This is a genomic window from Pelagicoccus enzymogenes (assembly GCF_014803405.1).
Taxonomy (GTDB): domain Bacteria; phylum Verrucomicrobiota; class Verrucomicrobiia; order Opitutales; family Opitutaceae; genus Pelagicoccus; species Pelagicoccus enzymogenes.
This window is the reverse complement of record NZ_JACYFG010000057.1, coordinates 1-49779: the sequence shown is the minus strand read 5'-3', so window position 1 is coordinate 49779 and position 49779 is coordinate 1. Positions and strand designations below refer to the sequence as shown.

The 49779-nt window shown below is 56.8% G+C and carries 43 protein-coding genes; 14 read left to right on the top strand and 29 right to left on the bottom strand.

Annotated features, from left to right (window positions below; translation table 11 throughout):
- Positions 1 to 55: 55 nt before the first annotated feature.
- Positions 56 to 1288, top strand: a complete 1233-nt coding sequence (locus IEN85_RS22525) for an IS481 family transposase (RefSeq protein ID WP_191617113.1) — start codon at positions 56 to 58, stop codon at positions 1286 to 1288.
- Between the two features lie 120 nt (positions 1289 to 1408).
- Here the strand turns inward: IEN85_RS22525 and eno are convergent, their stop codons facing one another.
- On the bottom strand, positions 1409 to 2698 hold the full coding sequence (gene eno, locus IEN85_RS22520) for a phosphopyruvate hydratase (RefSeq protein WP_191619371.1): 1290 nt from the start codon (positions 2696 to 2698) through the stop codon (positions 1409 to 1411).
- 172 nt (positions 2699 to 2870) lie between these two features.
- Between eno and IEN85_RS22515 the strand changes: the two genes are divergently transcribed.
- The 4 genes from IEN85_RS22515 to IEN85_RS22500 all read left to right on the top strand — a co-directional run bounded on the left by IEN85_RS22515 (position 2871) and on the right by IEN85_RS22500 (position 8034).
- A complete protein-coding gene (locus tag IEN85_RS22515; protein WP_191619370.1) occupies positions 2871 to 3569 on the top strand; it encodes an MTAP family purine nucleoside phosphorylase in 699 nt (232 codons plus the stop codon).
- 168 nt (positions 3570 to 3737) lie between these two features.
- Complete coding sequence (locus IEN85_RS22510; protein WP_191619369.1) at positions 3738 to 4712, top strand: AAA family ATPase; 975 nt, start codon at positions 3738 to 3740, stop codon at positions 4710 to 4712.
- A 12-nt stretch (positions 4713 to 4724) separates the two neighbouring features.
- On the top strand, positions 4725 to 5855 hold the full coding sequence (locus IEN85_RS22505; RefSeq protein ID WP_191619368.1) for a DUF58 domain-containing protein: 1131 nt from the start codon (positions 4725 to 4727) through the stop codon (positions 5853 to 5855).
- On the top strand, positions 5830 to 8034 hold the full coding sequence (locus IEN85_RS22500) for a transglutaminase TgpA family protein (RefSeq protein ID WP_191619367.1): 2205 nt from the start codon (positions 5830 to 5832) through the stop codon (positions 8032 to 8034). Before IEN85_RS22505 ends, IEN85_RS22500 begins: the two co-directional genes overlap by 26 nt.
- Here IEN85_RS22500 and IEN85_RS22495 read toward each other — a convergent pair.
- The 8 genes from IEN85_RS22495 to IEN85_RS22460 all read right to left on the bottom strand — a co-directional run bounded on the left by IEN85_RS22495 (position 8009) and on the right by IEN85_RS22460 (position 18169).
- On the bottom strand, positions 8009 to 9961 hold the full coding sequence (locus IEN85_RS22495; protein ID WP_191619366.1) for a penicillin-binding transpeptidase domain-containing protein: 1953 nt from the start codon (positions 9959 to 9961) through the stop codon (positions 8009 to 8011). The genes IEN85_RS22500 and IEN85_RS22495 overlap by 26 nt on opposite strands.
- Positions 9958 to 10494, bottom strand: a complete 537-nt coding sequence (locus tag IEN85_RS22490) for a hypothetical protein (protein WP_191619365.1) — start codon at positions 10492 to 10494, stop codon at positions 9958 to 9960. The genes IEN85_RS22495 and IEN85_RS22490 overlap by 4 nt, the downstream gene beginning before the upstream one ends.
- Entirely contained in the window at positions 10491 to 11327 is an 837-nt protein-coding gene (mreC, locus tag IEN85_RS22485; protein ID WP_191619364.1) for a rod shape-determining protein MreC, read from the bottom strand. Before mreC ends, IEN85_RS22490 begins: the two co-directional genes overlap by 4 nt.
- 53 nt (positions 11328 to 11380) lie before the next feature.
- On the bottom strand, positions 11381 to 12412 hold the full coding sequence (locus IEN85_RS22480) for a rod shape-determining protein (protein ID WP_191619363.1): 1032 nt from the start codon (positions 12410 to 12412) through the stop codon (positions 11381 to 11383).
- 238 nt (positions 12413 to 12650) lie between these two features.
- A complete protein-coding gene (locus IEN85_RS22475; protein ID WP_191619362.1) occupies positions 12651 to 12908 on the bottom strand; it encodes a Sec-independent protein translocase subunit TatA/TatB in 258 nt (85 codons plus the stop codon).
- A 72-nt stretch (positions 12909 to 12980) separates the two neighbouring features.
- The gene (gene rpoD / locus IEN85_RS24840; RefSeq protein ID WP_191619361.1) at positions 12981 to 14711 is read right to left on the bottom strand and encodes an RNA polymerase sigma factor RpoD; all 1731 of its coding nucleotides are present in this window, start codon (positions 14709 to 14711) and stop codon (positions 12981 to 12983) included.
- 20 nt (positions 14712 to 14731) lie between these two features.
- Positions 14732 to 16618: a DNA primase gene (gene dnaG, locus IEN85_RS22465; RefSeq protein ID WP_191619360.1), complete on the bottom strand. Its 1887-nt coding sequence runs from the start codon at positions 16616 to 16618 to the stop codon at positions 14732 to 14734.
- A gap of 33 nt (positions 16619 to 16651) precedes the next feature.
- Complete coding sequence (locus tag IEN85_RS22460) at positions 16652 to 18169, bottom strand: tetratricopeptide repeat protein (protein WP_191619359.1); 1518 nt, start codon at positions 18167 to 18169, stop codon at positions 16652 to 16654.
- A gap of 203 nt (positions 18170 to 18372) precedes the next feature.
- Here IEN85_RS22460 and IEN85_RS22455 point away from each other — a divergent pair, with 203 nt between their 5' ends.
- The 3 genes from IEN85_RS22455 to IEN85_RS22445 are packed head-to-tail and all read left to right on the top strand — an operon-like array spanning position 18373 to position 21222.
- Positions 18373 to 19476 carry a hypothetical protein gene (locus IEN85_RS22455; protein ID WP_224772862.1) on the top strand — a complete coding sequence of 368 codons (1104 nt, stop codon included), beginning with the start codon at positions 18373 to 18375 and terminating at the stop codon, positions 19474 to 19476.
- Between the two features lie 26 nt (positions 19477 to 19502).
- Entirely contained in the window at positions 19503 to 20594 is a 1092-nt protein-coding gene (gene aroB / locus IEN85_RS22450) for a 3-dehydroquinate synthase (protein WP_191619358.1), read from the top strand.
- Between the two features lie 25 nt (positions 20595 to 20619).
- Positions 20620 to 21222: a hypothetical protein gene (locus tag IEN85_RS22445; RefSeq protein WP_191619357.1), complete on the top strand. Its 603-nt coding sequence runs from the start codon at positions 20620 to 20622 to the stop codon at positions 21220 to 21222.
- A 90-nt stretch (positions 21223 to 21312) separates the two neighbouring features.
- Here IEN85_RS22445 and IEN85_RS22440 read toward each other — a convergent pair whose 3' ends face one another.
- Together IEN85_RS22440 and IEN85_RS22435 are read right to left on the bottom strand one after the other, a co-directional pair.
- Complete coding sequence (locus IEN85_RS22440) at positions 21313 to 21552, bottom strand: hypothetical protein (RefSeq protein ID WP_191619356.1); 240 nt, start codon at positions 21550 to 21552, stop codon at positions 21313 to 21315.
- 651 nt (positions 21553 to 22203) lie between these two features.
- On the bottom strand, positions 22204 to 22893 hold the full coding sequence (locus IEN85_RS22435) for a 3-keto-disaccharide hydrolase (RefSeq protein WP_191619355.1): 690 nt from the start codon (positions 22891 to 22893) through the stop codon (positions 22204 to 22206).
- Between the two features lie 167 nt (positions 22894 to 23060).
- Between IEN85_RS22435 and IEN85_RS22430 the strand changes: the two genes are divergently transcribed.
- A complete protein-coding gene (locus tag IEN85_RS22430; protein WP_191619354.1) occupies positions 23061 to 23957 on the top strand; it encodes a dienelactone hydrolase family protein in 897 nt (298 codons plus the stop codon).
- Positions 23958 to 24021: 64 nt separating this feature from the next.
- On the opposite strand, the gene IEN85_RS22425 is transcribed toward IEN85_RS22430, so the two are convergent.
- On the bottom strand, positions 24022 to 26637 hold the full coding sequence (locus IEN85_RS22425) for a PQQ-dependent sugar dehydrogenase (protein WP_191619353.1): 2616 nt from the start codon (positions 26635 to 26637) through the stop codon (positions 24022 to 24024).
- Positions 26638 to 26759: 122 nt separating this feature from the next.
- On the opposite strand from IEN85_RS22425, the gene IEN85_RS22420 reads away from it, so the two are divergent.
- From IEN85_RS22420 to IEN85_RS22405, 4 genes are all read left to right on the top strand, one after another.
- Positions 26760 to 27629: a formate dehydrogenase accessory sulfurtransferase FdhD gene (locus IEN85_RS22420; protein WP_191619352.1), complete on the top strand. Its 870-nt coding sequence runs from the start codon at positions 26760 to 26762 to the stop codon at positions 27627 to 27629.
- A 9-nt stretch (positions 27630 to 27638) separates the two neighbouring features.
- Entirely contained in the window at positions 27639 to 29927 is a 2289-nt protein-coding gene (locus IEN85_RS22415) for an FdhF/YdeP family oxidoreductase (protein ID WP_191619351.1), read from the top strand.
- A 174-nt stretch (positions 29928 to 30101) separates the two neighbouring features.
- On the top strand, positions 30102 to 30851 hold the full coding sequence (locus tag IEN85_RS22410) for a TMEM175 family protein (protein ID WP_191619350.1): 750 nt from the start codon (positions 30102 to 30104) through the stop codon (positions 30849 to 30851).
- Positions 30841 to 33240 (top strand): alpha-L-rhamnosidase-related protein, encoded by a 2400-nt coding sequence (locus tag IEN85_RS22405; protein WP_191619349.1) that lies wholly within the window; start codon positions 30841 to 30843, stop codon positions 33238 to 33240. The genes IEN85_RS22410 and IEN85_RS22405 overlap by 11 nt, the downstream gene beginning before the upstream one ends.
- On the opposite strand, the gene IEN85_RS22400 is transcribed toward IEN85_RS22405, so the two are convergent.
- The 13 genes from IEN85_RS22400 to IEN85_RS22340 form a co-directional block, all read right to left on the bottom strand.
- Positions 33221 to 33919, bottom strand: coding sequence for an N-formylglutamate amidohydrolase (locus tag IEN85_RS22400; RefSeq protein WP_191619348.1), 699 nt, complete (start codon positions 33917 to 33919; stop codon positions 33221 to 33223). The two genes, IEN85_RS22405 and IEN85_RS22400, sit on opposite strands and share 20 nt — an antisense overlap.
- A 9-nt stretch (positions 33920 to 33928) precedes the next feature.
- The gene (locus tag IEN85_RS22395; RefSeq protein ID WP_191619347.1) at positions 33929 to 35161 is read right to left on the bottom strand and encodes a carboxylate-amine ligase; all 1233 of its coding nucleotides are present in this window, start codon (positions 35159 to 35161) and stop codon (positions 33929 to 33931) included.
- Positions 35162 to 35194: 33 nt separating this feature from the next.
- On the bottom strand, positions 35195 to 36667 hold the full coding sequence (locus tag IEN85_RS22390; RefSeq protein WP_191619346.1) for a RimK family protein: 1473 nt from the start codon (positions 36665 to 36667) through the stop codon (positions 35195 to 35197).
- Between the two features lie 2 nt (positions 36668 to 36669).
- A complete protein-coding gene (locus IEN85_RS22385; protein WP_191619345.1) occupies positions 36670 to 37377 on the bottom strand; it encodes a cysteine peptidase family C39 domain-containing protein in 708 nt (235 codons plus the stop codon).
- A 45-nt stretch (positions 37378 to 37422) separates the two neighbouring features.
- The gene (gene ppk2 / locus IEN85_RS22380; protein ID WP_191619344.1) at positions 37423 to 38175 is read right to left on the bottom strand and encodes a polyphosphate kinase 2; all 753 of its coding nucleotides are present in this window, start codon (positions 38173 to 38175) and stop codon (positions 37423 to 37425) included.
- Positions 38176 to 38192: 17 nt separating this feature from the next.
- The gene (locus tag IEN85_RS22375) at positions 38193 to 39266 is read right to left on the bottom strand and encodes a succinylglutamate desuccinylase/aspartoacylase family protein (RefSeq protein ID WP_191619343.1); all 1074 of its coding nucleotides are present in this window, start codon (positions 39264 to 39266) and stop codon (positions 38193 to 38195) included.
- Positions 39267 to 40484, bottom strand: a complete 1218-nt coding sequence (rimK, locus tag IEN85_RS22370; RefSeq protein WP_191619342.1) for a 30S ribosomal protein S6--L-glutamate ligase — start codon at positions 40482 to 40484, stop codon at positions 39267 to 39269.
- A 35-nt stretch (positions 40485 to 40519) separates the two neighbouring features.
- A complete protein-coding gene (locus IEN85_RS22365; RefSeq protein ID WP_191619341.1) occupies positions 40520 to 40972 on the bottom strand; it encodes an ATP-dependent zinc protease family protein in 453 nt (150 codons plus the stop codon).
- 528 nt (positions 40973 to 41500) lie between these two features.
- Positions 41501 to 42226 (bottom strand): hypothetical protein, encoded by a 726-nt coding sequence (locus tag IEN85_RS22360; RefSeq protein WP_191619340.1) that lies wholly within the window; start codon positions 42224 to 42226, stop codon positions 41501 to 41503.
- 160 nt (positions 42227 to 42386) lie between these two features.
- Complete coding sequence (mgtE, locus tag IEN85_RS22355) at positions 42387 to 43718, bottom strand: magnesium transporter (RefSeq protein WP_191619339.1); 1332 nt, start codon at positions 43716 to 43718, stop codon at positions 42387 to 42389.
- Positions 43715 to 44557, bottom strand: coding sequence for a magnesium transporter MgtE N-terminal domain-containing protein (locus IEN85_RS22350; RefSeq protein ID WP_191619338.1), 843 nt, complete (start codon positions 44555 to 44557; stop codon positions 43715 to 43717). The genes mgtE and IEN85_RS22350 overlap by 4 nt, the downstream gene beginning before the upstream one ends.
- Positions 44550 to 45422, bottom strand: a complete 873-nt coding sequence (locus IEN85_RS22345; RefSeq protein ID WP_224772858.1) for a mechanosensitive ion channel family protein — start codon at positions 45420 to 45422, stop codon at positions 44550 to 44552. Before IEN85_RS22345 ends, IEN85_RS22350 begins: the two co-directional genes overlap by 8 nt.
- Positions 45423 to 45593: 171 nt before the next feature.
- Positions 45594 to 46007: a hypothetical protein gene (locus tag IEN85_RS22340; protein WP_191619336.1), complete on the bottom strand. Its 414-nt coding sequence runs from the start codon at positions 46005 to 46007 to the stop codon at positions 45594 to 45596.
- Positions 46008 to 46152: 145 nt separating this feature from the next.
- Here IEN85_RS22340 and IEN85_RS22335 point away from each other — a divergent pair, with 145 nt between their 5' ends.
- Positions 46153 to 47730, top strand: coding sequence for a bifunctional GNAT family N-acetyltransferase/carbon-nitrogen hydrolase family protein (locus IEN85_RS22335; RefSeq protein WP_191619335.1), 1578 nt, complete (start codon positions 46153 to 46155; stop codon positions 47728 to 47730).
- A 187-nt stretch (positions 47731 to 47917) separates the two neighbouring features.
- Here IEN85_RS22335 and IEN85_RS22330 read toward each other — a convergent pair whose 3' ends face one another.
- The 4 genes from IEN85_RS22330 to IEN85_RS22315 all read right to left on the bottom strand — a co-directional run.
- Entirely contained in the window at positions 47918 to 48172 is a 255-nt protein-coding gene (locus IEN85_RS22330; RefSeq protein WP_191619334.1) for a Txe/YoeB family addiction module toxin, read from the bottom strand.
- Positions 48169 to 48426: a type II toxin-antitoxin system Phd/YefM family antitoxin gene (locus tag IEN85_RS22325; RefSeq protein WP_191619333.1), complete on the bottom strand. Its 258-nt coding sequence runs from the start codon at positions 48424 to 48426 to the stop codon at positions 48169 to 48171. The genes IEN85_RS22330 and IEN85_RS22325 overlap by 4 nt, the downstream gene beginning before the upstream one ends.
- Positions 48427 to 48657: 231 nt before the next feature.
- Positions 48658 to 48852 (bottom strand): hypothetical protein, encoded by a 195-nt coding sequence (locus IEN85_RS22320; RefSeq protein ID WP_191619332.1) that lies wholly within the window; start codon positions 48850 to 48852, stop codon positions 48658 to 48660.
- A 173-nt stretch (positions 48853 to 49025) separates the two neighbouring features.
- Positions 49026 to 49779, bottom strand: a 754-nt coding sequence (locus IEN85_RS22315; protein WP_224772856.1) for a hypothetical protein, incomplete at its 5' end; no start/stop codon positions are given.

The following is a 49779-nucleotide window of genomic DNA, read 5'->3' as shown; positions in this document are numbered from 1 at the left end:
GTCTGGTCAAGATACATGGTTAACAGGTGTTAACAGACATGGTTAACACTTCTGTATGCCGTGGATGGAGACCGATAAGATAACCCAAAGAAGAGATTTCGTCTTCCTGGCATCGAAGCCTGGAGCGAACAAACGCGAGCTGATCCGCCGTTTCGGCATAAGCCCGCCGACTGCCTACAAGTGGCTGGAGCGCTACCGCAAGGAAGGCTTGCCTGGTCTGGAGGACCGCTCGCGTCGGCCGGCGGGGCAGCCCAACAAGAGCTGCCCCGAGGTGGAGAGGAAGGTCTTGGAGCTTCGCCGCAAGCACGACTGCTGGGGAGCGCGCAAGCTGCGCCGCCTGCTGCAAAACGCCGGGGAAAAGGAGCTTCCCTCGGCGACCACCGTGCACAACATCATCCGCCGCGCCGGCTTGCTCGGCCAAGGCTCTCGCCCGTGCGTGGCGCCCAGGAGCTTCGAGCGTTCGCAGCCCAACGAGCTTTGGCAGATGGACTTCAAGGGGCACTTCGAGATGGCCGGGTCGAAGCGCTGCCACCCGCTCACCGCCTGCGACGACCACTCCCGCTTCAACCTCATCCTCAAGGCCTGCGAGGACGAGAGGACCTCCACGGTGCAGGAATGCCTGCTGTCATGCTTCGGCAAGTACGGGCTGCCTTGGGCCATCCTCTGCGACAACGGTTCGCCCTGGGGGCGGGGGTTCGGGGCGGCCAGCGAGCTGGAGGCCTGGCTGCTGCGCCTGGGGGTGGAGACGATCCACGGCCGCCCCCTGCACCCCCAGACGCAAGGCAAGGAGGAACGCTTCCACCAGACCCTCAAGCACGAGCTGCTGGGCAGGACCACGCTGTGGCGCGACCTCGAGCATTGCGACCGGGAGTTCGCCCGGTTTCGCGAGACCTACAACCACGTCCGCCCGCACCGCTCGCTCGATCTCGACTGCCCCGCCGACCGCTACCGCGCCTCGGAGCGAGCCTTGCCCGCGACCATACCCCACTGCCTGAGCTTCTACGGCGAGGCCGAGCAGGTGCGCAAGGTGAAGAGCAAAGGCGACCTGATGTTCAAGGGACGCAGCTTCTTCATCGGAAGGGCCTTCATCGGGGAAAGCGTGGCGATAAACCAGTTCGACGATCTTCGCTGGGAAGTTTTCTACTGCTGGAAAAGCTTGGGGATGATCGACCTGAGCCGCGCGACCAAGCCTAGAAACAACTACAACGCGCTTCTTGCTCCCCCTGGACGCCTAGGCGTCCAGGGGGAGCAAGAAGCCCACCTGAAAAGCGTTAACCATGTACCTTAACATGTGTTAACTATGTCCTTGCGCTAAACAGCGAGCGGCAGCCCTACAAATACGAAAAAGGCCCGACGCGGGAGCGTCGGGCCTTGGAAAGGTTTCGCGTAGTGAAACGGCGACTACGGACTAGATGCCGTAGCGAGCGTTTTCGCCGAGCTGCTCTTCGATGCGGAGGAGCTGGTTGTACTTGGCGATACGGTCGGAGCGGCTGAGCGAACCTGTCTTGATCTGGCCGGAGTTTGTGGCAACGGCGAGGTCGGCGATGGTCGCGTCTTCCGTTTCACCGGAACGGTGGGAAGTAACGGAAGTGTAGCCGGCGCGGTGAGCCATCTCGATGGCGTCGAGGGTCTCGGTGAGGGTACCGATTTGGTTGACCTTGATGAGGATGGAGTTGCCGGCGCCGAGCTTGATGCCCTTGGAGAGATAGTCGACGTTGGTTACGAAAAGGTCGTCACCCACGAGCTGTACGGAGTCGCCGATGAGCTTGGTTACGGCTACCCAGCCATCCCAGTCGTTTTCGTCCATGCCGTCTTCGATGGAGTCGATCGGGTACTTGTCGCAGAGTTCCTTGAGGTATGCTGCTTGCTCGTCGGAGTTGCGTTTGGCAGCTCCTTCGCCTTCGAACTTGGTGTAGTCGTAGAGGCCGTCCTTGAAGAACTCGGAAGAAGCGCAGTCGAGGGCGATGGATACGTCGCCGCCGTCTTCCTTGCGACCTGGCTTGTAGCCGGCGTCCTTGATGGCTTGGAGGATGGAGTCGAGGGCGTCTTCGGTGCCGTCGAGGGTAGGGGCGAAACCGCCTTCGTCACCCACTGCCGTGGATAGCCCGCGCTTCTTGAAGATTGCCTTGAGGGCGTGGAAAACTTCAGCGCCCATGCGGAGGCCTTCCTTGAAGGAAGGAGCGCCCACGGGACGGATCATGAATTCCTGGAAGGCGATAGGAGCGTCGGAGTGGGAACCGCCGTTGATGATGTTCATCATCGGAACGGGCAGGGTCTTGGCGTTTGGTCCGCCGATGTACTGGTAAAGTTCGAGTCCGGAAGCTTGAGCAGCGGCCTTGGCGACTGCGAGGGACACGCCGAGGATGGCGTTGGCTCCGAGCTTGCTCTTAGTCTTGGTGCCGTCGAGCTCGAGCATGGCCTTGTCGATGGCGACCTGGTCGCAAGCGTCCATGCCTTCGATTTCTGGAAGGATGAGCTCGTGGATGTTGTCAACGGCCTTGCTGACGCCCTTGCCGAGGTAGCGACCCTTGTCTCCGTCGCGGAGCTCGAGTGCTTCGTGCTCGCCGGTGCTGGCTCCCGATGGTACGGCTGCGCGGCCGATGATTCCAGAAGCGAGTATTACGTCGACTTCGACTGTTGGGTTGCCGCGTGAGTCGAGGATCTCGCGTGCGTTGATGTCTATGATATCAGTCGTCATTTTCTTTTGTGATATTTAACGATTTTCCGCGGGTAGGTCCCGACGAAGGGCTGGAACTTATGACCGGGCTTCGGGGAAATGCAAGGCTGGGGAACGCAACAATCGCGTGTGTCGGAGATTTTGCATTTTCGGGGTTTGAAAGCGGGCTTTGGGGGAGCTAGTTCGATAAGCCATGAAGATTGCAATCATTAGTGGAACCAGCATTGAACGGGCGGATACCTTTGCGGGCTGGCGAGAGCATCGGCTGGAGACGTTGCATGGGGAGATACTCGTAAAGGAGCAGGGCAATCTGGTGGCTATGAACCGCCACGGCTTCGAGCATGCCCTGCCGCCGCACGCGATCAACTATCGGGCCAACGTCGAGGCTCTTTGCCAGTTGGGGGTGACGTCTGTGGTTACGCTGAGCTCGGTGGGCTCGGTGCGGGAGGAGATTCCGCCGGGAAGTCTCGTTTCGTGCGAGGACTACATGAGTTTCGCGCCGAAGACCTTTGTTGACGACCGGATGAGCGCTTTCGCTCCAGTCATCGGCAATCCTCATCTGGATGGGATTGCCGCCTGCACGGAATTGCCGATTGTTAGGGGCAAGGTCTACATGCAGACGCGGGGGCCTCGCTTCGAGACAAGAGCGGAGGTGCGGGCGATCCAAGTGCTGGGAGGCGATGTGGTAGGTATGACGTTCGCCAACGAGGCGGACCTGATTTTGGAGCGTGGACTGGAGCTGACGCCCTTTTGCATGGTCGACAACTTTGCCCACGGCGTCAGGTCCAGCGAACTCTCGATGGAGGCGTTCCAGGCCCTGGTTGCGAAAAACCAGGACACGATCAACCAATTCCTTGCGGACGTGGTGGACTATTTGAGCGATTGCTCTTAGGGTCTTCTTCCCTTGACTTCGAAGGATGGATGAGAGCGCTGGAGCCAAGGCTTGCGTGTTGGTCATGGTTGCGGAATTCCCCTCAGTCTTCGGTAAATTTGGGCTTTCGATTGTCGATAAAGAGGAGGTTCGAACCACTTTAGCTAAACTGTTACTTCCTAAGATCTTATGATGAGCGAATTTCTTCCTGCCAACGCCCTTAGCGAGTCTCGCACGACCCTTAGTCGCTTGCGCGACGCCATGCTCGTCCGGATCAAGGGAAAGGAAGACGTTATCGATCAAGCGCTTATTTGCTTAGCGGCCGGTGGGCACGTTTTGATCGAGGACTTGCCAGGGGTGGGTAAAACGACTTTGGCCTATTGCTTGGCGAAGGCCATGGATACCGAGTTCAAGCGCATCCAGTTCACCAGCGACATGTTGCCGACGGACGTGACGGGCGTCTCGATCTACGACGAGCGCGATCGCGAGTTCCACTTCAAGCCGGGACCCATCTTTTCCAATATCGTCTTGGCGGACGAAATCAACCGCGCCACGCCCAAGACACAGTCAAGCCTTTTGGAGGTGATGGACCACGGGAAGGTAACGGTTGACGGCAGCACCTACGAAGTGGGCAACCCCTTCATGGTGATCGCCACGCAAAATCCGGTCGACTACGAGGGCACATTTCCGCTGCCCGAGAGCCAGATGGACCGCTTTCTGATGCGTTTGCAGATGGGCTATCCCGACCCGGCGAGCGAGCTGCAGATCTTGGCCGACGGCAATCCCAGTTACGACGAGATGGTGGTGGAAGACGCGGTGGAACCGGCGGCGATCGAAGTCATGCAGGCCACCGTGAAGAAGGTATTTATCGAGCACTCCATCTTGGAGTACATGCTCAAGCTCATCACCGCGACCCGTACGGAAAGCGAATTCAAGGCCGGCATCAGCGTCCGCGGGGGGATCGCCCTCAAGGTGGCGTCGCAGGCCCGGGCGCTCTACCTCGGTCGCGATTTTGTGATTCCGGAGGACGTTTTGCAGGTGGCTCAATCCGTGATGGGGCATCGCCTCAACCTGCGCCGTCCTTCTTCGGACGCCTTGGAGGAGCGACGCATGGTGGAAGGAATCCTGGCACGTTTGCTCAACGCGATTCCGCAACCCAAGTAAGGAAGCGAGCCGATGGCAGCTCCGGTAGCAGAAGAGCGATTTGACTGGAAGGGCCCAGCGGTGGCGAACCGTCGGGGATCCCTGCTGCGAAAGTTGATCGAGCAAGTGGTCCCGCCCAAAGGGCACAAGGTGATTCCGACAGGTTCGGGCATGCTGCTCATCTTCATCGGCCTGACGATCGGCTTGGCGGCCTACAACACGGTTAACAACATCTTGTTTGCTGCCTTGGCCTTGTTGATCGCTGCCCTTATCATGAGCGGGGTGGTGTGCTGGGGAAATTTGCTTTGCGCGCGCTGGAGGCTGGAGACGAGTTCCACCTTTCGCGTTGGAGAAGAAGGGCAGGCCAAAGTCGTTTTAGAGAATGCGCGGCAGCGATTCCCCTTGTTTTGCGTTTCCTTCGGGCTGACCACGGAAGCGACCGACGAGAAGCGTCGCCTGTACATGAAGCAACGCTTGGATCCCGGAGAGGAGACGACGCTGGTCTGGCGTTTCAAGCCCGTTCGCCGCATGAAAACCAAGATCGTGATTGAGAACGCGGTTTCCAGTTTTCCCTTTGGCTTTCTCTCCAAGTTCCTTCCCGGTGAGTGCGAATCAGAAATCAGGGTATGGCCCAGGCGCATCTCTTACACGCGCTATCGAAACCCGGAGGTTTCGGGATTGCTGCAAGGAAAAAGCAGCAAGAAACAGGGCATTTCAGGAGAGTTGATTGGTTTGCGGCACTATGAAAAGGGCGATGCCCAGCGTTCCATCCATTGGAAGGTATCCGCGAAACAAGGACGGTTGATCGTGAAGCAGAACGCGACCGAAACGCAGTCGCTTCTGGATATTGTGGTGGATCCTGCTTCCTTTCTGTGGAAGGACGAGGAGTCCTTCGAAAAGATGTGTTCCTTTGCCTCGAGTTTAGCGGAAGACCTGTTCCTTGAGGGAAAGCTGGACTCATGCCTCATCGTAGGGGGACCCAGCCTTCGGATTCAACGAGTTGCGGACCTGGAAGGTTTTTTCGACGCCTTGTCGGAGCTGCAGCCAGGAGAGTTAGAGCATGGATACAAGGAGAGCGGAGGAATCAACCGAATCTGCTTCCAGCCAATAAAAGGCGGAAGCGTTGGTGCGTACGTGAATGAAATCCAAATCGGACAGGCATAGTCTAGAGGATCTTCTCGCTCTGAAATGGATGCTCGGCGCCTTGATGGGGCTGGTGTGTATCACGACGTTGTTCAACATAAGCGGCCACAACAAGATCCCTGCCATCATCGCCAGTTCGGTAGTGGCTCTGGCGCTGATCAAGCCCTCATGGATCGCCCGCGTGCCGCAAATCGTTTGGAAGGGATATGCTATAGCAATCGTGCCGCTCGTCTTGATCGACGTGCTTGCCAAAGATACGATCCCCGCTTTGCTTGACCTGAATACATGGCTGATTCTGTTTCGCTGCTTGAATCACAACAAGCGCCGCGAGGAAATGCAGCTAGCGCTCCTGTGCCTGTTCTTGATCATCATGACAGGTATCTTGACGGCGACGCTTGTATTTGGGTTGCAACTACTACTATTTTCTGCCTTAGCTATCTTCTACTTGTTGATCAATACCTCGATCGAGACGAAGGCGGAAGGCGACTACGAAATGCTGGAAGGCATGCGCAAAACGCATGAGATGAATTTTCTGCGAGCTTTGGGCTCCGTTCTCTCTACCCGGTTCTTGTTTCTTGGAACATCGATGTTTGCGTCGATGCTTTTTGTCGCAGCCATCGTTTTTATCGCAATTCCGCGAATCGACATCGAAGACAAGGTTAGCCTCTTCAAGATGAAGTCGAAGGAGTCCTTGTCTGGTTTCAGCGATAGCATCCAGTTGGGAGAGGTGACGGATATCAAGAACGACGACAGCGTAGCCTTGCGAGTGGATGTTCCAGCGGATGCCTCGGTGCCTTTGACTCCCTATTGGAGAATGTTGGCGTTGGATGAATACAAGAGCGGATCTTTCAAGCTTTCCGAAAGCTTAAGCGCCCTGCAGAAGAGTCCGCTCGCATCGCCTTACCATTCCGTCCGCTATTGGCCAGACCGGCGCATTGCCCAGACTCCTTCCACGCAAGACCGCGATCGTTGGACCTTCTTTCTAGAACCGGAGGTAAGTCGTTATCTTCCTATATTGGGAACGTTCAAACACATGACGGTAGCGAGCCTCACGGACATTGCGATCGATCCTCACATGCACTCGGTGGCCTTGAAGGAAACGAATTCCAAGATGGTTTCCTACCAGCTGGAAGCGGTCGATTTCTCTGGGTCTGTTCCGGATGTTCCAGCGAATTCGTATCCAAAGTTCCTGACAGATTCCTTTGTGGACGAACCTCAGCGGAGCCGGATCAAGTATCCGGAAACCTTGCTTTCTCTGCCTGAGGAACAGCCGGCGACTGCAATATTCAGGGCGGCGGCGAATGAAATTCTGGGAGGGGAGCGTCTACCTCCTCTGGATTTTGCTCGTAGGGCGGTCGGTTACCTTTGGAAGCAGCATAGCTATTCTATGTCGGTCACGCTCCCTCAGGTGCAGGAGATGGAGGACCCAGTTGCGCGTTGGTTTAGTTCGGACCTGCCGGGGCATTGCGAGTTCTTCGCGTCCTCTTTCGTTTTGACCGCCCGAGCGGCGGGCTATCCCGCTCGCGTGGTAGTGGGATTCAAAGGTGGTACATGGAATCCTTACGAAAAGTACTTTATGGTAAGAAACGCCGATGCTCACGCTTGGGCTGAGATTTACGATGGAGTTGGACGGTGGATACGGGTTGACCCAACTCCTGGTTCGGAGACTCCGGCCATCAACCCGATGACGGAACTCGTAAGCCAACGCTATGGCGAGGCGGATTCCTCGGCCTTCCTGGACAGCCTGCGCCTGCTCTGGTATCGCCGGATCGTCAATTTCGACGAAGCGGCTCAGAAGGAAGCGGCGATTCAGTTGAAGGACTTTTTCCTCGCTTATGTTTCTGTGGCGGAGCGTTGGGCCAAAAATACGGGTGACTACATGTACTTTTGGGTGACTTCGCCTTGGGGATTCTGGCGAATCCTATATATGGTCTTCCTAGGCATCATCCTGGCGGCTGCCTTCATGATTCAGCGCAACATGACGCTTAACGTCAGGGAGTTGGTGTTGGCTCCGTTTAGGCGAGGAGATCCGATTCGCCGCAAGGCAAGCAAGTTGCTCGTTCGTATTTCGGAGCGGGACTATCGGGACACTGAACGATTCTCTAGAGTGATTGCCGATTTGCAGCGCCTGCGCTTTGGGGCGAAGGAAAGTTGGCCAAACGCCCGCCTTGTATTCAGGGAAGCGCGACGCTTGCGGTAGGAGGAGGCGTGAGGGCGTCGGGGTGCTTCTCAACGTATGCCTTGAGCATCGCGTGAGCGATGGGAGCGGCGTGGACGCCACCGAAGAAGTCCACATTTAGCTCTTGTCCTTCGATGATGACGGCGAGCGAAACCTGTGGGTTTTCGACCGGGGCAAAGGCCACGATCCAGGCGAGTTCGATCTTGCCTCCGTCCTTGGCGACCTCTGCGGTGCCTGTTTTGGCGGCGATGGAGAGGCCGTCTACGCGGATTCGCTTGCTGCTTCCCATTTGGGCGGAGGCGATCATCCCGTCCACCAAGATCTGGTGTTGTTCCGCAGTGAGCCCAGTCGGCTTAGGCGGTGGGCGCTGAGCAACCTGTTGGGGGCTGAGCCGCAAAATGCTGGGTTTGGTTACGATCTCGTTGCGACCAACGCTGGCGGCGAAGACTGCCATTTGCAGAGGGGTGACGCGAGTGAAGCCTTGTCCGATGGCAAGGTTGGTGTCGTCGCCGGCGTACCAACCTTGGCCGGTGATTTTTCGTTTGTACTCTTTCGTGCCGACTCGCATCGAGCTCGTTTCGTGAGGCAAGTCGATGCCGGTGCGATTGGAAAGTCCCCAATAAGTGGCTTCGTTGCTGATGATATCGACGCCCGTGTCGAGTCCGGTGAGGTAGAAGTAGACGTTGCAACTGTCACGCACTGCCTCCCAAAGGATTTCCTCTTGGTGTCCAGAGCGTTTCCAGCAGCGTTGCACAGCTCCGCTTGAGAAGCGATAATAGCCAGGGCAATAGTGTTCGGTTTCTGCGGTTATGATGTTCGCCTTCAGTGCTGCTGCGGAAGTGAGTAGCTTGAATGGCGAGCCCGGAGGGTAGACGCCTTGGATGGCACGGTTCTGCAGGCCGCTGTTTTCCTTCATCTTCTCATAAGTTGCGGTGCTGATGAAGGGGGTGGTGTCGTTGAGGTCGTAGTCGGGTTTGCTGACCATGGCCAAGACTTCTAGCGTATTGGCGTCGAGCATCACCGCGGCTCCGATGTTTTCTTTCTCTTCGTTGTCGCTCGAATCGGTGTATTTGAAGGCCTCCTCGGCAGCGTTTTGGATGTCGATGTCCAAGGAAAGTTGGATGTCGTTGCCTTTGGTCGGGTAGCGACGCTCTTGGCTCTCCACCTGGAAGCCGTAGGGGTCGACCACCCAAATCTCCATGCCCATTTCGCCTTGCAAGACGTCGTCAAATTGCTTTTCCACGCCGGAACGTCCGAAAGTTCCTTTTTCCGCAAAGGTGGTCAGGTCCTCGCCGGGAAGGCCTTCGTCAGGCGTCAGGACGGTAGAGGAAACATATCCAAGCGTATGGGACGCAGTCGATTCGTACGGATAGTTTCGTTGGTTGGAAACGTAGACTTGGACAGGTGACTGGACGGGGAGAGATTCCAGAAGGACCGCGAACTCTTCGCGGGTTAGGTCGTCTATGATGGGAAAGGGAAGCAGCGGGTTGTAGTTGAGGTGGGTTGATACTTTTTCGACGTTTACCTTGTCGTCGCGTCCCAGCATGCGGTTTACGTCGTCCAGATAGGTCTGGATTACGTTGGCTCGAGCCTGCTTTTGCAGTCGGCCTGTTTTGTAGTCTTCGTGGCGTTCTCGATAGTCGCGCACGAGGATACGGTACTCGTTGCGGAAGGCTTTGCGCACGCCTGCGTCCGAGAGATAGACGACAGCGGAGAACTTCGGCTTGTTTCCGACCAACAGTCGACCCTCTCGATCGTAGATGTTGCCACGGGGAGCGGGGGTGACGATGCGGCGGTGGTTTTGCACTTTCACCCGCTCCGAGAATTCATCGGTCTCTATGAGCTGGCGATAGCCCACTCCGACAAGCAGCGTGGCGATCATAAGGCCGAGCAGGGCGTAGAAGAGCAGCAGGCGCCCCTGGTACTTCATCTTTTCCTCTGCTTTCATCGCGCTTCGCGTTGCTCCTCTGCTAGGTTGATTCCGAAAATGGATAGGACTCCGATTTGCGTATCGAAGAAAATCCGGTTGAGGGCTAGAATGACAAGCGTGCTGGCCAAAAGGTTCAGGGCGAGTGGTCCAAAATGAATCGCTTCGCCGCCAAGGTAGCGAATGGCTCCGAAAGTATAGGCTCCGAAGGACGCGAGATTGAGCAGAACGGACGTTGCCAAGGCCGATGCAGTGATCTCGCGGCGAACCCTCGAACGCAGTACGTGAGCGATCGTGAATAGGGTGATACTGGCAATAAAGGTGAAGCCGAAGGGCAGCGGCAGCTTGCTGTCGATCGTAAGGGTAACCGGAGCTATGGAAAGCAGGCCCTGCTTGTAGTTGAGTTCCAGCGCGCTGAAGGAGATTAGCATTCCCAAGGCAAAAACCTGGATACCGGATGATGAAAGGTAGTGATTCGCCTGGGACAGGAAAAACAGGGTGATGTAATGCCCTAGCGCAACCAGCAACCATCGGTTGTTCGAGAAGCTGATCATTGCTCTGGCGGGATTTGTATCATGACGGCGACTTCGGTGAGCGAGGCGAGCCGTTCGTCGAGCACGACCTCGCCGTCGTAGAACATTCCGCCGGCGCCTTGCTTGAGACGTCGAATTTCTCCGACCCGAATGCCGGCGGGATAGACGCCTCCCATTCCTGAAGTCACGAGGGTGGGAAGGTTTTCTGTATCCGCAATTTGGATGTCGACGGGAATGAACTCAGCAATACCGACGGGAGTGGCGAAGGTTTCGGCACCGCCACCTCGGTAGCTAAGAGGGCGATTGTCACCTTCGATGACGACGGCGAGCCGCAAGTGGTTGTTGCTGATGATGTCGACGGTCGAGGTGTAGGCGTGCACCTCGCTCACGCGGCCTACCACGCCACCGACGAAGACCACTGGAGCTCCGACGGGAATTCCGTAGTCTCGGCCTTTGCGAATGATGATGCGTTGCCACCAGGCATTGAAGTCACGCTCCACCACCCGAGCGATCTCGTACTGGTAATCAGGACGGGAAGGGAGTTGCAGCAGGTCTTCGAGGCGAGCGATCTCGTCCTTCAAGGTATTGTTTTCAAGCGCCGTCAGTTCGTAGGCGGCGTTGAGGCGCGCGAGACCTTGGCCGGCTTCGTAGAGCTCGTTCTTGGATTTCGTGCGAGCAGCCCAAAAGTCCTGCAGGTCGCGCACGTAGGAGCTGGTTAAGGAGACGGGGGCCTGAAACTCGTAGAAGCTCGTCTTTGCGAAAGACTTGAAGACGACGGGAAGCGTCAACCAAGCCATGGTTGCGACTCCAAGGACGATGAGGGGCTTGAATTGACCGAGTCGCTTTCTGTACAAGGCTCAATCCTTAGCTTTCGGGGAACCGAGTTATGGGATGGGTCGCTGCTGCCCTAGTCCTTGGCATTGCTGGTGACGTAAGGGAGCAAGTCGTTGAGTTCCGCGAGGACGGCGCCGGTTCCGTTGGCCACCGCGGAGAGCGGATCGTCGGCTATGGTGACGGGAAGGCCGGTACGATCGCAGAGCAAGCGGTCGATTCCGCGTAGCAAGGCGCCACCACCGGCGAGCACGAAACCGCGATCGACCAAGTCGGCGGAAAGCTCTGGAGGGCAGCGTTCCAGAGCGCTACGGACGGCCTCGACGATGGCGCTGACGGTGTCGGCCAAGGCTTCCCGGATTTCCTGGGAGGAAATCATGATGGTCTTAGGCAGACCTGCTACGGAGTCGCGGCCCTTGACCTCGATGGTCATTTCCTCGTCGAGAGTATTTGCGGAGCCGATACGTAGCTTGATCTCTTCACCGGTACGCTCACCGATGAGGAGGTTGTAGGCTCGCTTCATGTAGTTGATGATAGCGGCATCCAGCTCGTCGCCCCCGACGCGGATGCTCTTGGCGTAGACAACGCCGGCAAGGGAGATGATGGCGACTTCGGTGGTACCGCCGCCAATGTCCACGATCATGTTGGCGGCCGGCTCTTCGACGGGCAGGCCGACGCCGATGGCGGCAGCCATCGGTTCTTCGAGCAGCATCACTTCCCGAGCGCCAGCGTGGGTGGCGGATTCTTTCACGGCCCGCTTTTCCACTTCGGTGATACCCGATGGGATCGCGATGACGACGCGCGGGGGAATGATCTTAGCAGTCTGCACTTTCTTGATGAAGTAGCGCAGCATGGCTTCCGTGATATCGAAGTCGGCGATCACGCCGTCCTTCATGGGGCGGATGGCGGTTATGTTGCCCGGAGTACGGCCCAACATCTTTTTCGCTTCGTTACCAACGGCCAACACGCGACGGGTGGCGCTGTGGATCGCGACCACGCTCGGCTCCCGGAGAACGATACCTTTGTCTTTGGAGTAGACCAGGGTGTTCGCCGTTCCTAAGTCGATGCCGATGTCGTTGGAGAAGAGACCGAGAAGATTACGCCACATGGATAGCTAAGATGCTCAATAAAAGGACCTTTCGAAGCAAGTGTTTAAACGCGGCCCTAGGCAAATGCATTTTTGTCAGTTAAACCTTTTATTTGAGAGTGGATGGGGAGGACCTTGTAGAAGGTCAAGAGATCCAAGGGAGTAGGGAAAACTTGTTTTGCGGATCAAAAAAAAGCCAGTCGGCCCGAGGTCGACTGGCTTGAAAGCGTAGTTAAGATACGGAGACGATTTGGCGGCTCTACTTTTCGGCGGAAGATTTCTCCTTCTCGACGGTAGGCTTGGGAGCGCTCGACTTAGGCTCCTCTTCGATCGCGTTGCGAACCTCTTCCTCGATGTTGCTGGTGGCCTTCTTGAATTCCTTGATGGACTTGCCCACCCCGCGGGCGAGTTCGGGGAGCTTTTTTGCTCCGAAGAGCAGGATGAAGATCACGATGACGATCGTGATTTCGGGCCATCCCATGTTCATGAATCCGAGGACTGCGTTACTTGCTTGCATCTAGATGTGGTTGAATCGTTAGCGCTCGTCGGTGTAAAGCCAATTTCCGAGGCGAGCTGGTGGGGAAGCTGGCTACTTCTTTTCTTCCTTGCCGCCCTCTTCGGCTCCGGAAAGGAAGGTATTGGGGCCGTCGAACTGCTCGTTTTCGAAGAAGCCGTGCAGTTGGCGGATACGGGTTGGGTGGCGCATCTTGCGGAGGGCCTTGGCCTCGATCTGTCGAATACGCTCGCGAGTGACCTTGAACTGTTTTCCGACTTCTTCGAGGGTGCGGCTGTAGCCGTCGACCAGCCCGAAGCGCAGCGAAAGCACGCGGCGTTCGCGCTCGGTGAGCGAGTCAAGAACGTCGATGATCTTCTCGCGCAGCAGGCTGAAAGCGGTTTGATCGTAGGGGTTTTCCGCGGACTTATCCTCGATGAAGTCACCGAAGTTGGTGTCGTCGCCGTCGCCGACTGGGCTTTGCAAGCTGATGGGTTGCTGGGCCATCTTCATGATGGTCTGCACGCGTTCGACAGGCAGGGCCATTTCTTCCGCTACCTCTTCAGGAGTGGGCTCGTGGCCGTACTCTTGGAGGAGCTGCTTTTGCACCTGCATCACCTTGTTCAAGGTTTCGATCATGTGGACCGGGATGCGGATGGTGCGGGCTTGGTCCGCGATGGAGCGGGTGATCGCTTGGCGGATCCACCAAGTCGCGTAGGTGGAGAACTTGTAGCCGCGGCGGTACTCGAACTTTTCCACCGCCTTCATCAGGCCCATGTTTCCTTCTTGGATTAGGTCGAGGAAGGAGAGGCCGCGGTTGGTGTATTTCTTGGCGATCGAGATCACAAGGCGCAGGTTGGCTTCGACCATCTCGGTCTTGGCCTTGTGGGCTGCCTTGAGGTGCTTGCGCACGTTGGCGATGAGGTCGACCAGCTTGTCCGGCTCGAGGCGGTAGGTGTTGTGGTAGGCCTCTAGCTCCTCGAGCAAGGGCTCGGTCTTGATGAGGGTATCCGCGGTCGTCTTCGGCTTCTTGGCTCGTTCGAGCTTGCGGTAGATCGCGTTGATGCGGCTGAGGTCCTTGCTGATGGTTTCGTCGATGTACTCTTCGAAAACCTTTAGCTTAAAGAAAAACTTCGGGAAGAAGGCCCGCAAGGTGTTCTCCTGCTTGCGGAAGCGGGAGCGGATTTTCTTCTTTTGCTCGGGATCGCTTTCTTCCTGGAGCTCTTCCCAGCTCGCCATCATGCGGCTGTAGGTCTTCTGGCTCTTTTCGACGTGGACGGGGAGGTCGTTGAAGAAGGTTTCGCGGTTCTCGATCTTTTTGTCGATAACGATGCGGTCGAAGCGTTCCTCGCGATTGAGCAGCTTTTCCGCGAGGTCGATGGTGAACTCGGCCATCATGGCGACGGAAAAGAGTTCTTCCTGCGCCTTTTGCTCGGCGTTTTCGATACGCTTGGAAATTTCGACTTCCTGTTCGCGTGTCAGCAGCGGAACCTGGCCCATCTGCTTGAGGTACATGCGAACGGGGTCGTCCAGGATATCGTGCTGGCTGGTCTTGGTCTGTTCTTCTTCGGCCTCCTCTTGCTTGGCCTTGAAGTTGTCCACCTCCTCCGGATCGAGAATGTCGATCTCTAGGTTTTGCAGGATGGAGATTACGTTGTCGATGTCGTCCTGACTATCGACCCCCTCGGGGAGAGCTTCGTTGATGTCGCCGTGCGTGAGGTAGCCCTGTTCCTTGGACTGGCGGATCAGGTAGCGGATGCGCTCGTTGACCTGATGCTTGCTAAGGCTAGGCTTCTTCTCTTCTTCGCTTTTCTTCTTGCGTGGCATGTTCTGAGTCTGGTGCTGTCTTATGAAAATAAAGAACCAATCTGAGGCGGTTTATGCTTCAGTTGGTTTAATGCAAATAGTTCTCCGAGGAGGGCACTCGCGGCGGGGTGGTCATTGGTTGCCTCTTTTCTTCCGATTTCAAGTCTTATTTCCTTGCTCTTTCTTTCTACGAACTTGGTGGCCAGTTGCTTGAGGGCTGCGTTTGCGAATCGCTCTGGGTTTTCTTGCGGTTTGGCTTCGAAGTAGATGGAGGAGGCGAGGGTCTTCTGATCGGCGCTTTCCAAGTGTTCGTTAAGGGAATTAGGGCCATCCCACATGTCGTTGAGGAATTCGTTCAGCACGAAATCGAGTAGTTTCCCTTCCGGTAATGTGCGATCAATCCACTCGGGGTCAACTACGTGGGCGACTTGGCTGCCGATCTCAGGCTCAAGCATGCAAAGGGCTAGCAAGTCTTGCTCCACGGAAGAGACAGCTCTGCGACGCTTTGGTTCGCCTTGGACCGGGATTTGTTGGACGGGAGCGGGGATGGGCGTGGGAGCGGGAGCAGGAGGAGGGCTGGCCTGAGGCGTTTGTTGGCCGGCAAATCTTTGGAAATCGTTTATGGTGGCGTCCTCGTCGAGCTCGAAGGCTGCTGCGGCTTGTTTCACGAACTCGATCTGGGTCGCTTGGGAATCCGCCCTCTGTATTATAGAGAAGACTTCGCGAATGGCTTTGGCCTTGCCTTGCGGGGTGAGGCGTTCGCCGGGGGGCATGTGGGCCTTGCAAGCGAATTGGATGGGTTCCAACTCGCGCTGGAGCAGGGTGTCGAGCGCTTCGTGCCCGCCCTCCAGAAATATGTCGTCCGGATCTTCCTTGTCGGTGAGGGGGATGAAGGCGGCTTCGACTCCTTGGGCGAGGGCGAGGGGAAGCATACGCAGGGCGGCCTTTTGGCCTGCGGAATCGCCGTCGAGCAAAACGATGAGGCGAGATTCGTAGCGCTTGAGCAGGCGAAGCTGCGATTCGGTGATCCCGGTTCCCTGCGGAGCCACGGCGGTAGTGATGCCGACGGACCAGCAGCGGATGGCGTCGAGCTGCCCCTCCACCATGACGAAGGGAGTTTCCGGCTTCACCTCCATGCGGGCGCGATCGAGGTTGAAGAGCAGGTTTCCCTTGTGGAAAATAGGGGTTTCCGGGGAGTTGATGTACTTAGCCTCGTGGCTGGGGTCGTCCTTGGGCGTGATTTCCAGCTGGCGAGCGGTGAAGGCGGTGACGCGGCCTTGGTGGTCGCGAATAGGGATCATCAGGCGACCGCGAAAACGGTAGCCCATGCGGTGCGGGTCTATGCCACGCTTAGCGTAGAAGAGGCCGCAGGCTTCCATGGCTTCCTTGGAGAATCCCTTTTTCACCGCGAGTTCGCCAAGCTTGACGCCATTGATGGGGGCAAAGCCGATTTTGAATTCCTCCGCTGTTTCCAGGGAGAACTTGCGGCCATCTGTCCAGTACTTGCGAATCCATTCGCCAGCTTTGTCGGTTGCTAGAAACTGTTCGCGGAAAAAGTCGGCGGCGAGTTCGTGCAGTTCGAAGAGCTCTTGGCGCAGGCTGCGTTCTTCGCGGGCGCGGCTGTTTCCCTGCTCGTATTCCAGCTCGAAGTTGAAGCGCTTGGCTAAGGTTTCGACAGCTTCGGTAAAGGTCAGCCGCTCGGTTTCCATGACGAACGAGATGGCGTCGCCAGAATTGCCGGAGCTGAAGCATTTGTAGAAGCCCTTATCCGGGGAAACGTAGAAAGAAGGGGTCTTCTCGTTGTTGAAGGGGCTCAGGCCTTTGTAGTCGGCGCCGGCCTTTTTCAAGGTCACCTCGCGCGAAACGACGTCGTATATGTTGATACGGTCTTTGAGATCGCGAATGCTGCTGGGTTTGATTGCTGGCATGAGGGCCCGACGAAGTAGCGCGCAGAATCCGTATCAATTGCCGTTTTGCAAGTACTGTTTCGCTTCTTCGTAACCGGGCGTCCCTCGCTGGGCGATCGCCATGAAATCGCGGTAGGCCGCCGCAATGATCGAGCGGGGCGCGTTCGCTTTGCGCAGGGTATTCGCTAGGGTCAGGGCGATGGCGGGGCTCTGGGGAAACAGCAGGCGCAGGGCTTTGATCTCCTCCAGGACGCGAGTGGTGTTCTGCGTGTTGGCGATGGTTAGCAGGTATTGATGGGCGATGACCTCGGAGCGGGGGGCGCGGCTGCGAGCCTGCAGTATGGTGTTCTCTGCATCATACCAATTTCCCTGTGCGTAGTAGGCCTGCGACAATCGATACCATACTTGCGGATCGTTGTCGTTGTTGCCCAACAGTTCCCAGAAAAGGGCGATGGCCTCGTCGTAGTTGCCTGCTTCGTAGGCGGCGATTCCCTCTTCGTAGGGAGAGAGCTCGAGGCTGCCTTCGGCTTCGGATGCTTCGTCGCGAGGCGCGTCCGTCGTCGCGCCAAGAGCGGGCTCTTCTTCGTCGAAGAGAGCGAGGGGAGCGCGTTCGACAGTGGCGCTTGCAGCGGCAGAGTCCTCCTGCGGGGCCGTTTGCTCGACCTGCGCGGCGGGTTTCTTGCTTGCGACATTGCTGGCGAGGGCCTCGGCTTGGCGCTTCGCCTCGGCTTCTTCTTCGGCGAGGCGTTGGGCTTCCAGTTCCTCGCGTTCTTTTTCCAGCTCGGCAGCTGCCGCTGCAATCTCGCGGCGAGCCCGGTCCCAACTATCGAGAACTGTCTTTGATTCTTGGATACGCGGGTCGCTGAAGTCGGAACCGTAGCGCTGCCCGTACTTCGTGAGCCACACGGTGGCTTGTTGGAATTGCTTGAGGGACGTTTCCAGTTTGATGAGCTCCGCGAGGGCGTCTTTGGAGGCGCCGTCGTCCGCGTAGGCGGCAGCTTGGCTGAACCAGGAGCGCGCTTGGGCCGTATTGCGGCTGGCGAGGTACAGTTGGCCGAGCTTGAGAGCGGGTTGGGACGAGGGGGTGATCTCGTTCCACTTGCTGGCCGCTTTGATCGCGTCGGTCAGTTTGCCGAGCTTTTCGTTTTCCAGAGCGACGGTTTTCCAGGCGAGGAAGTCGCCGGCGTGGTTTTTCAGGTAGGCTTCGAAGGCGGTGATGGCGGCTTGGCTTTGGCCGAGCGTGGCTCGGATTTCGCCGATCTTGACCCAGAGTTGGTCCGCGTCGGGGTCGAGCTTGACGGCTTCTTCCAACAAGGCGGCGGCTTCTTCCAGGTTGCCAGAGTTTTGCAAGGCCCGGGCAAGGGCGATGCGCAGTTCGTTGGAGTCGGGAAAGGTGTCGAGTCCGTCGGCGAGGATTTCGATGGCGAGGTCAGACCGGTCTGCAAAGAGGGCTTCGTTGGCTTTCGCCTGGACCGATTGGATCTTTTCCTCGCGACTGGCGCAGCCGCTGATGACCGCAGCGAATACTGCGATTGATAGAAGTGTCAGCGCTCGCTGGAGCGACTTTTGCATGGTGGACATTGAAGATGAAAAGCGGTCAGGTCTACGGCAGCATTAAGTGATTACCGTAAGGATCAACGAAGGTTGTAGTGAGGCGGGCCGATTTTTGACAACTTTTATTTGCCCGTGGTGTCAGGGTTCTGCGAGTTCCGAATTGATCCTGTTCGGAATCAATCGCAGTCTCCCTCCGTTTCACCTAAAGTGATTTGCCTCAAGTGACTAAGACCTTCCCCATTTTCTTTTCAATCAAGCTCCGCCGGTACCTTCGATTCGAGTCGCTTTTTGGCCTCGTCGTCTTGTTGGTCGGCACTGTGGAATCCCTGCGCGGACAAGATCAACTCGACTTGTTTGCGGACGTGCCGCCCCCGCCCTCGAATCGAATTTTCGAGTACGAATTGAAGGAATTCGACCTGGCTCACTACACCGTAGCGGTGGAGGACATGATCAACCTTTTCGAGCAAGCGAATGACAAGAAGCTGGAAAAGGGGGCGAAGGGACGAGTGGGGCTTAAGGTCTACAGCGATTCGGGGCCAGGCTTGAGCACGCCGGAACCTCTGGTCGAAGCGGTGGTGCGGGCGCTCGAAAAACGCGGTTTCGCCCGCAACGAGATCTTCATTATCGGCATGAGCGCCATCAAGCTGCGCGACTCCGGTTTCTTGCCGCCGCTGAGCAAGCGGGCCTACGATTTCCATCAGGTCTTCGTGCGCTCGCTCGACTCGGGCCAATACTACCATGAAAAGTGGTTCTACGACAGTCCTCTGCCAGCGAAGTCGGCCAAGTACTGGATCAACGTGGCCCAAGAAAACCCGTTTCCGGCTAAGGACGAGGACGAGCTGGCTCGCAAGAGCTACTTGCCGGTGCCATTGCTTCACGAGGTCGACTTTTGGATTAACTTGCCTTGCTACTCGGACCATCCGGTTCTGGGCGTCAATGGCGCTCTCATGAACGCGACCTTGTGGAACGCCAGCAACACGACGCGCTTCCTCAACAGTCCGGCGAACGCTCCGGTCGCGGTGGCTGAGATGGGCGCCATCCCAGAGCTGCGCGAGACTTGGCAGCTCAATATCGTGAGCCTCGAGCGCTACCAGTACATCGGAGGACCGATCTTCAATTCTCTCTACACCGTATCCGAGCCGTACGTATTGCTGAGCGACAATCCAGTGATGCTTGATTCGCTGATGGCGCAACGCATCAACAACCATCGTTCGAAAAATGGGTTTGCCCCCTTGCCGGAAGAGATGAAGATCCTCGAATTTTCCGAGCAGCTCGGATTGGGCGATAGAGACATAGCGTTGATGGACCTGATTCGGGCGAACTAGCCACCGATCAGATTTTTGAATACGCCGTGTCCACAAAACAGGTAATCGTAGAAACTTCCCTATCCAGCTATCCGATTCACGTCGGTCGTTCCCTTGGCTCGAAGTTGCTCGGGGAAATTGAGGAACTGATGGCCAAGGGCGCTCGCATCGCCGCGGTCACCGACAGCAATGTGCGCATGGCGCAAGCTGCGTGGTTTGATTCTTTGGGCGATCGTGTTCCGGTGCTGACCGTGCCTGCGGGCGAGACGAGCAAGAGCGTATCGCAATTCGGGGAGGTGCTCGATTTTTTAGCTGCCAGCAAGCTGGATCGAGGCGGCGTGGTTTTAGCGGTTGGCGGTGGAGTCGTGGGAGATCTCGCTGGATACGCGGCCGCGTCCTACTTGAGAGGGGTGCGTTTTATCCAAGTGCCGACCACGCTGTTGGCCATGGTTGACAGTTCGGTGGGAGGAAAAACCGGGATCAACATTTCCGCCGGCAAGAATCTCGTAGGGGCGTTCCATCAGCCTATCGCGGTGTATTCAGATATCGAGATGCTCAAGACCATGCCGCCGCGCGAGTTTGCCTCTGGAATGGCGGAGGTGATCAAGCACGGGATGCTGCAGGACGCAGCCCTCCTCGATCTGTTGGAAGCGAATCCGATTGTAGGGCCGGAAGACGAACGCCTGGAGTCGGTGGTCGAGTGGAATTGCAAGATCAAGGCATCAGTCGTTAACGCTGACGAGAAGGAGACGGCGGCCAGCGGAGGACGAGCCCTTTTGAATCTCGGTCACACCTTTGGTCATGCTATCGAAAACGTGGCGGGATATGGCGAGTACCTGCACGGCGAAGCGATCGGGGTCGGCCTCGTTGCGGCAGCCCTCTTGAGCGAGAGCCTAGGGTTTATCGCCGCGGATGACGTTGCGCGTATCCGAAAAGTGGTTTCAGAGCACAACTTGCCCACCGAGTTGAGGGAGGCTTTGCCTATCGCAAGGCTCATGGCCGCGATGCGCTTGGACAAGAAGGTGAAGGCGGGAGTAATTCGCTTTGTAATTATGAAGCGTATTGGCCAAGCTGCGACAATCGAGTCTGCCGACATGGCCCTGATTGAAGAGATTTGGCGTCAGTGCGGAGCCTCTTGAGTTCGTTAAGCAAAGCTTGAAAGCCATGTCCTGCGTCGAAGAAGCCATCGTCAGTGAATACTTCGAACAGAATGGTTTTCTGGTGCGGCCGCTGCGCAAATCCAGGTCGCATACCAAGAAAGGCTATGAGGAGGGGCTGGACCTGTACGTTCGCAACATGGTTTTTCGCGAAGGCAGCCGTGATCCGAACTTCCTGCTGTTCTCCAGCGAGCTGCGCTACCTAGAAAGTGCGATTGTCTGTGTGCGAGGTTGGTTTGGCGACAAGGCTTCCCTCGCGAGCATGAGCAGCGGGGCGGAAATCGTGAAGTACCTGGAAACCTACGTTTTCAAGAAGGTCGACAAGTGGTTCGCTTACGATCCGGCAGTTACCTTTGGAACGCGAGTACCGCCCATGCACGTTTTGGTGGCCCCGGTTTTTCCCACTCAGGAACCGCACCGCTCCCAGTGCATCGAGTTGCTGCAGGAGAAGGGCGTGCACGGGATCGTTTCCTTCAAGTCAATGGCCTTGGACCTGATCGATCGAGTCGACACCAAGCAAGTCTACGAAAAGTCGGACCTGCTGCAGACGCTTCGTATTCTGAAAAACTTCGACTTGGTGAAAGACTCGCAGATGGACTTGTTGGGTTAAAGCAGCCTTGTCCAAGCGGAGCGGGGCACGAAAAAACCGGCTCCGCGAAGGGCGCCGGTCTTAAGAAAATCTTATAGGATCGGATAGAAGTTAGTTCTTCTCGGCCTTGAGCTTGCGCTGGTGCGCGAGGGTGACTTTGAACATCTGCAGGCAGAAGTAGAACGTGCCGGCCCCGGGAAGCGCGGTGAAAGCGGCCACCAGAGTGACGATGGTTTCGTCTTCGCTCGGAACATGCGGTTTGAACCAGAGGGTGAAGAGCACCCAGACAATGGCGACGAGAAGGATGTCGAAGGCGATAGTTTTAGGCGTTATTTTAAGCACTTTGGACATAACGGGGAGAATTGGTAGCTGGAGAAAGCGGTGTGTCCATTCATTTTCTGCCTCAAAGCGGGAAAATCGGCAGAATCCGCGGATCGAGGACGCTCTCGGGCCGATTTGCGGGCAGCGCTCAGCGGTTTTGCGGAAAGACACGCGCAAAACGGTATCCTTCACGGATTGTGCAAATTCACGGTTTTTGGTAATCTTTGGGCACGCTCAAGAAAACGAGCGGACAGGAAACGAAAGCAGCATAAAGAAATTTTAGACTGATTTTAGTTCCAAAACTGAGTCGTTGCTTGGCCGGGGCGGATGTGGGACCGCCCCGGTCTTCTTGTTTCTAGAGTTCGCGACCTGAGGGATGAAAACGCCCAGGAAATTAGCGACTCGCATGCATGGAGAGCTTTTTCTAATACCTCTTTTTCGCACGCCGGTGTGCGTTGACTCCATCGCCGCGATGGCGTTAACTGATCTCACTGAAAAGTTAAGAAGGCGCGGTGCCTGGCTCTGCCAAATACGAGCATCCAGGGGATGAAAGCGTCAAACGGGCGGTGCAGCCGCCCGTTTTCTTTTTTAAGGCGGTTCTCCTCCCACAGCCTCTCGATTCAATCAATTGGGTAGACCTTGACGCCCGCGGAGCGGCCGTCCCACCCAAGGTGATCAAGTCTAGAGCTCCCGGATGCGGAAGTTGCGAATATCGAGGTCGGACTCCTCGGCTTGGATGGTGATGAATCCGGAGCTCACGGATGCGTTCTTGGCCACGTTTACCAACTTTTCGTTGAGGTAGACTTTGATCGTGTCTCCTTCCGCAACGATGTGCATGGCGTTCCATTGGTCGGGCTCTTTCTCGAGCTTTTTCTTAGGCTTTCCGTAGTCTCGCGGTTCGGGCTTGGGGGTGAGGCGAATGCGTCGGTTGCGTTCGGCGGACTTGCTTGGCATTTGCTCTTCTTCGACGTCGATTGTCGTATTCAGTACCCAGAAGTCGCCGGATCGCTCCGGCTCCAGCTGTATTTCAATGCTCTCGGGCCACACGCCGTGAGCGGTGTCGGACGTACTGTGAATTTGGATACCGCTTTTCCCTGGCTTAGCAGGCCAACGGTATTCGAACTTGATTTCGTAGTTTTCGTACTCGTCCAAGGTTTGAATGTAACCTTCCGGCTTACCTTCCCCCTTGATAGAGAGCGTTCCGTCGGATTTTATTTCGAAGACGTCCTCGGGTTCGGTTTCCTCTACGAAATCGAAATAGAACTCATTGAGATCGGTATCTTGGAAAAGGTAAGTCCAGCCGTCGTCGGCGTTGGCGATGCTGGAGAGGGCGATAGCGGCTGCGGCGAGAGGTAGGCTTCGTATTTTCATAGCAATAGTGGGGGCTGTCTAGAAGCGTAGCGGCTTGCCCATCGCTGGCAAGGGCTCTTAGCGCTTTGCAATGATCGACCGTCCAAATTGAAATTCGTTGCGCATTGTCTTTCGGCCTCGGTTCGTCTAGCTTGTGCCGTACCCGCAACCCTTGACTCCTTTGCTCCATGAAACGTAAAAAAGCGTCCGACTTCGACCAAGGCCTCCTCGATCTTTTCGACCAATACGTACACGGGCTGGTCGATCGCCGCTTTTTCGTCAAGGAAGCCAGCAAGTACGCGATCGGAGGTCTGACGGTAGCTGGAATACTGGACAGCTTGAGCCCGAATTACGCTTGGGCCCAACAGGTCGATCCGGCGGACGAGTCCTTGGAGGCTGGATACGAGACCTATTCCTCGCCCGAGGGGAACGGTGAAATGCGTGGCTATTTGGTGCGGCCCAAAGCGGCGAAAGGCAAGCTGCCCGGCGTTTTAGTGGTGCATGAGAACCGCGGCTTAAATCCGTACGTGGAGGATGTGGTACGGCGTTTGGCGAAGGCGGGGTACGTGGCGTTCGGGCCAGACGCGCTCTGGCCGCTGGGCGGATATCCAGGAACGGATGACGAAGGCCGCGTCATGCAGCGTAAGCTCGATCGCGGCCTTATCGTCAAGGATTTCATAGCGGGAGCGCGCCATCTAGCGGGGCATCACAGCTGCAACGGAAACATTGGGGTAGTTGGCTTTTGTTTTGGCGGCTGGATGTCGAATCGGCTCGCTGTGCATTTGCCGGATTTGATCAAAGCGGCCGTACCTTATTATGGCGGCCAGCCTACGGCGGAGGAGACGGCTCGCATCAAGGCAGCCATCCAGCTGCATTACGGGGGATTGGACGAGCGAGTCAATGCGGGCTGGCCGGCTTATGAAGCGGCGCTCCAGGCCAACGGGGTGGACTACGAAGCCTACTTTTATGAAGGGGCAAATCATGGTTTCCACAACGATACGACTCCGCGTTTCGATGAGGAAGCCGCCGCCTTGGCATGGGAACGCACGCTCGCATTTTTTGCCAAGCATTTGGAGCGCGCTTGATTGGTAGGCGGACGCAGGGACGGCGGTGGCTACCCGTTGACCGGGACATCGGCGAGTGAGACCTCTAGTCGTCCACGGTGACGCGGAAAAATGACTTGCCGTCCTGAAGGTCGAGATCGCCTTGGATGAGGGCTTCGCCACCTTGCTCGGAATCGGGCTGAGGTGGATTTCCGGTAACGTCCCATTCGGTCCAGTTGCTTAGGTCGGCGCTGCGTTGGATAACGAAACTGCGTTCCGGAACCATGGGAAAGCGAATGGTCAGCGAGTCCTGCTCGCGGGTGAACTGAGGAATCCATCTGCTGTTGGGGTCCAATGGCAGGGTGTTGGTCAGGAATTCCAAGCGGTTGCTGTTGCCGTCCAAATCGGGATCGGCTTGCGGAGCGGCCCTCGGGTCGGTGGGACTTGCGAAATGGAGCGTCTGCCACTCGCGGAAGAGACTATCGGCTCCCAGTTCGACAATCCATTGGCTCAGTAGGCTCACGCCTGCTTCGTCGGTGAGGGAGCTGCCGAATGGCGGCATGCGTTTAAAGCCGCTGCCCGCGGCCATGCGATCGATCAAGAGGGACCTTTCGGGAGAACCGGGGGCGATGATTCGCTTGCTGGAATCGCCCCCGTTGTCGTTGGGGATGCCGTCGAGCAGGCCAGTTGCTTCAAGTGAGAGGTGAGGGCGAGCGTCCCAGGACGCAGGCGTACCTCCGCCAGGTTGGTGGCAGGATACGCAATTGACGGCTAAATAGGAGCGAGCTTTTTGCTCGAGGGAAGCGTTTGCGTCCGCGGGGTGAAAGTGTCGCGGCAGCTCTGCTGGTGCCGTGATTTCGGTATCCAAAACGCCAAGACGCGAAAAGTAGGATAAGGTGTTCTCTGCTTGCTCGTCGTGCTGACCGAGGGTATTGAGCTGGCGGGTGTTAAAGCTTAGAGCGTAGCCAGCGGCGGGAGTGTGGCAGCCAAGGCATTGTTGGCGGGATGGAATATTCCATGTTTGAGCGCTCGTTTGATCGCCCGTTGTAATGGAAATGTCGATACTCGATCCCTCTGCGGGGACAAGGTAGGCTTCCGTTTCAGCTTGGTTCCACTGGTAGCTGAGGCCGTAGGCTCCGGAATCGGTTTTCACCAGAAAGCGCGTTTCGATGCGTTTGCGGCTGGCAGGGTTGCCGCGCTCGGTTTCCAGGTCGAAGTGTTTGATCCAAACCGAGCCTGTGGGGAACTCCCAGTTCGCGTCGGTGGCGAATCCGACCTGGGTTTCTCCGGGGATGGAGACCCAGCGGGTCTTTCGGGCGTGGTCTGACCAAAAAGGGAGCTTGGGGGAATAGGGATAGATGCCGTCTTCGGGCTGCAGCGCGCTCAGGTCGCTGAATGCCCCTGTTTCGCTGAGAGTAGGGGGGAAGGCCGGTGGATTGGATCCCTCGCTCCGTATCATCTTGCCGAGCCCTCCCCAGATGTTGCCGGCGAGTAATTCACCGTTTCGCGGGTCGCGGCCGTAGGCGGAGACGCTGGCGAAGGACGCGATTCGCGACGTTTGGTAGCTGTTTGCTTCCGCATCCCAGCGAGTTGCCCAAACGTGGTTTTGATAGAAGTCGGAAAAAAGGTAGGAGCCGTAAAGTTCAGGGAAGTCGGAACCGCGGTAAACGATGCCGCCCGACACGGAAGCTCCAAAATCTCGGCCGTATTCAAATACCGGATCGATCAAGGGACCGAACTCGGGCGGTACGGTGCGGTTTTGGCTGTAGTTGTGGGCGCCCTCTCGATTTGGCCAGCCGTAGTTGCCTCCCTTTTCGATGAGATTGATTTCTTCGTAGGAGTTTTGGCCAACGTCCGAAAGCCAGATCTCGCCGGTGAGCGGGTCGATGTCGAAATGCCAAGGGTTGCGTAGGCCGATGGCAAAGAACTCAAGTCGAAGCTCGGATGCCGGGTCTGCCCCAGCTTCCTGCCAGTGGCTCACGAGTGGATTGTCGTGCGGGATGCTGAAGGCGGCTTGTCCTTCCTCGTTCCGTGGGATGGCAGGATGCTCGGTCGGCTCCACGCTGCCGGGCTTCTTGTCGACGTCGAGTCGCAGCAATCCCGCGAAAAGGTCGCGGTCGATGCGTTGACCGTTTTGGTAGTTGTCGCCACCGCCTCCCTCGTCGCCCACGGCGACATAGAGGTATCCGTCCAAGCCAAAGTTCAGGGCGCCGCCGTTGTGGTTAGCAGCTTGGTCGTGTTGGTCGAAGAGGATGACTTCGGATTCGCTGTCCGCCCTCAGCGGGTTTTCGGCTGAACGCGTGAAGCGAGATAGGCGGTTGGTGGCTTGTCCGCTCGCGTTGGTGGTGTAGAAAACGTAGCAGTAGCCGTTGTTTTGGTACTGAGGATGGAATGCGAGCCCGAGCAGCCCGTTTTCCGAATGGGTGGTGACGCGTGAAGTGATGTCGAGGAACGGAGTGGCTGCCGTAACGCCGTTGTCGAGATCGGTGACCACGGTTACCCGTCCTTCCCGCTCGGCGAGGTAAAGGTATCCGCTGTCGTCTTGGGGGCTGGCGATGGCGAGGATCGCGGTGACGGCGAGCAACTCCTCCAGTTCGTAGCTGCCGGTAGAGAATTCGGCCGGTAGGTTAAGGGTTTCGTTGGCGACGCGTTGGGCATTGGCCGTGGCGACGCAAACGGCGCCGGCGAAGATAGCGATAGATCGGAAGGCTGGCGGGAGCATGGCGCGGAGTTGGGCGGTTTAGGTGGCAGCTTTTACGGTAGAAGGGGAATTTGTTTGCGAGATGCGGTGGCTTAATCTGGATAAGTCAATTTGCCCCCTGCAGCTGGGAAACGCGAATCATTGTGCCTATCAACGACATTTCAGACAAGGGAACGACTACGGTACGTTCGCGAATAGTGCGATTCGAGGAAGGCAGAGCTTTTCCCGACGAAGATCGGCTTACGGTCGAGGAACCGTTAGAGATAGCGGTTCGTAACAGCAAGACGACACTGCCTTTAGGCGTAGCGTTCCGTACTCCGGGCGAAGACGAGGCTCTTGTCTTGGGCATGCTCTTCAACGAAGGAATCATCAGCTCCCCAAAGGACGTCCTGTCGATGCGTTTCACGCAAGAGAAGGGGGCGACCATGCCGGCTTGGAGGGTGATGGTGAGGGTTGCGGAAAATGTGACGCTTGAGCAGGAACGCCATGGGCGAGCCTTTCCGATCAGTTCCGCCTGTGGCGCATGCGGAAAAAGCGCGTTGGAGTCGTTGCGGATCCCTCGCGAAGAACGATTTCGCGAAAGCGAGGGGCTGAGCTTTTCCGAAGCGGAAGTGATGGGATTTCCCCGAAAGCTGTTGCAGCGGCAGTCGGACTTTTTGCGGACTGGCGGCTTGCACGCGGCGGCGCGCTTTGGCGCGAACGGCGAAATCATCGCATCAGCGGAGGATATCGGTCGCCATAATGCCATGGACAAACTGGTCGGCGAATGGCTCAAGGAGGCGGACGTTCCCTGGAGCGAGCAGGCAATCCTCTTCAGTGGACGCTTGGGCTACGACCTGATGCAAAAGGCGCTCGCTGTGGGCTGCCCGTTTCTGGTCAGCATTGGAGCCCCTTCCAGCTTTGCGGTGGAGTTGGCTAACTTGTTCAAGGTGACTTTGGTGGGCTTTTTACGTGGCGAACGCTTCAACGTGTACAGCTGTCCGCAGCGTATCCAATTTACGGAACAATCTTAATCGCAAGCTATGTCCGCGACCCCGAACGAAAATACCCCTGAACAATTCGAGAAATTGAACGTATCCGCGCCGGCTGACAAAGCGGGAGGCGCGGGAGCCGTTTACCATGCCATGCGCCACGCAGTGGGAAAGGCTGGGGTGGCTCGGGCCAAGGCTGCCTTGACCAAGCTGAACCAGAAAAGCGGATTCGATTGTCCCAGTTGCGCCTGGCCAGATCCGGACGGGCATCGCAGCGCTTTCGAGTTTTGCGAGAACGGAGCAAAGGCGGTGGCGAGCGAGACGACAGCAAGTCGCATCGACGCGGCGTTCTTCGCCCGCCATTCGGTATCGGAACTCGCGGATCGGAGTGATCATTGGCACGATCAGCAAGGTCGCTTGACGGAGCCTATGGTTTTGCGGGAGGGGCGCTCTCACTACGAGCCCATCTCGTGGGAGGGGGCATTCGAGTTAGTTGCCGACGAGCTGAAGAAGCTGTCGAGCCCGAATGACGCCGTATTCTACACCTCTGGACGGGCCAGCAACGAAGCGGCTTTCTTGTATCAGCTGTTCGTGCGGGCCTTTGGTACCAACAACTTGCCGGACTGCTCCAATATGTGCCACGAATCCAGCGGTCTCGCCTTGAAGCAGTCAATTGGCGTGGGCAAGGGAACGGTGACGCTTGAAGACTTGCGCGAGGCGGAACTTATTTTGGTCATCGGCCAAAACCCGGGCACCAATCATCCGCGCATGTTGTCGACCTTGCAGCAGGCCAAAGAGAAGGGGGCTCGAATTGTATCTATTAATCCGTTACGAGAGGCTGGTCTCGTTGCTTTCAGTCATCCGCAGCGCGTCACTCAGGTGCTAGGGGGAAAGACGCCATTGGCGGACACTTTCGTGAAGATTCGTACCAATGGAGACCAGGCTTTGTTTCAGGCGATAGGGAAGCGTTTGTTCGAAATGGAGGCCTCGGGACGGAGCGTGCTGGATTGCGATTTCGTTAATGAATACACGGCTGGTTTGGGCGCTTATCGCGATTCGCTTAAAGCGAAGTCGTGGGAAAGCTTGCTGGACGCTTGTGGGCTGGAGCGGTCGGTGATCAACGAGCTCGCTGCAGCGTTTGCTTCGAAAAAGCGTATCATCTCTTGCTGGGCGATGGGGCTAACGCAACATCGGAACGCGGTCGCCACCATCCGCGACCTGACCAACCTCCATTTGTTGCGAGGAGCGATCGGAATCAAAGGAGCCGGTATGTGCCCGGTACGTGGGCACAGCAACGTGCAGGGAGATCGTACCATGGGAATCTACGAGCACATGCCGGAGTGGTTCTACAAGGCGCTCGATAAGGAGTTTGGCATAGAGTGTCCGAGAGCAGTTGGCTTAAACGCTGTGCAAGCGATTCGCTACATGAAGCAGACGTCAGGGTGCGTCTTTTTCGCTTTAGGTGGCAATTTTTTGTCTGCGACTCCAGATACTGAATACACCGCCCAGAGCTTGCGAAACTGTAGCTTGACGGTTCACGTGTCTACGAAACTCAATCGTTCTCACCTCATAACGGGAAAGAAAGCTCTCATCTTGCCGTGCTTGGGGCGTTCCGAAAAGGACGAGCAAAAAAGCGGGGCCCAGTGGGTGAGCGTTGAAAATTCCATGGGAATCGTGCACTCCTCTTCAGGGCAAATCCCGCCCGCGTCGCCGCAGCTCAAGAGCGAAGTGGCGATCGTCTGCGGCTTGGCTCGCAAGGTTTTGGCTGATCGGAACATTTCCATAGGCTGGAGCGAATTCGAGTCGGACTACGCATCGATTCGTTCGGCAATCGAGCGGGTGGTGCCGGGCTTTGAAAACTACAACCTGCGGGCAAGGCAGCCAGGTGGCTACTATTTACCGAATCCGGTTAAGGAGCGTCGTTTCGAGACGGATACGGGAAAGGCGAACTTCTCCGTCGCCCCGCTCGACATCGAGCGAGCTGAGAAAGGCCGCTTGCTTTTGATGACGATTCGAAGCCATGACCAGTTCAACACTACGGTCTATGGCTTGAACGATCGTTATCGCGGAGTAAAAGGGGAGCGCCGCATCGTGTTTGCGAATCCGGAGGACATGAAGCGCTTAGAATTGTCGGGCGACGATATTGTAGATGTGGTCTCTTTCTTCAACGGGAAGCAGCGGGTCTCTCGCATGTATCGATTGGTTCCCTACGACATACCTGAAGGCTGTGTGGCGATGTATTTTCCGGAAGCGAACACCTTGGTGCCGATCGACCACATTGCGACCGGAAGCGAGACGCCAGCTTCGAAGTCGGTACAGGTTGAAATCAGGAAACGTTGAGCCGAGGTAAGGCTTCGGAAGGAGGCGTCAGGTTCTTTCCCGAGATCGGCCCGCGAGGGAAGCTCGCGAGCCCCCCTGATGTTTGCAGGTGGCTGAGTCTTTGGTTCGGAGAGGAATAAACCGTTGCCCCTTTTTGTTTTGATGGTTTGCTTCTTAAGGCGTTCCTCCTGACTTATGCCTTGGACCCCAGAAACCCTCTCCCCTTTGCCCCGTCGAAACGGATTTCGGATGCGTGGCGAAGCGATGACACGACTCGAGGTGTTTTCCGACGCCGCTTTCGCTTTCGCCTTGACGACACTTGTGGTGTCGGTGGGCAGCATTCCGGGGGACTTGCCCGAGCTGATAGAAGCCTTGAAGCGAGTGCCGGCCTTTGCCTTGAGTTTCGCTCAGATAGGCCTGTTTTGGTTGGCCCACCGCGGCTGGAGTCGACGTTATGGCTTAGAAGATGGGTGGACGACGGGACTCACTTTGGGCATGATTTTTACCATACTGGTTTACGTTTTTCCGCTTCGTCTGATGTTCTCTACCTTTCTCTCCTGGGCGAGCGGAGGTTGGCTGCCAACCGATTTTATAGCCGAAAGCGCCTGGGAGGTGCAGGCCCTGTTGGGAATCTATGGAATTGGCTTTTTCGTTTTGGCGGGTGTGTTGGCGTCCCTGTTTTACCGGGCGTTGAGGTGTTCAGAACAGTTGTTGCTCGATGAAGAAGAGGTGCTCATTACAAAGAGCGGCATTGGCGCCTGGCTTTCGCAAAGCGTGATCGGATTGGTATCCGCTCTGTGGGCACTGCTGCTTCCTGCGAAGCTTGGGGTAATGGCAGGGTTCATCTACTTTCTAATTCCTTTTGCTATGATCCTGAACGGCAAGTATTTCAGCCGCAGGCTAAGGAACTTGAAAAACGAACTGGAAAAGGCGCATGAGGAATAGGCTAGCTATCGTCCTATTGGCAGCAACCGTTCTAATTTGCGGCGGTGAAACGAGGTCGTTGAGCGCTGGCATTCTCGATGGCTTGTGGAATGCGAAATGGATTGGCGCGGAGGATCGTTCGAATCACGAGTATGGAGTCTATCACTACAGGAAAGGGTTCGAACTTTCGAGCGTTCCGGAAAGCTTTATCGTTCATGTCTCAGGGGATTGCCGCTATAAGTTGTATGTGAATGGATCTCTGGTTTCTGAAGGGCCGGCTGCAGGAGACTTTTTTCATTGGAACTTTGAAACCGTGGACTTGGCTCCTCATTTGAAAAAGGGCGCGAACCAGATAGCATCCCTTGTTTGGAACGAGGGTGAAAGGCGCCCCGAATTTCAAATTTCGTTTCGCACGGGATTCATCCTGCAAGGGGATGGCGAAGCGGAAAGTGTCATCAACACCAATAGCAGCTGGAAAGCGATACGCTCGCAGGCGCATCGCCCGGTTTGGGGCATTGGGCACAGCGGGTATTATGTGGCAGGACCGGGCGAGGAGTTGGACTTCAGGCTATACCCTAGCGGTTGGAAAAGCCCGAGTTTCGACGACTCGCAGTGGGGTTCGGCCGTCGAGTTGAAAGTCGGCTGGCCAACGGGCGGAAAGCCCAAGGGGGTGCGTCTCGGTTCTGAGTGGAATTTGGTCCCGAGGCAGATTCCCCAGCTGGAGCTGCGACCGCAACGCTTTCATTCGGTACGAAAATCCGAGGGAGCTACGGTAGAGGGTGAATGGATCCAGGGAGCAGGAAGCGTAAGCGTGGCTCCGCATAGCAGAGCCACTATCCTGGTAGACAACGCGACGCTTACCAATGCGTATCCAGTTCTTGAATTCAGCAAAGGATCCCATGCCAAGATAGAGCTCGTTTACGCGGAATCGCTTTTTGAGGAGATTCCGCAATGGGATTCACCGCTGAAAGGGAATCGGAACGAGGTAGAGGACAAGGTGATCGCGGGGCGGAGGGATCGCTTGCTTTCTAGCGGCGAGGTGGGGCAACGCTTCGAGCCCCTGAGCTGGCGCACGTTTCGCTATGTCAGCATTGAGGTTGAAACAGGAGCCGAAGCATTGGTGATAGATGATTTCCATAGCGTTTTTGTGGGCTATCCCTTCGAGTTAAAGTCCAGCTTCGTGACAGAAGATGCTTCGCTCGCCGAGATGCTGGAAATTGGCTGGCGGACGGCCCGCTTGTGTGCGGTGGAGACGTATATGGATTGTCCCTACTATGAGCAGCTACAGTATATTGGGGATACGCGTATCCAGGCTTTGGTGTCGCTCTATAATTCCGGCGACGATCGGTTGTTGAAGAACGCCCTCGATTTGATGGACCAGTCGCGTATTGCGGAAGGCGTAACCATGAGTCGCCACCCCAGTCACACTCCGCAAATCATCTCGACGTTTTCGCTGTGGTATATCGGTATGTTGCACGACTACTGGATGTATGGAGCCGACGAGCCGTTCGTGCGCGAAAAACTTGATGGCGTTCGCTCAGTTCTGGCTTTCTTCGAGAACTTTCAAGGCGAGGATGGTCGCTTGGCGAAGGTTCCGTATTGGAAATTTACGGATTGGGTGAATGACGGCAACGGTTGGGATTCCGGGGAGCCGCCTTTGGGCGGCGATGGAGAGTCAGCTATTTTGGACCTGACGCTCTTATGGGCCTTGCAACTAGCTACTGAATTGGAGGAAACCTTGGGATTGCCGGTCTTCGCTCAGCGCTACGATGACGCTGCGAAGCTACTGCAGGATTCGATACGCCGTCACTACTACGACCCCGAGCGTAACATCGTTTTCGATACAGCTGATCATTCGCAGCTTTCTCAGCATGCCAATGCCCTTGCGATTCTCACGGAGGTGCTTGACGGCCAAGAGTCACGGGCTCTGGCTCCGGTCTTGCAGAAAGGCGAGGGGATGGCTCATGCGACTATCTACTTTAAATACTACCTTCACTTGGCTTTGGCGAAGGCAGGTTTCGGAAACGATTACCTCACTTGGTTGGACAAGTGGCGGGAAAATATGGAACTTGGGCTCACGACTTGGGCGGAGAAATCGGAGGTAGAGAGCAGTCGCTCGGACTGTCACGCATGGGGATCCAGTCCGAATATCGAGTTTTTTCGCATTGTTCTAGGAATTGACAGTGCCGCTCCTGGCTGGCAGCGCGTGCGCATCGAGCCACACCTTGGCGAGCTTCAAGAGGCGAGCGGATCGATTCCTCATCCGGCGGGAACGCTCTCGGTGAGCTACCGGCTCGAGGAAGGCGCTTTGGATGTGGAGATCGATTTGCCTTCGGGCGTGACAGGAGAATTCGTCTGGGAGGGAGCGGCCTATCCCTTGGCAGCTGGCGTTAACGAATTGCGGCTTTAAGCGCTTTGGCGAGGATGGTTGCGTAGGACTCGGCGTCGAGGTCGAGGTCCAAGTCTTGGCTAAATTCGAATTCGATTCCGATGTAGTTATTATTTGGATAACGCCTGCGGAGAGCGGTTGTATGTCCGTCGTCCTTGCCCAAATAAGGTTCGTTGGATCGAATGTTCAGTTCTGGCAGGACCATTCTGAGGAAGGTCGCCAGTTTCTTGCCGAAGGCCTTCTCAGCGGGGCGATCGTCATCGTAGAGGATTCCCAGGTCGACCTCACGTCTCTGGCCTTTAAAGGTCTTGGTAAAGGAGTGAATGGAGAGGTGAACCACTGTGTAGCCATCGTGGTGAGCTGATTCGATGCTCTGAAGCGCAGCGGCTCGGAAGGGCTCAAAGATCTCGGCAATGAGTTTCGCTTTTTCTGTTTCGCAAAGCCCGAAAACGGGTGGTGAGAACTGGCTGGAGTTTCCGATGGATCGGTTGAGGTCGATGAGGAGTCGCGTGTAGTTTCCGAGCTGGAGCGGGCAGTCGAGTCTGCGAGCAAGTTCTTCGGCGATCGCTTTAGTACCGGGATCGTAGACCTGGTGCAGCTCGCATGCGGACGCGTATTCTTGGAGAACGCTTTGGTGCTTAGCGGGAATTTCTGGGGAAGCGTGTTCCGCAGTGACGATGAAACGGTAGGATGCGCTCATCCATTTGCCTTAGTTTGTAAATGCTTCGGTGTTAGCGAGACAATTGCTCAGATGTTCGACCGTATCTTTTAGCTGTTCTTGCGTCGGGGTCTTGCCCACGCGGGCTAGGATTCGTTCCGCAAGGCTGCCTTCTTGCAAAATGTAGCCGAGCGCTTCGGTACGCTTTGCGACTCGTGGATGGTTCTTGAGCGCGTCCACGATTTTTGCCCAAAGCTCTCCTACGGAGGTTTCATTGGATTTGAGGCCGAAGAGTTCCGCGAGGTCCCTCAGGAGCAAGTCCGCTTCATAGCCGTCTCGGGCGATAGCCATGAGCTGTTCCTTCCGCTCTTTGGGCGTGTAGCGAGTGGCAAAATCTTTCAGCGTCTCGATATCGAGGGCGCAAAGGCTTTCGAGGAGTGCGATTATCAAACTGCAAATCCCGATGTCTTGGGTCGGGTTTTCTTGCGTATCCAAAAGTCGGATTTCTATCGCGTTACGGTCGAAGCGAGCGATCGCTCCGCGGGAATTCAGCCACTCGTGCTGCAGAATTCCATCCGGATCGTAAGGGGCGATAGCTTTGTAGGTTTTCTGCAAGATTTCGGTCTGGTAGTCCTTGAAGCTGAAAATGGGCTCGGGGATGATGTTGCCGGCGATTTCTGGAACCTTGATTTGATTGTTTTTGTAGACGTCGATGCGTGTATCCAAGAAACCACGATATTCGCCCTCGATGATGGGGCTGCTCGCAGAGAGCGCTGGCAAGTAAGGGAGAATGAGAATGATAGCTGCGTGAAGGCGCGCGAATTCCTCTTCGTTTGCGAAAGGCAAGTTGATGTGGCAGCTCTGCAGGTTGAACCACCCGTGGCTGCTGCAGCCGAAGATGCGGTCGTAGGCATCGTAGATCGTGCGGTCACCTTCGCTCCAGGTCTTTCCTTCGACGCTTGGGTCCATAAACGGGTGGATGCCTCCCGGCGCCAGCTTCGCGTTGAACGGAGCGAGTCGCTCGTTCATTTCCGTGATGGCGTCATGGAAGTCCCTTTCCAGCTTTTCCAAGTCTGAAGTGGGAACGGCAGTCTTGAACTCCAGCACATGGGTGGCGAGTTCGTTGGATACGTCGATGGTTCCCAGCGAAATCTCCTGAGTGGTATTGCCGTCTTCGTCCAGAAGTATCGACTCCGCGATGGGGCGAGGTCGTAGCGTGTCGCAATCGACGATCATGTATTCCAGCTCGATGCCGAAGGCCTCAAAGAGTGAGAGCGTTTTCATTGATGTTGTTTTGGGATGGGTTTGCTTCGGGCCTTAGCGGGCGTGTTTGGATTCGAGGCGTTTAAGGAAAGTGTTCATGACCGCGAGATACAGTTCCTCGCCTATAAGTTCGTCTTCCACGCCGGCGTCGATACTCGGGTTGTCGTTCACTTCGATTACCAGAGCGGTGTCTCCGTGCTGCTTGAGATCGACTCCGTAGAAGCCGTTGCCGATGAGAGCGGCGGCCTTGAGGGCAGTGTCGAGTACGCAGGCAGGAACGTTGGCGATGGGAACGCCATTGCTGTCGCCGCACCAGTCGTCGCCTTTGACGGCGTGGTTGTAGATTTGCCAGTGTCCTTTGCTCATGTAGTAGCGGCAGGCGTAAAGCGGAGTGCCGTCGATGATGCCGATGCGCCAGTCGAATTCGGTGGGCACGAACTCTTGGGCGATGAGAATGCTGGAAGTTTGCAGCAGCTTTTTGCAGAGGGTGTGGAATTCCACATCGGATCGCACCTTGTGTACGCCGATGGAAAAGGATCCGTCGGGAATCTTTACCACGATGGGGTAGTGGAACTGCTCGGCAAGTTCGCCCACGTTACGCCGGGTGACAAGCGTCGAGTTAGGTGTAGGTATATTGTGGGTACGAAGGAGTTCCGCCAGAAATACCTTGTTGCAGCAGCGGCGAATGGATTCGGGATCGTCGATGACTACCATGCCGGAGCGGTCCGCCTTGAGGGCGAAGCGCATGGTATGGTTGTCTAGCCGAGTGGTCTCGCGGATGAAGAGCGCGTCGAACTCCATGAGCCGCGGCAGGTCGCGGGGGGTGATGATTTCCGCGCGCATGTCCAGTTGGTTTGCCGCCTTGCAAAACGCCTCGAGGGCCCCTTTGTCGGAAGGGGCGTTGGCTTCTTGTTCGTTGGCGAGGATCGCAATCTCGTAGCGGTAGGTCTTGTTGGATTGGTCGCGTCTCCATCGCTTGTGGAACAGGTTGTTGAGTTCTGTCTCGATGAATTCGTGGTGTTCGTCGGGAACTTGGTGCAGGCCTAGTTGCGTAATCTCGTGCAGCTTCCATTTCCCTTCGCGCTTGTGGAACTCGTAGCGGGCCAGCGGGCAGGGAAAGATCGAGTAGAGGCGCTTGGCGAGCTTGTCGTAGCTCTTCGCCAGGTTCTTGCCGAAATAGACGCTGAGAGTGAATTCGTGGGTGGCGAGGCGTTTGAATGAGCTTTGGATCAGCTCGTCGTGTTCGCGTATGGCGTCTCGGATGAGGACCTTGCTTTCGATTTGGTGGAGCGTTTTCGCTTCAGGAAGGCAGCGGTGGCTGCGGGCGTCGGCAAGCAGGGAAACGTAGTAGCTGGTGGAAAGCGACTTCTTGTGGGAGCACAGGTTAATGACCTTGATACGCTTCTTATCCGCGTATTCGGAGGACAAGTACTCGCTGGAGGTTATGAGTGGCAGCTCTTCAAATCGCTTGGGGATTTTTGAGAGCGAGTCGACGACGATGCGAAAGCTAGAGTCTTGGGAGTTCATTTTCACTTTTTGTCGATGAGAAGGAGGTTTGCGTCGTAGGTGACGATGCCGAGCATGACGGAGTTGATGAGTCGCTGAGGATCGATCGCGTAGATCAGCGACTCTGAGAGTGGGTTTTTTTGGTATGGGTCGGCAACCAAGATTTGTTTGTTGGCGTGGTCGTATTCGAAAAGCGTAACGAAGTGTCCTTCGACGTCACCGTTAACGTCGTCTTCTTTCCCGTTCTTCTTAAGGCGAGAACTGCGGTAGAGGTGCGTCGAGTTGAGTCCAGCGATGACGGGGTTGCCTTTGGCCAGCAGCATGGCAAGCAAGGCGGAGTCGAGCTCGTCGAAGCGAATTTCGCCTCCTTGCTCCAAGAATTCGATATAGGCGGAGAGATTGGTCCGGGCTCGTTTGCTGCTGCTGTGTTCGCGGCGCTTAGCCAGCTTCGGGGCAATTTCTTCGGCTTCCAGCTCCGCCCAAGTCGGGTCGAACACGCGTAGGTTGTAGCTGTAGATGGTGGCTTGGTACCCGCGTTTGAGGGCGTGGTTGGCGAGCATGACGGAGTAGGTGCCGCCATCTGGGTTTTCCGGAATGTCGGAGATGATGCTCTCGAGGGGATACACGTCCTCGAAATGTTGATACACGGCTTGCAGGCAAGTCGGGCCGCAGCTGGTTTCGGTAGGTTGCGCCTGCATTTTAAGTTCTCGGCGCATGGGATTCGGTTTCATTGCTTAGGCCTCCTCGAAGGGGATGCCTTGATTTGCGGTTTAGTTTTACTTCTCGCGACTCTGGTAGCGAGTCACAATTTTAGAGTCGGGAGTGAGCGACACCTTGAGTTCGCCTTTGCGGTGGTAGTCGCATTGGGAGAGGACGTAGCGGATGGCTTCCATGCGGGCGGTCGCCTTGTCGTTTCCGTCGATGATGATCCAAGGCGACTTTTCGCTATGGGTGCTCTCAAACATCTTTTCCTTGTAGTGGGTGAAGTCGTTCCACTTTTCCTGGGCGAGGGCGTCGATGGTGCTGAGTTTCCATTGGTAGAGTATGTCGGAGCTGCGGCGTTCGATGCGTTGGGATTGGGCCTCGCGGTTGATGGAGAACCAGAGCTTTATCAATTGGATGCCGTCGTCGATCAGCATGTTCTCGACGGTGAGCACCTGGCTTTTGAAACGTTCGTACTGCTGGGCAGTGCAGAAGTTCATGACGGGTTCCACCACGGCGCGGTTGTACCAGCTGCGGTCGAAAAATACGATCTCTCCTGCGTTGGGAAGGTGCCTCAGGTAGCGCTGGAAGAACCACTGCTTCGTTTCGATCTCGCTCGGTTTTGCGAGGGCGATGATTTTCAGGAAACGTGGGTTGAGGTGTTCGGAAAAACGACGAATAGCGCCGCCTTTCCCAGCGGTGTCGCGGCCTTCGAAGATGACGAGCAAACGACGGCCTTCGCTTTGGACCGACTGCTGCAGGAGCACGAGTTCCCGTTGGAGGTTTCTTAACTCCAGGAGGTAAGCTTCGTTCGTTTCGGTGCTCATGGCACGATCGGGAAGGCTCACGACTCGTTCACTTCGACCACGTCGAGGTTGGTGGCGAGATCGGACTGGGCCTGCTTGTAGGGATCGGACTTGTCTTTGTTGAGGCTTCTCTCGTAGCGCTTGATTTGGCTTTCCGAGAGTTTGGCGATGTGGCAGACGGGCTCGCCCGGCTTGACTGCTGGCATGGTGGCCATGCCGATCGCGATGCCGTGGGTCGGGCTGGTAATGATATTTTGCTCCTCGCCGAGAATGCTGTAGTTCGTGGCGATCGCCTCGCCCTCGCGTACGAAGGCGCCCGGGCTGATGTGGAACTTTAGGATTCCGCCCACGGTGGCCCGCAGCCACAGGGTTTTGCGGATGGTGGCTTGGAAGGGGGGAGGCGAGGGCTGGCCGTCCTGCATGCCCAGGTGGACGAGCACGTTGCGAATTCCTTGTACCCCGATTTGCAATACGCTGGGCTCGATCTTCCACGGTTCGCCCGCTTCCAGGATGATGGTGGGCGTGCCGGCGCGGGCGCTTTCGCGACGAAAAGAGCCGAGCGGACCTTTTCCGTCGATGACGAGGGCGCAGCCGAAAGCGGAAGCCAGCTTGCGAATGTTTGGGCTGCTTAAGTCGGCCCGCACGTTCGGGTAGTTGGTACGTTGGAAGGCGGCGGAGTGCAGGTCTATCCCGTAGTCGCACTTCTTAGCGATTTCGTTCATCAGCTTGTAGGCGATGCGGCCCGCCATGCTGCCGTTTTGCGAGCCGGGGAAGGAGCGGTTTAGGTCGCGCCGGTCGGGAAGGTAGCGCTGGTTGTTCTCGAAGCCGAGCACGTTCACCACCGGGACGAGAATCAAGGTGCCGCACTTCAGTTCGCAGGACTGGCCGAAGAGGAAGTCGTGAATAATGCCGGTGCCGTTGATTTCGTCGCCATGGATGGCGGCCGTGACGAAGACGCGAGGTCCCGCCTTTTTCGAGCGGATAACCCGCACTGGCATGCGAATGGTGTCGCCGGTATAGGTTTCGGACAGATTGAGCCCGATGTCTTTAGTCTCGCCGGCTCGGATGGTGACGCCGCCGATTTTCAGTGCGCTGTTTCTGGCTTTTGGCATTTAGGAATTCGGGTCTGCCGGCTTGGTGGCCTTCTTGGTGAGGGAGCTCTTTTTCTTGCGCCGCTTGCTCTTGGCGAAGGCGGGCAAGAGCCCTTGCAACGCGGCGCGGAAGCCGTAGCAAAGGAGATGGTCGCCCGCCTCGATGATGCGGGTTCCCTTGGGGTTGGCGATGTGGTCTTGTCCGCGGACGAGACGCATCACCACGATGTCGCGCTCGCGCAGCCCCGATTCCCGGATGGTCTTGCCCACGAACTCGGAGTTGGGCTCGACCGCGAACTCGGTGACGGAGTAGCCGCGGGTCAAGGCCAGGCGCTCACGCACGTCGATGTTTCCGAAGCGAATCTGTTCCTCCATGAACTGGATGATCTCCCCGGCGATGTCGACGCCGGTGGCGCCTTCGATGCCTTCGAGTCCGGGCGAGGAATTGACTTCCATGATGACGGGGCCGTCGGCGCCTTCGAGCATGTCGACGCCGGCGACGCTTAGGTTGAGAATCTGGGCGGCCTTGACGGCAGTGCGTTCGTATTCGGGATCGAGGGTGACGGACTGGGTATTTCCTCCGCGGTGGACGTTGGAGCGAAACTCTTGTCCGGCTGCGGTACGACGCATGGCGGCGACCACGCGGTCGCCCACGACGAAGGCGCGAATGTCGCGGCCTTTCGACTCGGCCACGAATTTTTGCACGAGCACGTTCTGCTTAACCGCGCTGAGGGTTTCGATGATCGCTTCGGCGACCTTGTTGGTCTCGGCGAGGATGACGCCGATGCCTTGGGTGCCTTGTAGGAGCTTGATGACGACAGGAGCCCCGCCCATGGCTTGGATGGCCTTGAGCACGTCGGTGGGATTGCGCACGAAGGCGGTTTCGGCGATGCCGACGTTATGGCTGGAGAGCTCCTGCATGGAGGCGAGCTTGTCGCGGGATGCGAGAATGGCGTCGGCTGTATTCAAACAGTAGGTACCCATCTGCTCGAACTGCCGCACGACGGATGAGCCGAAGAAGGTAAGGGAAGTTCCGATACGCGGAATGATGGCGTCGTAGCTGCTCAACGGTTTGCCGCCGAAGGTGAGGTCGGGTTGTCCGGCCTCGATGTAGAGGGCGAACTTCATGGTATCGAGCACCTTGACTTTATGGCCGCGTTTTTCGGCGGCCTCGCGTAGCCTGCGAGTGCTGTAGAGGCGAGGGCCTCGGGAAAGGATGGCGATCTTTAATGGGTCCATGGTGAGGTGGGTTGGAGCGTGTTTCTAAGTTAGCTCTAGCGTTTGCGGACTTTTGGCTTTCGATTGGGTCGGGTCACGAACGACTTGGAGCAATCGACCAGGAAGTCGCCGCTCAAGGCGAGTCGCCCGAGCAGCATGCGACACTGCATGTGCTTGCGGTTGCTGAGGCTGAGCTCGATCTTTTTTTCAGTTTCGCCGACCCGTACCCGCGTGGCAACGAAGTAGCGCTCATGTTGCTGTCCATTGCTGGAGCGCACGTGCGTTTGATGCTCGATGTCGGCGATGACGGTTTTTTTCAGTTGTCCGGTGCGTCGATCCGCGGCGACCTCGAATTGGACGCGGTTTCCCGGGAGTTCGACGATGTTCTCAACGTCGATGGCGGAGCGGCGGGCGCCGGTATCTGTTTTGGCAGTGATGTCTGAAATCCCCCAATCTGGGAGGTCGATAGACTCTTTCCAACCGATGAGGGTTGGGTGGCTATGTGACATTTTCGATGTGCGACGGAAGTAGGATAAGCACTCGCAGGGCGTTCTCTTGCTCGTAGGTGGCAACGCCGCGATTTACGGGCTGAGACATCGACTCTTTTTCGCAAAGTGCAAGCGCTAAAGTTGGGTTTTCGGAAGAATTCGGTGGCTGGGTTTTCTATGCGGCGGAGTGGGTTGGATCCGTACGCAGTTCGCTGATCAGGAATACGGGCGTGGACGCGTTTTGACAGTCGCGTTTCGCATCGTCTGCGTTGGGCCAGTGTCCTGTTACGGGTTGAATGGCGTATGCGACGTAGCGCTGTGGCCAGGAGGCGAAAACCCTCGCTTTCGAAGTCCTGTCCGCAGCTTTAGCGAAGGCGAAAGCGAGCGGCCGCAGAGGATCGTCCCTTAGGAGAGGCGCTTGCGCCGCACCACGCTGCAGGATCATGCCGCCGCGGCGTGTCGCGAGCGACAGACCTACAGTTATATATCGGATCCTGCGGCGTGGATCTCGGCTAAAGCGCGGCGCTGCCTTTGGTGCATCACACGTCATTAGTTTACATTGCTTGGTTCGTCGAGGTAAGGCTGGCAAAGCGTCTCGTCGGCGTCCTCGAGTTCGTTCGACCAGCGTTGGGGACTGTACAGAGTGAGGAGGTGGCCCGGGCGGCCTCCGACTTGTTGGGGGCTCGGTTCGCTCTGGACGTGCCAAACGATATGCTCTGCTTCGGGAAAGGCGGCCTTTGCGATCGGGTCCTCGAAGAGGCGGTTAAGGATGGCGTCGTCTGGCAGGGCGGCGGCCATGCAGCGGACGAGAAAGGCTTCGGGCTTAGCTGAGGCCAAGATTTGCGAAAGGTACGCTTGGGAGGGGGCGTCCGTGGGGTGTAGAGAGATCTGGATACGGTTGACTTGGGGTTTAGGGGCGCTGTCGAAGGCGAGGTTGAAGAGTCGCTGGATATTGAAGATGGGCTCGTGCAGGGCGAGATCCGGGTATTCCTCCCAGAGCGGTTCCTTCTGGATGTCCTCGGCGATGTTTTGCTTTTTGCCCTTGGCGAGCTTGTCTGCGAAAACGAATTCGAGCAGGGCCCGGGCGGCTTCGTCGATTTCCAGGTCTTGCAGGGCCATGACCGCATAGTCCCGGAGTTGCTCGGAGTCGACGCTTTCGGCGTCGGAGAACTCCAAGTGCCGGAGCAGGGCGCGGCACTCCGTTTCGGGCCAGGTGCTCGGGATTTCATCCACGGTTTCGAAGCTTACGACTTTGAGTAGAAATTTGTGTGTCATTGAAAGATTGGGACAAACTGGGTCAGTATTATTCTCAATTAAAAGCTGGGTTCTGTATCCACTGTGCTGAGACGGGGACGGGGCGCTGGGGCTGGGCCGGACTGGTAAGGCACGTCCTCGATAAAGCAGGATATGCTCAATGGCGTGAACTGTCAAAAGTTCAGCCCGCTTCCAGCAAGGGGGAAAGGAGGGTGGCGATACCGAGAAAGGACATGAAGCCGGCGATGTCGGTCACGGTCGTGAGGACAATGGAGGAGGATTGGGCGGGATCCATTCCGAAGCGTTTGAGCAGGATCGGCACTACGGCTCCGGAGACTCCGGCGATGGTCATGGACACGATCATCGCGAGGGCCATCACGAGCGCGAGCCCGAAGCTGCGGCTCCAGAGGTAGATCCCGGCGGAGCAGGTGATGGCGATTCCCAAGCCGTTGAGCAGGCCGGCTCCGCATTCTTTGAGCATGACCCGCAGCCAGTGTCGCATGGAAATCTCGCGCAAGGTGAGGCCGCGCATGGTGACGGCGAGGGCCTGGGCGCCGGCGTTGCCCGATTGGCCGGCGGCGATAGGAAGGAGGATGGCGAGGGCCGTGTACTTGGTAATGATGCCTTCGAAGGCTCCCACGACTGCGGCGGCGAGGAAGGCGGTAAGGAGGTTGATCTGCAGCCACGGGTGGCGGCGCTTGACGGCGAAGACGGAGCTGGAGAGGGCTCGTTCGTCCTTGCTGGCGCCCACCATGGTCTGCATGTCCGAGGCGAGGTTTTCGCGCAGGGCGTCAATGAGGTTTTGGCCTTCGATCACGCCGAGGATGCGGTTATCCATATCGACGACCGGGATGGCGTCGACTCGGTGCTTCTCCATTTTCGCGACTACGTCTTCGCGGGGATCGAGGCTTTGCACGACGGCCTTTACTGGGCTGGACAGGGATGCAAGCGTTTCGTGACCGTCGGCCAAGGCGATGCGTTGGATATCGACGGAGCCGACCAGGCGCAAGTTGTCGTCGAGCAAGAGCAAGTGGTGGAGGCTGGACACCTTGCGACGCTTGATCTGGCTGATGGCGGCGTCGACGGTGACGCTCTGATTGAAAGCGACGACATGCGGTTGCATGATGCGGCCCGCGGAATCCTCCGGGTACTCCAGCAGCGAGGCGTACTCCTTGGCTATCCCTTTGTCCATGCGGGCGAGCAGCGCTTCGCGCCTTTCTTGGGGGCAACGGCTGAGCAGAGCGGAGCCGCTGCGGATGTCGATCGTCTTGAGCAGTTCGGTGGCGACCGCTTCGGGAAGCTGCTTCAGCAGGTTGTCCGCGGCTCCGGGGTTGAGGCGTTCGAAGACGCGGGCGAGCACGTGCGCCGGCTGTTCCTCGAGGACGTCGAGCGCTTCGCTGGACCGCATGGCTTCGATGCGGCGTGCGGCGTCGGTGGTGAAGTTGAGGAGGTAGTCCCGGTTGAGCTTGTAGATGGGGTCCTCTTTGATCTCGGTGGCTGGGGCAGTGTTCATGGGCTGCGGGTGTCTGAGTCGATCATGTGAGCCATTCCGGAAAGCGTGGACAGGAGGCTGTGTAGGTAGTCGGAAAGGTTGTTGCCGATGCCCGACTCCAGGTCTCGCGAACGGGCCATCTTGGCGAGATGCCGCAGGCCGCGTCGCAAGTCGACGTGCCGTAGCGATCCGTTGTATCGGTTGTTGGGTCCCACGATGGGCATGACATCGTAGCTGTCCCAATCGGGATGTTCGGCAGCTTGCTCGAGCCGGGTCCTGCCATTGAGGGCGCGGCAGTCCAGCTTGAGGGCTGGAAGGATGTCTTGTTCCGGCTTTAGGGCGAGCGCATCGGAAATGTGGATACGCCCGACAAGGTGGCGGTCCCTGTCGATGGCGAAGAGGTGGTCCGCCTTTTGGCTGCCCTCCATCGTTTCGATGATGGACTGGGCTTGGGCTCCTTTTCCGTCGCTTGGCAGTACCGGGGCGTCGGGGATCATCCAGCTTCCGACCGCGTTTTGGCTGTAGCCGAGCAGGGCTCCGGAGGCGCGGCGCTTGCGGCTGGGGAGTTCCGTCTGGAGTTTCTGTCGAAGTTCGGGAGGGAGGTAGCGAAAGATGGCTGCGATGGTCACGGGCTCGAGCAGCGAGAGCAGGCTTACCGCCGCGTCCACGGGCATGAGCCGGCAGGCGCGTGCGGCGACGTGGGGAAGCATGTGGGCGACGACGAGGACCGCGAAGGGGGCCGGGGTTTCGGCCAGGAAGCTGGCGATTTCGGACGGTGGGGCGAGCTCGAGGGTGCGGGCCGCCGACTTGGGATGGTCCTTGAGGTAGGCAAGGGCGAGGGTCGCTTTCCGTTTACTCATCTTGGCTGGCTGCGGATTTGGCCTGGAAGCCTTCCGAGGTTACGAGGGTCGCCTGTTCGTCGAAGAATTTTGCGGGCACTACCAGCTTGCCCTCCGCAGTGTCGAGGATGATGGCGGTGCGGGTCACCTCCACGATTTCGCCTTTCCGTTCGCCGATGACGACTTGGTCTCCGATTTGGCAATGTTGGTTGAGGTGCCGGGCGCCGAGGGTGTTGGCGACAAGGGTTTGTCCGCCCAGGGCGAAGGCGAGGGCGGCGCCGGCGAGCAGGATGCCGCTGGTGACGACTACGATGTTGGTGAGGAAGTGTACGTTGAGGCCCATCTGCTCGGCTCCGATGATGACGGTGGCGAAAATGATGACGGTCTGTACGAGGCGCGGAAGGGCGGCGGCGCGAGGGATGGAGGAGCGGGCGGCGGCTCCGGAAATCGCGGAGCGGGCTGCATTGCTGATGAGGTATCCAGCGAGGATGATGAGCAGTCCCGTGACGAGACTGGGGAGAAATCCGACGATGCTATCCAGCCAAATGGAAAACATGCTCCAGCCCAGCAGGTTGGCGCTGGCCGCGACGAAGAAGATGAGCACGGACCAAAAGACGAGGCCACTGATGATGAGGGAGTAGGACTCCTTGATCCGTTTGCGTTCTTCGCCGTCGCCCTTCGCTACTTTGCGGAAGACGGAATTGAGTCCCTGCACGAGCTTGCGAGTAAGCAGCCGCAGGACGTAGGCAATCGCCCATCCGCAGAGGAAGAGGGCGAGGGCGCCGAGCAGCTGGGGAAGGTAGTCGAGAAGTTGTTGGGAAACTTCGTCGTAGGTTTGGTCGACAGCGTTTCGCCAGTCGAAGGCTTGTTTGGTGGAGTCCGGCATGGCAGGGGCGGGAAGGTTTCTGGGGCGAGAGGCGAGGGGCGCGGTTTGCTTGACCTTGGAAGCGTAGAGGGGAGGTGCGGGAAGTGCGGGGCGTTGCCCGATGCCCATCCGGCCGGCGCGAGCTTCGCTGTAGGATTCTCTGCCTTGCCGGGCGGGCGGGGCAAAAGCTCGCTAGCGATTCGCTACCGACTTCTTGGCGAGGTGAAGGATCAGCTTGCCCTCCATGTAGTACTCCACGTAGTTGCCGCTAGTCGTGACCCAGTCCGTGTATTCGCCCGGAGCCTTGCCTTGGTTGGCGGGGGAGACGAGCTCGAACTCGCCGTTGAACCACTTGCGGTAGCCGGACTTGAGAGCGGAGGAATTCTTGAGGATGATTTCCTTTTCCTTGAAGTCAGGATTGAGCAGCAGGTAGATGCGCCCGTTTTCCTCGACCTTGACGTCTTGCACGATGTTGGCGTCGCGGGTGAGGGCGACGTAGGGGCCGAATTCCGTCTTGTTGGCGTCTTGTCCGTGCGCTGCGGCGCAGAGGGCGAGGGCGAAGAAGGCGAAAAGTGAGCGAAGGAAGGCTGCGTTGAAGTGCTTCATATAGATGGTCTACGATGGATTTTAAAAAAGGGAAAACTTAGCGGCGGACCATATGCAAAAAGTCGGGAAGCGCAAATCGCTAATTGCGCTGGATTTTTCAAAAATGAGGACTAGTTTGTAGCTAAATTTTCAATACGTACGAATTATGAAACCGCCTAAAAGCTCCATCGTGGTGCGAAACTGGACGATGGAGGACATTCCGGGGATCATGGACTGCCACGAGGCAGCTTACCCGGACTACTCTCCCGAAGAGGTTTTTGACGAACGCCTGCACGAGCTGCAGATGACAGCCTTTCCCGAGGGACAGTTCCTCGCCGAAGCGGACGGCAAGGTGGTCGGCTACGCCACGTCTCTCATCGTGCAGCTGGACGACTTGGGCGAAAAGCACGTCTACTCCTACTCTGAAATCACCGGGGGCTACACCTTCAGCACGCACGAGCCGAGTGGAGACACCCTCTACGGGGCGGACATCGCGGTACGGCCGGACTACCGGGGCAGGCGAATCGCCAGCTTGCTCTACGAGAAACGCAAGGAGTTGCTCAGCCGTTACAACCTGCGCCGCATGGTCGCCTACGGCCGAATTCCCCAGTACAGCGAGTTCGCGGGGCGCATGACGCCGGAGGAGTTCGTGGAGAAGGTCACGGCGGGCGAGCTGAAGGACTATGCCCTCTTGGCCCATTTGCGGGCGGGCTACAAAGTGAAGCGCCTCCTGTTCGACTTCATGGCGGACGAGTCGAGCATGAATTACTCGACCTATTTGGAGATGCCGAATCCGACCTTCGATCCGGCTCGCCGCATGATCGCGGCCGCCCCGCTCAAACGCCCCGTGCGCAGCATTCGCGTTTGCGCGGCGCAGTGGGAGATGCGGCGAATCCATCGCTGGGAAGAGTTCGAGGCGACGGTCAAGTTCTTTGTTTCCACGGCGAGCAGTTACCACTGCCACTTTCTCGTTTTGCCGGAACTGTTCACAGCCCAGCTGTTTTGCCTGATGCCGCAGGACTGGGAACCCAAGGTGGCTATTCGCGAGCTCGCCAAGATGAAGGACCGCTACCTCGAGTTGCTCAAAGGCCTGGCCAAGGAAAACGGCTTGTACATCGTAGGCGGCTCGATTCCCGTGGTGAACGAAGATGCTTCCCTCAAAAACGTAGGCTTCCTCTTCGGTCCGGATGGTCAGGTCGATTTCCAGGAGAAGCTTCACATCACCCCGACGGATGCGAACGAATGGGGGATGACACCGGGAGACTGTCTCAAGATTTTCGATACGTCGATGGCTCGCGTGGCCATCCAGCTCTCGTACGACGTCGAATTTCCCGAGGCGTCGCGCTTGCTGGCTCTAGCAGGCGCCGAAGTCATTTTCGTGCCCTACAGCACGGATGAGAAGAAAGCGTACAATAGAGTGCGCTTTTGCGCCCAAGCCCGAGCCACGGAAAACTATGTTTACGTCGTGATGGCAGGGAACGTGGGCAACTTGCCGACCTACGAAAACTATCTGATCAACTACGGTCAAGCGGCTGTCTTCACGCCGAGCGACTTTGCCTTTCCCGTGGACGCCATCGCTGGCGAGGCCGATCCCAACGCGGAGACGGTGGTCATTTGCGACCTTGACCTGAATACCTTGGCCATGCAGCGCGACGTGGGTACGGTACGCCCCCTCGGCGCCCGGCGCGAAGACCTATACCGCTTAAGACCGCAGAAGCGAATCAAGCGAGTCCGCTTCTCGTGAGGGACTCGGCGTGGACAGGCCGCAGCTACGGTCCGCTACGTCTCGGTACCGAGCTGCGAAAGAGTAAGCGAACAACAAACGTACATAGCGTATCCGACTGATAAAGACTTGGACCGCGGCTTGTTCAAGCATGGGCCAATGCGAATCTACGGTTCGAAGGTCCCTTTATTGATGGGCATTCTTTTCTTCAGTAGTGGTATCGCATTTGCAGGAACGCGATTCCTTCGTCTGTGACCTTATAGACTATCCTGTGCTCTTCTGTGATTCTTCGAGACCAGCATCCTGACAGGTTATGCCTCAGAGCTTCGGGTTTGCCGATTCCTTCAAAGGGGCTTCTCTGAATGTCCTTGATGAGCTGGTGGATTCTTTTCGTGATTCGCTTGTCGGTCTTTTGCCAGTAGGCGTAGTCCTCCCAAGCTTCCGGGGTGAAAATCAGATTCATGCCTCGAGATCGATCTCCTTCACTTCTGCTTTTCCTTTCTCGAGGTTTTCTATGGCCGAAATCAGTCTTTTTGCGTTCGCTGGGCTTCTGAGCAGATAGGCGGTTTCCTCAAGGGCTTCGTAGTCCTCTAGGGAGATCATGACGACCGACTGGTTCCTCTTGCGAGTGATGATGACCGGATCTCGATCGTTGCAGACTCGATCGATGGTTGATGCGAGATTCTCTCTCGCGGCAGTGTAGGTGATTGCTTTCATATGGACAGGAAAGTGTCCAGAATGACGCGAAAGTCAATTTTCGATTCTTCGCCCACGTGGAGTCCTCACGCGAAGGGGGCGGAGCCCCTGGAGTTGTGAGCGAGGACTTGATATGCCTCATGTTATGAGATTTTGAGTGATGTTATTTGCTATATTATACATATTCTTGGGAAGGATGTAATCCCGGATTTTCAACATTTTATGTGTAAAACGAAAAGCAGTTACAGAGAGCTAGTTATCGAAACCTTTGGTAAGTTTATCACCAAGAACGTAACCCAAGCACATACCAGCTAGTAGTCCTATCGAAAGTGCTGGAACGCCCAGGATGCTGTCTCCGAAGACAGTGTTGGCTGCGGCACCAAAAGCCACGCCGAAACAAGCTCCTAATGAGGCTGCTTGAATTTTTTTAGATTTCTCTGATTTCATTTTATCTTACTTATTTTAGATTTATAATGCGTGAAGGCATTGATCCTATCAGGTAAATGTTACCAATAGGTTACCGAATTCAATTCTTCGCATATCGCCAAAGACTCACGACGTAGGGCACGCAGCGTCCGGAGTTGTGAGCTCTGCCTGGTTCGAACATATTGTATTCGTACTCATGTTTGAATTGTGCGGATTACGAGTACGTCCCCATTCGGGCTCACGTAAACTATGTTTCCTTTTAATCGTTCCCTAAACGGACTGAAAGCTTCGATTAGGGATTCAATTTTTTCAGGGTTGTTTTTGTAAATGGTCCTAATGGACTTCTCAATCACGTCCAGATATACGTGTGATGCTAGTTTTAGATGCTCTTCAATCGATTCTTTTAAGTCTGCTTTATGCATCTCATCCTTAGTGTGCTCAAAGAACTCGACATGGAAGTCTTCTAAGGAGATCCGAACTGGAACAAAGGCTCTATTCGGGAACCCTTCTTCCTCGAAGAAATCTACACTATGAGCCCCCAGTTGATTTCTGATACGCCTGATTTGAAGACTTTCTAAGTCTTCTCTCATTTTGGAATAATTTGGATGCTGAAAGAACTTCGCCAAGCTAAGCAGGGCATTTTGCTGCAGGTATACCGCGTTGAGTAGGCCATAAAGTCTCAAATACTTTTCTCCCAACTCGTCATACTTAGTTGGGCCGCTAATGCCAAATTTTAGGAAGTTCTGAATGGCAGCGTTTGAATCCTCCAGAATGTCTTCTGAGGCGAGAATGTAGTTCCAATCACTTTCGTCGTTTAATTTTAGGCACGATCTTACGTGCTTCTTAAAGTCGTTCGTTTCCTTCTTGAAAATCTTCTCGCGAGTGAGATTAACGAACATGTCGTTGATCTTACACAAAAGCTCTGCCCAATCTAAATTCATTCTTCGA

What these genes read in the sequence shown, in the direction of transcription:
- IEN85_RS22525 (WP_191617113.1), top strand. Translation starts at nt 56, where the DNA reads ATGCCGTGGATGGAGACCGATAAGATAACCCAAAGAAGAGATTTCGTC.
- eno (WP_191619371.1), bottom strand. Translation starts at nt 2,698, where the DNA reads ATGACGACTGATATCATAGACATCAACGCACGCGAGATCCTCGACTCA.
- IEN85_RS22515 (WP_191619370.1), top strand. Translation starts at nt 2,871, where the DNA reads ATGAAGATTGCAATCATTAGTGGAACCAGCATTGAACGGGCGGATACC.
- IEN85_RS22510 (WP_191619369.1), top strand. Translation starts at nt 3,738, where the DNA reads ATGATGAGCGAATTTCTTCCTGCCAACGCCCTTAGCGAGTCTCGCACG.
- IEN85_RS22505 (WP_191619368.1), top strand. Translation starts at nt 4,725, where the DNA reads ATGGCAGCTCCGGTAGCAGAAGAGCGATTTGACTGGAAGGGCCCAGCG.
- IEN85_RS22500 (WP_191619367.1), top strand. Translation starts at nt 5,830, where the DNA reads ATGAAATCCAAATCGGACAGGCATAGTCTAGAGGATCTTCTCGCTCTG.
- IEN85_RS22495 (WP_191619366.1), bottom strand. Translation starts at nt 9,961, where the DNA reads ATGAAAGCAGAGGAAAAGATGAAGTACCAGGGGCGCCTGCTGCTCTTC.
- IEN85_RS22490 (WP_191619365.1), bottom strand. Translation starts at nt 10,494, where the DNA reads ATGATCAGCTTCTCGAACAACCGATGGTTGCTGGTTGCGCTAGGGCAT.
- IEN85_RS22480 (WP_191619363.1), bottom strand. Translation starts at nt 12,412, where the DNA reads ATGTGGCGTAATCTTCTCGGTCTCTTCTCCAACGACATCGGCATCGAC.
- IEN85_RS22475 (WP_191619362.1), bottom strand. Translation starts at nt 12,908, where the DNA reads ATGCAAGCAAGTAACGCAGTCCTCGGATTCATGAACATGGGATGGCCC.
- rpoD (WP_191619361.1), bottom strand. Translation starts at nt 14,711, where the DNA reads ATGCCACGCAAGAAGAAAAGCGAAGAAGAGAAGAAGCCTAGCCTTAGC.
- dnaG (WP_191619360.1), bottom strand. Translation starts at nt 16,618, where the DNA reads ATGCCAGCAATCAAACCCAGCAGCATTCGCGATCTCAAAGACCGTATC.
- IEN85_RS22460 (WP_191619359.1), bottom strand. Translation starts at nt 18,169, where the DNA reads ATGCAAAAGTCGCTCCAGCGAGCGCTGACACTTCTATCAATCGCAGTA.
- IEN85_RS22445 (WP_191619357.1), top strand. Translation starts at nt 20,620, where the DNA reads ATGTCCTGCGTCGAAGAAGCCATCGTCAGTGAATACTTCGAACAGAAT.
- IEN85_RS22440 (WP_191619356.1), bottom strand. Translation starts at nt 21,552, where the DNA reads ATGTCCAAAGTGCTTAAAATAACGCCTAAAACTATCGCCTTCGACATC.
- IEN85_RS22435 (WP_191619355.1), bottom strand. Translation starts at nt 22,893, where the DNA reads ATGAAAATACGAAGCCTACCTCTCGCCGCAGCCGCTATCGCCCTCTCC.
- IEN85_RS22430 (WP_191619354.1), top strand. Translation starts at nt 23,061, where the DNA reads ATGAAACGTAAAAAAGCGTCCGACTTCGACCAAGGCCTCCTCGATCTT.
- IEN85_RS22425 (WP_191619353.1), bottom strand. Translation starts at nt 26,637, where the DNA reads ATGCTCCCGCCAGCCTTCCGATCTATCGCTATCTTCGCCGGCGCCGTT.
- IEN85_RS22415 (WP_191619351.1), top strand. Translation starts at nt 27,639, where the DNA reads ATGTCCGCGACCCCGAACGAAAATACCCCTGAACAATTCGAGAAATTG.
- IEN85_RS22410 (WP_191619350.1), top strand. Translation starts at nt 30,102, where the DNA reads ATGCCTTGGACCCCAGAAACCCTCTCCCCTTTGCCCCGTCGAAACGGA.
- IEN85_RS22405 (WP_191619349.1), top strand. Translation starts at nt 30,841, where the DNA reads ATGAGGAATAGGCTAGCTATCGTCCTATTGGCAGCAACCGTTCTAATT.
- IEN85_RS22400 (WP_191619348.1), bottom strand. Translation starts at nt 33,919, where the DNA reads ATGAGCGCATCCTACCGTTTCATCGTCACTGCGGAACACGCTTCCCCA.
- IEN85_RS22395 (WP_191619347.1), bottom strand. Translation starts at nt 35,161, where the DNA reads ATGAAAACGCTCTCACTCTTTGAGGCCTTCGGCATCGAGCTGGAATAC.
- IEN85_RS22390 (WP_191619346.1), bottom strand. Translation starts at nt 36,667, where the DNA reads ATGAACTCCCAAGACTCTAGCTTTCGCATCGTCGTCGACTCGCTCTCA.
- IEN85_RS22385 (WP_191619345.1), bottom strand. Translation starts at nt 37,377, where the DNA reads ATGAAACCGAATCCCATGCGCCGAGAACTTAAAATGCAGGCGCAACCT.
- ppk2 (WP_191619344.1), bottom strand. Translation starts at nt 38,175, where the DNA reads ATGAGCACCGAAACGAACGAAGCTTACCTCCTGGAGTTAAGAAACCTC.
- IEN85_RS22375 (WP_191619343.1), bottom strand. Translation starts at nt 39,266, where the DNA reads ATGCCAAAAGCCAGAAACAGCGCACTGAAAATCGGCGGCGTCACCATC.
- rimK (WP_191619342.1), bottom strand. Translation starts at nt 40,484, where the DNA reads ATGGACCCATTAAAGATCGCCATCCTTTCCCGAGGCCCTCGCCTCTAC.
- IEN85_RS22365 (WP_191619341.1), bottom strand. Translation starts at nt 40,972, where the DNA reads ATGTCACATAGCCACCCAACCCTCATCGGTTGGAAAGAGTCTATCGAC.
- IEN85_RS22360 (WP_191619340.1), bottom strand. Translation starts at nt 42,226, where the DNA reads ATGACACACAAATTTCTACTCAAAGTCGTAAGCTTCGAAACCGTGGAT.
- mgtE (WP_191619339.1), bottom strand. Translation starts at nt 43,718, where the DNA reads ATGAACACTGCCCCAGCCACCGAGATCAAAGAGGACCCCATCTACAAG.
- IEN85_RS22350 (WP_191619338.1), bottom strand. Translation starts at nt 44,557, where the DNA reads ATGAGTAAACGGAAAGCGACCCTCGCCCTTGCCTACCTCAAGGACCAT.
- IEN85_RS22345 (WP_224772858.1), bottom strand. Translation starts at nt 45,422, where the DNA reads ATGCCGGACTCCACCAAACAAGCCTTCGACTGGCGAAACGCTGTCGAC.
- IEN85_RS22340 (WP_191619336.1), bottom strand. Translation starts at nt 46,007, where the DNA reads ATGAAGCACTTCAACGCAGCCTTCCTTCGCTCACTTTTCGCCTTCTTC.
- IEN85_RS22335 (WP_191619335.1), top strand. Translation starts at nt 46,153, where the DNA reads ATGAAACCGCCTAAAAGCTCCATCGTGGTGCGAAACTGGACGATGGAG.
- IEN85_RS22330 (WP_191619334.1), bottom strand. Translation starts at nt 48,172, where the DNA reads ATGAATCTGATTTTCACCCCGGAAGCTTGGGAGGACTACGCCTACTGG.
- IEN85_RS22325 (WP_191619333.1), bottom strand. Translation starts at nt 48,426, where the DNA reads ATGAAAGCAATCACCTACACTGCCGCGAGAGAGAATCTCGCATCAACC.
- IEN85_RS22320 (WP_191619332.1), bottom strand. Translation starts at nt 48,852, where the DNA reads ATGAAATCAGAGAAATCTAAAAAAATTCAAGCAGCCTCATTAGGAGCT.